Source organism: Micromonospora sp. BL4 (assembly GCF_003667505.1).
Taxonomy (GTDB): Bacteria; Actinomycetota; Actinomycetes; order Mycobacteriales; family Micromonosporaceae; genus Micromonospora.
On the sequence record NZ_RCVJ01000135.1, the window covers coordinates 1 to 55,169 of the forward strand.

General features: G+C 73.6%; 56 protein-coding genes (1 of these 56 running past the window's edge). 32 read left to right on the forward strand and 24 right to left on the reverse strand.

What is annotated here, in order from left to right; all coding sequences use genetic code 11:
- The first annotated feature begins 139 nt into the window (after nt 1-139).
- Nucleotides 140-1,747, forward strand: a complete 1,608-nt coding sequence (locus tag EAD89_RS15750; protein ID WP_121676252.1) for an NAD(P)/FAD-dependent oxidoreductase — start codon at nt 140-142, stop codon at nt 1,745-1,747.
- Nucleotides 1,748-1,793: 46 nt separating this feature from the next.
- On the opposite strand, the gene EAD89_RS15755 is transcribed toward EAD89_RS15750, so the two are convergent.
- The 3 genes from EAD89_RS15755 to EAD89_RS15765 all read right to left on the reverse strand — a co-directional run bounded on the left by EAD89_RS15755 (nt 1,794) and on the right by EAD89_RS15765 (nt 4,151).
- The gene (locus EAD89_RS15755; protein WP_121652153.1) at nt 1,794-2,561 is read right to left on the reverse strand and encodes a polyprenol monophosphomannose synthase; all 768 of its coding nucleotides are present in this window, start codon (nt 2,559-2,561) and stop codon (nt 1,794-1,796) included.
- A gap of 145 nt (nt 2,562-2,706) precedes the next feature.
- Nucleotides 2,707-3,708 (reverse strand): SDR family oxidoreductase, encoded by a 1,002-nt coding sequence (locus EAD89_RS15760; protein WP_121676253.1) that lies wholly within the window; start codon nt 3,706-3,708, stop codon nt 2,707-2,709.
- The gene (locus EAD89_RS15765; protein ID WP_121656219.1) at nt 3,705-4,151 is read right to left on the reverse strand and encodes an SRPBCC family protein; all 447 of its coding nucleotides are present in this window, start codon (nt 4,149-4,151) and stop codon (nt 3,705-3,707) included. Before EAD89_RS15765 ends, EAD89_RS15760 begins: the two co-directional genes overlap by 4 nt.
- A gap of 200 nt (nt 4,152-4,351) precedes the next feature.
- On the opposite strand from EAD89_RS15765, the gene EAD89_RS15770 reads away from it, so the two are divergent.
- From EAD89_RS15770 to EAD89_RS15805, 8 genes are read left to right on the forward strand one after another with little or no spacing between them, the layout of a single operon-like run.
- Entirely contained in the window at nt 4,352-5,986 is a 1,635-nt protein-coding gene (locus EAD89_RS15770) for an HAD-IIIA family hydrolase (RefSeq protein ID WP_233578726.1), read from the forward strand.
- Nucleotides 5,983-6,957, forward strand: a complete 975-nt coding sequence (locus tag EAD89_RS15775) for a glycosyltransferase (RefSeq protein WP_121656221.1) — start codon at nt 5,983-5,985, stop codon at nt 6,955-6,957. Before EAD89_RS15770 ends, EAD89_RS15775 begins: the two co-directional genes overlap by 4 nt.
- The gene (locus tag EAD89_RS15780) at nt 6,942-8,159 is read left to right on the forward strand and encodes a glycosyltransferase (protein WP_121676255.1); all 1,218 of its coding nucleotides are present in this window, start codon (nt 6,942-6,944) and stop codon (nt 8,157-8,159) included. The genes EAD89_RS15775 and EAD89_RS15780 overlap by 16 nt, the downstream gene beginning before the upstream one ends.
- On the forward strand, nt 8,156-8,857 hold the full coding sequence (locus tag EAD89_RS15785) for an SIS domain-containing protein (protein ID WP_121656223.1): 702 nt from the start codon (nt 8,156-8,158) through the stop codon (nt 8,855-8,857). The genes EAD89_RS15780 and EAD89_RS15785 overlap by 4 nt, the downstream gene beginning before the upstream one ends.
- 16 nt (nt 8,858-8,873) lie before the next feature.
- Nucleotides 8,874-10,409 carry a PfkB family carbohydrate kinase gene (locus tag EAD89_RS15790; protein ID WP_121676256.1) on the forward strand — a complete coding sequence of 512 codons (1,536 nt, stop codon included), beginning with the start codon at nt 8,874-8,876 and terminating at the stop codon, nt 10,407-10,409.
- The gene (locus EAD89_RS15795; protein WP_121656676.1) at nt 10,406-11,107 is read left to right on the forward strand and encodes an SDR family oxidoreductase; all 702 of its coding nucleotides are present in this window, start codon (nt 10,406-10,408) and stop codon (nt 11,105-11,107) included. The genes EAD89_RS15790 and EAD89_RS15795 overlap by 4 nt, the downstream gene beginning before the upstream one ends.
- Nucleotides 11,104-12,057 carry a glycosyltransferase family 9 protein gene (locus EAD89_RS15800; RefSeq protein WP_121676257.1) on the forward strand — a complete coding sequence of 318 codons (954 nt, stop codon included), beginning with the start codon at nt 11,104-11,106 and terminating at the stop codon, nt 12,055-12,057. Before EAD89_RS15795 ends, EAD89_RS15800 begins: the two co-directional genes overlap by 4 nt.
- Nucleotides 12,041-13,024 carry a DNA topoisomerase IB gene (locus EAD89_RS15805; RefSeq protein WP_121656674.1) on the forward strand — a complete coding sequence of 328 codons (984 nt, stop codon included), beginning with the start codon at nt 12,041-12,043 and terminating at the stop codon, nt 13,022-13,024. Before EAD89_RS15800 ends, EAD89_RS15805 begins: the two co-directional genes overlap by 17 nt.
- A 171-nt stretch (nt 13,025-13,195) precedes the next feature.
- Here EAD89_RS15805 and EAD89_RS15810 read toward each other — a convergent pair whose 3' ends face one another.
- Together EAD89_RS15810 and EAD89_RS15815 are read right to left on the reverse strand one after the other, a co-directional pair.
- Complete coding sequence (locus EAD89_RS15810) at nt 13,196-14,230, reverse strand: helix-turn-helix domain-containing protein (RefSeq protein ID WP_121676258.1); 1,035 nt, start codon at nt 14,228-14,230, stop codon at nt 13,196-13,198.
- Between the two features lie 11 nt (nt 14,231-14,241).
- Complete coding sequence (locus tag EAD89_RS15815; RefSeq protein WP_199733523.1) at nt 14,242-15,003, reverse strand: TetR/AcrR family transcriptional regulator; 762 nt, start codon at nt 15,001-15,003, stop codon at nt 14,242-14,244.
- A gap of 81 nt (nt 15,004-15,084) precedes the next feature.
- On the opposite strand from EAD89_RS15815, the gene EAD89_RS15820 reads away from it, so the two are divergent.
- Nucleotides 15,085-16,677, forward strand: coding sequence for an MFS transporter (locus EAD89_RS15820; protein ID WP_121676260.1), 1,593 nt, complete (start codon nt 15,085-15,087; stop codon nt 16,675-16,677).
- Here the strand turns inward: EAD89_RS15820 and EAD89_RS15825 are convergent.
- From EAD89_RS15825 to EAD89_RS31240, 4 genes are all read right to left on the reverse strand, one after another.
- Nucleotides 16,667-17,170 carry a hypothetical protein gene (locus tag EAD89_RS15825; RefSeq protein WP_121656670.1) on the reverse strand — a complete coding sequence of 168 codons (504 nt, stop codon included), beginning with the start codon at nt 17,168-17,170 and terminating at the stop codon, nt 16,667-16,669. The two genes, EAD89_RS15820 and EAD89_RS15825, sit on opposite strands and share 11 nt — an antisense overlap.
- Before the next feature lie 67 nt (nt 17,171-17,237).
- Nucleotides 17,238-18,869, reverse strand: coding sequence for an ATP-dependent DNA helicase RecQ (locus EAD89_RS15830; protein ID WP_121676261.1), 1,632 nt, complete (start codon nt 18,867-18,869; stop codon nt 17,238-17,240).
- 73 nt (nt 18,870-18,942) lie between these two features.
- On the reverse strand, nt 18,943-19,893 hold the full coding sequence (locus EAD89_RS15835; protein WP_121676262.1) for a TIGR03557 family F420-dependent LLM class oxidoreductase: 951 nt from the start codon (nt 19,891-19,893) through the stop codon (nt 18,943-18,945).
- An 84-nt stretch (nt 19,894-19,977) separates the two neighbouring features.
- Nucleotides 19,978-20,103, reverse strand: a complete 126-nt coding sequence (locus EAD89_RS31240; RefSeq protein WP_255421242.1) for a hypothetical protein — start codon at nt 20,101-20,103, stop codon at nt 19,978-19,980.
- 217 nt (nt 20,104-20,320) lie between these two features.
- Between EAD89_RS31240 and EAD89_RS15840 the strand changes: the two genes are divergently transcribed.
- On the forward strand, nt 20,321-21,811 hold the full coding sequence (locus EAD89_RS15840) for a glycoside hydrolase family 3 protein (RefSeq protein WP_121676263.1): 1,491 nt from the start codon (nt 20,321-20,323) through the stop codon (nt 21,809-21,811).
- A gap of 15 nt (nt 21,812-21,826) precedes the next feature.
- On the opposite strand, the gene EAD89_RS15845 is transcribed toward EAD89_RS15840, so the two are convergent.
- Both EAD89_RS15845 and EAD89_RS15850 read right to left on the reverse strand, forming a co-directional pair.
- Nucleotides 21,827-22,114 (reverse strand): GNAT family N-acetyltransferase, encoded by a 288-nt coding sequence (locus tag EAD89_RS15845; protein WP_121676264.1) that lies wholly within the window; start codon nt 22,112-22,114, stop codon nt 21,827-21,829.
- Nucleotides 22,111-23,337 (reverse strand): cysteine desulfurase-like protein, encoded by a 1,227-nt coding sequence (locus EAD89_RS15850; RefSeq protein WP_121676265.1) that lies wholly within the window; start codon nt 23,335-23,337, stop codon nt 22,111-22,113. Before EAD89_RS15850 ends, EAD89_RS15845 begins: the two co-directional genes overlap by 4 nt.
- Before the next feature lie 97 nt (nt 23,338-23,434).
- Between EAD89_RS15850 and EAD89_RS15855 the strand changes: the two genes are divergently transcribed.
- The 7 genes from EAD89_RS15855 to EAD89_RS15885 all read left to right on the forward strand — a co-directional run bounded on the left by EAD89_RS15855 (nt 23,435) and on the right by EAD89_RS15885 (nt 27,831).
- The gene (locus EAD89_RS15855) at nt 23,435-23,794 is read left to right on the forward strand and encodes a hypothetical protein (RefSeq protein ID WP_121676266.1); all 360 of its coding nucleotides are present in this window, start codon (nt 23,435-23,437) and stop codon (nt 23,792-23,794) included.
- A gap of 59 nt (nt 23,795-23,853) precedes the next feature.
- Entirely contained in the window at nt 23,854-24,675 is an 822-nt protein-coding gene (locus EAD89_RS15860) for a DUF1206 domain-containing protein (protein WP_121656663.1), read from the forward strand.
- A gap of 82 nt (nt 24,676-24,757) precedes the next feature.
- The gene (locus EAD89_RS15865) at nt 24,758-25,954 is read left to right on the forward strand and encodes a mechanosensitive ion channel family protein (protein ID WP_121676267.1); all 1,197 of its coding nucleotides are present in this window, start codon (nt 24,758-24,760) and stop codon (nt 25,952-25,954) included.
- Between the two features lie 279 nt (nt 25,955-26,233).
- The gene (locus EAD89_RS15870; RefSeq protein WP_121656661.1) at nt 26,234-26,668 is read left to right on the forward strand and encodes a phage holin family protein; all 435 of its coding nucleotides are present in this window, start codon (nt 26,234-26,236) and stop codon (nt 26,666-26,668) included.
- Nucleotides 26,665-27,072 carry a DUF3618 domain-containing protein gene (locus EAD89_RS15875; RefSeq protein WP_121656660.1) on the forward strand — a complete coding sequence of 136 codons (408 nt, stop codon included), beginning with the start codon at nt 26,665-26,667 and terminating at the stop codon, nt 27,070-27,072. The genes EAD89_RS15870 and EAD89_RS15875 overlap by 4 nt, the downstream gene beginning before the upstream one ends.
- Entirely contained in the window at nt 27,069-27,341 is a 273-nt protein-coding gene (locus EAD89_RS15880) for a DUF4235 domain-containing protein (RefSeq protein WP_121656659.1), read from the forward strand. Before EAD89_RS15875 ends, EAD89_RS15880 begins: the two co-directional genes overlap by 4 nt.
- 286 nt (nt 27,342-27,627) lie before the next feature.
- Nucleotides 27,628-27,831, forward strand: coding sequence for a cold-shock protein (locus tag EAD89_RS15885; RefSeq protein ID WP_007075740.1), 204 nt, complete (start codon nt 27,628-27,630; stop codon nt 27,829-27,831).
- A gap of 129 nt (nt 27,832-27,960) precedes the next feature.
- Here the strand turns inward: EAD89_RS15885 and EAD89_RS15890 are convergent, their stop codons facing one another.
- Both EAD89_RS15890 and EAD89_RS15895 read right to left on the reverse strand, forming a co-directional pair.
- The gene (locus EAD89_RS15890; RefSeq protein WP_121656658.1) at nt 27,961-28,155 is read right to left on the reverse strand and encodes a hypothetical protein; all 195 of its coding nucleotides are present in this window, start codon (nt 28,153-28,155) and stop codon (nt 27,961-27,963) included.
- Nucleotides 28,156-28,249: 94 nt separating this feature from the next.
- Complete coding sequence (locus EAD89_RS15895; protein ID WP_121676268.1) at nt 28,250-29,233, reverse strand: aldo/keto reductase; 984 nt, start codon at nt 29,231-29,233, stop codon at nt 28,250-28,252.
- 83 nt (nt 29,234-29,316) lie between these two features.
- On the opposite strand from EAD89_RS15895, the gene EAD89_RS15900 reads away from it, so the two are divergent.
- Nucleotides 29,317-30,111: a trans-aconitate 2-methyltransferase gene (locus EAD89_RS15900; protein ID WP_121676269.1), complete on the forward strand. Its 795-nt coding sequence runs from the start codon at nt 29,317-29,319 to the stop codon at nt 30,109-30,111.
- Complete coding sequence (locus EAD89_RS15905) at nt 30,108-31,133, forward strand: adenosine deaminase (RefSeq protein WP_121676270.1); 1,026 nt, start codon at nt 30,108-30,110, stop codon at nt 31,131-31,133. Before EAD89_RS15900 ends, EAD89_RS15905 begins: the two co-directional genes overlap by 4 nt.
- 216 nt (nt 31,134-31,349) lie before the next feature.
- On the opposite strand, the gene EAD89_RS15910 is transcribed toward EAD89_RS15905, so the two are convergent.
- Nucleotides 31,350-32,753 carry a HAMP domain-containing sensor histidine kinase gene (locus EAD89_RS15910; RefSeq protein ID WP_199733524.1) on the reverse strand — a complete coding sequence of 468 codons (1,404 nt, stop codon included), beginning with the start codon at nt 32,751-32,753 and terminating at the stop codon, nt 31,350-31,352.
- Nucleotides 32,754-32,782: 29 nt separating this feature from the next.
- Nucleotides 32,783-33,472: a response regulator transcription factor gene (locus tag EAD89_RS15915; protein WP_121656654.1), complete on the reverse strand. Its 690-nt coding sequence runs from the start codon at nt 33,470-33,472 to the stop codon at nt 32,783-32,785.
- Nucleotides 33,473-33,545: 73 nt separating this feature from the next.
- Here EAD89_RS15915 and EAD89_RS15920 point away from each other — a divergent pair, with 73 nt between their 5' ends.
- Nucleotides 33,546-34,466, forward strand: a complete 921-nt coding sequence (locus EAD89_RS15920; RefSeq protein ID WP_121676271.1) for an ADP-ribosylglycohydrolase family protein — start codon at nt 33,546-33,548, stop codon at nt 34,464-34,466.
- A gap of 157 nt (nt 34,467-34,623) precedes the next feature.
- On the opposite strand, the gene EAD89_RS15925 is transcribed toward EAD89_RS15920, so the two are convergent.
- Nucleotides 34,624-35,523: a DUF1775 domain-containing protein gene (locus tag EAD89_RS15925; protein WP_158610743.1), complete on the reverse strand. Its 900-nt coding sequence runs from the start codon at nt 35,521-35,523 to the stop codon at nt 34,624-34,626.
- Between the two features lie 190 nt (nt 35,524-35,713).
- Here EAD89_RS15925 and thrS point away from each other — a divergent pair, with 190 nt between their 5' ends.
- Nucleotides 35,714-37,723, forward strand: a complete 2,010-nt coding sequence (thrS, locus tag EAD89_RS15930) for a threonine--tRNA ligase (protein ID WP_121676273.1) — start codon at nt 35,714-35,716, stop codon at nt 37,721-37,723.
- Nucleotides 37,724-37,890: 167 nt separating this feature from the next.
- Here the strand turns inward: thrS and EAD89_RS15935 are convergent, their stop codons facing one another.
- The gene (locus EAD89_RS15935) at nt 37,891-38,619 is read right to left on the reverse strand and encodes a D-Ala-D-Ala carboxypeptidase family metallohydrolase (protein ID WP_121676274.1); all 729 of its coding nucleotides are present in this window, start codon (nt 38,617-38,619) and stop codon (nt 37,891-37,893) included.
- Between the two features lie 176 nt (nt 38,620-38,795).
- Between EAD89_RS15935 and EAD89_RS15940 the strand changes: the two genes are divergently transcribed.
- Complete coding sequence (locus EAD89_RS15940; protein WP_199723400.1) at nt 38,796-39,308, forward strand: HIT domain-containing protein; 513 nt, start codon at nt 38,796-38,798, stop codon at nt 39,306-39,308.
- A 37-nt stretch (nt 39,309-39,345) separates the two neighbouring features.
- On the opposite strand, the gene EAD89_RS15945 is transcribed toward EAD89_RS15940, so the two are convergent.
- Nucleotides 39,346-39,828 (reverse strand): hypothetical protein, encoded by a 483-nt coding sequence (locus EAD89_RS15945; RefSeq protein ID WP_121654496.1) that lies wholly within the window; start codon nt 39,826-39,828, stop codon nt 39,346-39,348.
- A 97-nt stretch (nt 39,829-39,925) separates the two neighbouring features.
- On the opposite strand from EAD89_RS15945, the gene EAD89_RS15950 reads away from it, so the two are divergent.
- Nucleotides 39,926-40,984: an aldo/keto reductase gene (locus EAD89_RS15950; protein WP_121676275.1), complete on the forward strand. Its 1,059-nt coding sequence runs from the start codon at nt 39,926-39,928 to the stop codon at nt 40,982-40,984.
- A gap of 6 nt (nt 40,985-40,990) precedes the next feature.
- On the opposite strand, the gene EAD89_RS15955 is transcribed toward EAD89_RS15950, so the two are convergent.
- Nucleotides 40,991-43,147 carry an elongation factor G-like protein EF-G2 gene (locus EAD89_RS15955; RefSeq protein ID WP_121676276.1) on the reverse strand — a complete coding sequence of 719 codons (2,157 nt, stop codon included), beginning with the start codon at nt 43,145-43,147 and terminating at the stop codon, nt 40,991-40,993.
- Between the two features lie 250 nt (nt 43,148-43,397).
- On the opposite strand from EAD89_RS15955, the gene pgsA reads away from it, so the two are divergent.
- The 8 genes from pgsA (at nt 43,398) to EAD89_RS15995 (ending at nt 50,268) form a co-directional block, all read left to right on the forward strand.
- Nucleotides 43,398-44,027, forward strand: coding sequence for a phosphatidylinositol phosphate synthase (pgsA, locus tag EAD89_RS15960; RefSeq protein ID WP_121654511.1), 630 nt, complete (start codon nt 43,398-43,400; stop codon nt 44,025-44,027).
- A gap of 49 nt (nt 44,028-44,076) precedes the next feature.
- Nucleotides 44,077-45,003, forward strand: coding sequence for a phosphatidylinositol mannoside acyltransferase (locus EAD89_RS15965; RefSeq protein ID WP_121654493.1), 927 nt, complete (start codon nt 44,077-44,079; stop codon nt 45,001-45,003).
- Nucleotides 45,004-45,060: 57 nt separating this feature from the next.
- Nucleotides 45,061-46,221 (forward strand): glycosyltransferase family 4 protein, encoded by a 1,161-nt coding sequence (locus EAD89_RS15970; RefSeq protein ID WP_121654492.1) that lies wholly within the window; start codon nt 45,061-45,063, stop codon nt 46,219-46,221.
- A gap of 82 nt (nt 46,222-46,303) precedes the next feature.
- Complete coding sequence (locus tag EAD89_RS15975) at nt 46,304-46,807, forward strand: hypothetical protein (protein ID WP_121676277.1); 504 nt, start codon at nt 46,304-46,306, stop codon at nt 46,805-46,807.
- Between the two features lie 152 nt (nt 46,808-46,959).
- On the forward strand, nt 46,960-47,877 hold the full coding sequence (pdxS, locus tag EAD89_RS15980) for a pyridoxal 5'-phosphate synthase lyase subunit PdxS (RefSeq protein WP_121654490.1): 918 nt from the start codon (nt 46,960-46,962) through the stop codon (nt 47,875-47,877).
- A 41-nt stretch (nt 47,878-47,918) separates the two neighbouring features.
- Nucleotides 47,919-48,527, forward strand: coding sequence for a pyridoxal 5'-phosphate synthase glutaminase subunit PdxT (gene pdxT / locus EAD89_RS15985; protein WP_121676278.1), 609 nt, complete (start codon nt 47,919-47,921; stop codon nt 48,525-48,527).
- Nucleotides 48,528-48,786: 259 nt separating this feature from the next.
- Nucleotides 48,787-49,539 carry a YebC/PmpR family DNA-binding transcriptional regulator gene (locus tag EAD89_RS15990; RefSeq protein ID WP_121654488.1) on the forward strand — a complete coding sequence of 251 codons (753 nt, stop codon included), beginning with the start codon at nt 48,787-48,789 and terminating at the stop codon, nt 49,537-49,539.
- Nucleotides 49,540-49,641: 102 nt separating this feature from the next.
- Nucleotides 49,642-50,268: a DUF402 domain-containing protein gene (locus EAD89_RS15995; protein WP_233578727.1), complete on the forward strand. Its 627-nt coding sequence runs from the start codon at nt 49,642-49,644 to the stop codon at nt 50,266-50,268.
- 32 nt (nt 50,269-50,300) lie between these two features.
- On the opposite strand, the gene EAD89_RS16000 is transcribed toward EAD89_RS15995, so the two are convergent.
- The 5 genes from EAD89_RS16000 to EAD89_RS16020 form a co-directional block, all read right to left on the reverse strand.
- Nucleotides 50,301-51,362 (reverse strand): ABC transporter permease, encoded by a 1,062-nt coding sequence (locus tag EAD89_RS16000; protein WP_121676279.1) that lies wholly within the window; start codon nt 51,360-51,362, stop codon nt 50,301-50,303.
- Nucleotides 51,359-52,252, reverse strand: a complete 894-nt coding sequence (locus EAD89_RS16005) for an ABC transporter ATP-binding protein (RefSeq protein ID WP_121654486.1) — start codon at nt 52,250-52,252, stop codon at nt 51,359-51,361. Before EAD89_RS16005 ends, EAD89_RS16000 begins: the two co-directional genes overlap by 4 nt.
- Before the next feature lie 81 nt (nt 52,253-52,333).
- Nucleotides 52,334-53,053 (reverse strand): response regulator transcription factor, encoded by a 720-nt coding sequence (locus tag EAD89_RS16010; RefSeq protein WP_121676280.1) that lies wholly within the window; start codon nt 53,051-53,053, stop codon nt 52,334-52,336.
- The gene (locus EAD89_RS16015) at nt 53,050-54,390 is read right to left on the reverse strand and encodes a sensor histidine kinase (RefSeq protein ID WP_121676304.1); all 1,341 of its coding nucleotides are present in this window, start codon (nt 54,388-54,390) and stop codon (nt 53,050-53,052) included. Before EAD89_RS16015 ends, EAD89_RS16010 begins: the two co-directional genes overlap by 4 nt.
- A 125-nt stretch (nt 54,391-54,515) precedes the next feature.
- On the reverse strand, nt 54,516-55,169 hold the 3' portion of the coding sequence (locus EAD89_RS16020) for a permease prefix domain 1-containing protein (RefSeq protein ID WP_121676281.1). The gene runs 294 nt beyond the window's last position; only the last 654 of its 948 coding nucleotides appear in the window; the start codon falls outside the window, past its right edge; its stop codon occupies nt 54,516-54,518.

Sequence of the window (55,169 nt, forward strand, 5' to 3'; positions counted from 1 at the left end):
CGACCAGCTCGCCGCCCCCGCCGCCCGCGCCCCACACCCCGCCGATCAACTGCGCAACCGTGTACATGCGACGCTGGATGCCCCGGTCTCGGCGAGGCAAACGCGTTTCGCCTGGTTGCGCGCCGGGTAGGCGGATCGGATGACTAGCACCGGCGCGAAGAGCGCGGACGCCGTCGTCGTCGGGGCCGGCCACAACGGCCTGGTAGCGGCCAACCTGCTGGCGGACGCGGGATGGGACGTCGTGGTGCTGGAGGCGACGGCCGTGCCCGGTGGCGCGGTCCGCTCCGCCGAGGTGACCGCGCCGGGCTACCTCAGCGACCTCTACAGCTCCTTCTACCCCCTCGGGTACGCCTCGCCCGTGCTGGCGGGGCTCGACCTGGCCCGGTACGGGCTGTCCTGGCGGCACTCGCCGGACGTGCTGGCGCATCTGCTGCCGGACGGCCGCGCCGCGGTGATCAACCGCGATCCGGACGTCACCGCCGCCTCGCTGGAACGGTTCGCCCCCGGCGACGGCAAGCGCTGGCTGAACGCCTACACCGACTGGCTCGAGGTGGCCGGGCCGATGCTGACGACGATCACCTCGCCGTTCCCGCCGGTGCGGGGCGGGCTGGCGCTGCTGCGACGGATGCGGATCGCCGGGGCGCTGCGGTTGGCCCGGCGGCTGGTGGTGCCGGTCCGCAAGCTCGGCGACGAACTCTTCGACGGCGACGGCGGGCCGGCCCTGCTGGCCGGCTGCGCCCTGCACACCGACCTGTCCCCGGAGGAGGCCGGTTCCGGGGTGTACGGCTGGCTGCTGGCCATGCTCGGTCAGCAGGTCGGCTGGCCGGTGCCCGACGGCGGCGCGCAGCAGATCACCAACGCGCTGGTGGCCCGGCTGCGCGAGCGCGGCGGCCGGATCATGTACGGCGCCCGGGTCGACCGGGTGCTCACCGCCCGGGGCCGGGCGATGGGGGTGCGCACCGAGGGCGGCACGCTCTGGCGGGCCCGGCGGGCCGTGCTCGCCGACGTGCCGGCGCCGGCGCTCTACCTCGACCTGGTCGGCGCGGCCGCCCTGCCGGCGCGGCTCGTGGAGGACCTGGCGCACTTCCGGTGGGACGGCTCGACGCTGAAGGTCGACTGGGCGCTCACCGCGCCGGTGCCGTGGACGAACCGGGAGGTGGCCGGCGCCGGCACCGTGCACCTCGGCGCGGACCTGGACGGGCTCACCCGCTACTCCGGTGAGCTGGCCCGCGGCGAGCTGCCGCGCGACCCGTTCCTGCTGCTCGGGCAGATGTCGGTGGCCGACCCGAGCCACTCCCCGCCGGGCACCGAGTCGCTCTGGTCGTACACGCACCTGCCGTTCCGCCGGGACTGGCGGGCCGAGGACGTCGCCGGGCACGTCGAGCGGATGGAGGACGTGCTGGAGGCGGCCGCACCGGGTTTCCGGCAGCTCATCGTCGGGCGGCACGTGGCCGGTCCGGCCGACCTGGAGAAGGGCAACCCGAGCCTGGTCGGCGGGACGCTCGGCGGGGGCACCGCCGCCGCGTACCAGCAGCTGTTCCTGCGGCCGATCCCCGGCCTGGGCCGGGCGGACACCCCGGTGGACCGGCTCTTTCTGGCCAGTGCGTCGGCGCATCCTGGCGGCGGGGTGCACGGCGCGCCCGGCGCGAACGCGGCCCGTGCGGCCCTGGCGCGCGACCGTGCGCTCACCGGCCGCGCCTACGCCGCCGCCATCGCCACCGCGCACCGCGCCGTCTACCCCGACTGACCCGCCGCGGCCCGGCCGGCTTGCTGGCGGGCGCGGCGGGGGACGGTCAGCTGGTGATGTTGCGGTGCTTGCTGCGCAGGCGGAACGGCATCAGCGCGCTCTCGATCTTGGTCGCGGTGGTCATCTTGGACTCGCCGTCGCGCCGCTCCTCGAAGCGGATCGGCACCTCCAGGATCGTGTGCCCGAGCTTGGTGGCCAGGTAGTGCATCTCCACCTGGAAGCTGTAGCCGTTGGACTGCACCCGCTCCAGGCCGATGTCCCGCAGCGCGTCGGCCCGCCAGATCTTGAAGCCGGCGGTCAGGTCCCGGATCCGCACCCGCAGCAGCGTGTGCACGTAGAGGTTCGCCCAACCGCTGAGCGCCCGGCGGTACAGCGGCCAGTTCTCGTCCAGCTCGCCACCGGGCACGTACCGGGAACCGATCACCACGCCGGCCTGGGTGGAGAGCAGCGCCCCCAGCATCCCCGGCAGCGCCTCCGGCGGGTGGGACAGGTCCGCGTCCATCTGCGCCACGTACTCGGCGCCGCCGTCGAGCGCCCGCCCCATCCCGTCCACGTACGCCCGGCCCAGGCCCTCCTTGCCGGCCCGGTGCACCACCTCGATCCGGTCCGGGTGCTCGATGGCCAACTTGTCGGCCACCTCGCCCGTGCCGTCGGGGGAGTTGTCGTCGGCGACGAGGATGCGCAGCCCCGGCAGCGGCAGTGCGAGCAGCCGCTCGACCAGCGCCGGGAGGTTGCCCGCCTCGTTGTAGGTGGGCACCACGACGGTCAGGCGCGCGTCCCGCCACGGCGACGGCAGCTGCACGGGCTCGATCATGTCGGACATCCTCGGTTTGCGGACAGGGCTATCTGAGAGGGTAGCCAGTTCCCCCGTCCAGGTTGAAAAGGCTCCCCTTCCGGGCGTTGCGGACCGGTGTCCCTTCGCCCCGTGCGGAGCCGTGCACCCGTGGTGCGTGCGCAGGTCAGCGCGGTCGCCGGGCCGCGGCGACGAGGGCCAGCGCCACGCCGGCGAGCGCGACACCGGACAGCGCCGGCTTGTGGGTGCCGACCCAGAGCGCCGCCGAGCGGCCGCGCGCCCGGTCGGTGAAGATGCCCGCAGCGCCCCGGTCCCGGTCCTCGTCGCCGGGGTGGTCGAGATTGTCCCGCCACGTCGCCGGGTCGATCTCCTCGCCGGTCTGCTGGCTGTCGTACCCGTCCCGGGCCAGCTTGCGGTCCAGCAGGCCGGGGATCAGGATGTCGCCCAGCCGGGCCCGCCAGGTGGGACCGCCCACGTTCAGCTCCCGGGTGCCGTGGTCGGCGGCCCAGACGATCGCCCGCGCCGCCAGCTCCGGTGCGAAGATCGGCGGCACCGGCTGCGGATGCCGGGGCAGCCGGGTGCGGACCCAGGAGAACTGCGGCGTGTTCACCGCGGGCAGCTGCACCATCGACAGTTTCACCCCCGGGCAGTCGTGCAGCAGCTCGGCCCGCAGCGAGTCGTTGAACCCCTGGACGGCGTGCTTGCTCGCGCAGTACGCCGACTGCAGCGGGATCCCCCGGTAGGCGAGCGCCGAGCCCACCTGCACGATCGCGCCCCGGCCGTGCGCGCGCATGTGCCGCAGCGCCGCCAGGGTGCCGTGCACCGTGCCCAGGTAGGTCACCTCGGTGACCCGGCGGAACTCGCGCGCTGGGATCTCCCACGCCGGCGCGAACACCGACACCATCGCGTTGTTGATCCACACGTCGATGCCGCCCCACCGGTGCACGACGTCGTCGGCGGCCTGCTGCACCGCACCCGCGTCGGCGACGTCCACGCGGTACACGCGTACGTCGGTCGCGCCGCGCCGCCGGCACTCCCGCTCGGCGGCGGCCAGGCCCGCGTCGCCCCGGGCCAGCAGCGCCAGCCGGGCGCCCCGGGCCGCGTACGCGTGCGCGACGGCCCGACCGACGCCGGCGCTCGCGCCGGTCACGACCACGGTCTGCGTCACGGCGCACCCTTCTGCCGGGTGGCGATGTCGGACAAGCGGTTGAGCGTCTCCCGGTTCCGCAGGTGCAGCACGAGATCATTGATCTTGTTGCGGACCCAGCGCAACGGGCCGGCGGCGAAGTCCTCCCCGATGCGGACCCGGGTGGCGTCCCCGCCGACCGGTTCCAGGGTGAAGGCCACGATCGCCTCGCCGGCCGGCCAGAGACCGGCCCGGAGCACGAGCCGGTGCGGCGGTTCGCAGACCAGCACGGTGGAGGCGTCCTGCAAGGAGAACGGCCACGGACCGGCCCGGTGGTGCAGCTGGCTGCCCACCCTCGGCCAGGCCTCGTCCACGTCCCGCACGTGCGCGGTGCCGACCACCCAGTCGCTGTACGTCCACCCGTCGGCGAGCACGTCGAAGACCTGCTGCGGGGGAGCGTCGATCACTTTCTCCACAATCGCCACTGGACTCCCATACCCCACCGGGACGGTGGCTAACGGGCCCGCGGGTTAGCTTCTCCGGGGCGGCGGGTAAGGCCGACGCGGAGCACCGCCCGCGGCGCTGCCCCAGCGCGTCGGCGACGACGTTTACTCCTCGGGGCGCAGGGAACCCGCCGCCTGTGCGACAGGACCAGGAGGATCCGGATCAGCGCAGGTCAGCCCCGGTGTACGCCGGTGCTGGCCGGGCCGGTTCCGGGCCTGTCGAGGGCACCCGACCCGTTCTCTACGACGCGGTGCTGCTGGACCGGGACGGCACCCTGATCGAGGACGTGCCCTACAACGGCGACCCGGAGAAGGTGCGGCCGGTGCCGGGGGCGCGCGCCGCGCTGGACCGGTTGCGGGCCGCCGGGCTGCGGCTGGCGGTGGTGACGAACCAGTCCGGCCTGGCCCGTGGCTACTTCAGCGAGGAGCAGATGCGGGCGGTGCACGCCCGGATCGAGGAGCTGCTGGGCCGCTTCGACGCGTGGTTGGTCTGCCCGCACGACGACGCCGACGGCTGTGACTGCCGCAAGCCGGCCCCCGGCCTGGTGCACGCCGCCGCCCGCCAGCTCGGCACGAGCGCGTCGCGCTGCGTGCTGGTGGGCGACATCGGCCGGGACGTGGCCGCCGCGATGGCGGCGGGGGCGGCGGGGGTGCTGGTGCCCACCCCGGTGACCCGACCCGAGGAGATCGCCGCCGCCGGGTGGTTGGCCGGCGACCTACCGGCGGCCGTGGATGAGATCCTGCGCCGCCAGCAGGCGGTGCACCCCGCGTCGGGGCCGGCCGGTCAGCGGGTGGGGACAGCGCTGGTGGTGCGCTCGGACTCGGCCGGGGACGTGCTGGTCACCGGGCCGGCGATCCGCGCCGTCGCGGCCGGGGCACAGCGGGTGGTGCTGCTGTGCGGGCCACGGGGACGCGCCGCCGCCGACCTGCTGCCCGGTGTCGACGAGATCATCGAGCATCCGCTGCCGTGGATCGACCCCGCTCCGGAGTCGGTCGACGCGGACGCCATGCGGACCCTGACCGCGCGCCTCGCCGCGGTCGGCGCGGACGAGGCGGTGGTGTTCACCTCGTTCCACCAGTCCGCCCTGCCCCTGGCGCTGCTGTTGCGGATGGCGGGAATCCGCCGGATCGCCGCCATCAGCGACGACTACCCGGGTTCCCTGCTGGACGTCCGCCACCGGGTACCCGCCGGCGTCCCCGAACCCGAACGTGCCCTCTCCCTCGCCGCCGCCGCCGGCCACCGGCTGCCCGTCGACGACGAACCCGTGCTCCGGCTCCGGCAGGACGCCCTTCCGTACCGACCGGCCGACCTCGGCGCCCCCGGCTACGTGGTGCTGCATCCGGGCTCGGCCGCGTCGAGCCGGGCCTGCCCGCCCGAGTTGGCGGCCCGGATCGCCGGGTCGCTGACCGCCGCCGGGCACCGGGTGCTGGTCACCGGCGGCCCCGACGAGCGTGCGGTCACCGCCCGGGTCGCGGCGGCCGGCGGCACCGACCTGGGTGGCCGGACGGATTTGCCGGGCCTGGCCGCGATCGTGGCCGACGCCGGCGCGGTGGTGGTCGGCAACACCGGGCCCGCGCACCTGGCCGCCGCGGCCGGGGTGCCGGTGGTGAGTCTCTTCGCGCCGACCGTCCCGTTCGGCCAGTGGGGGCCCTACCGGGTGCCCACCGTCCGGCTCGGCGACGCCGGTGCGCCCTGCCGGGACACCCGGGCGGCCAGCTGCCCGGTGCCCGGACATCCGTGCCTGAGCGGCGTCGACCCGGCCGAGGTGGTCGAGGCGCTGCGGGTGCTGGTCGGCAGCGGTGGTGGCGGCCGATGAACGTCCTGCTCTGGCACGTGCACGGCTCCTGGACCACGTCGTTCGTGCACGGCGGCCACCGCTACCTGATCCCGACCACACCCGACCGCGGCCCCTACGGCCTCGGCCGTGCCCGCACCTACCCCTGGCCCGACAGCGCCGTCGAGGTCGCCCCCGCCGACCTGCCCGGCACCGCCGTCGACCTGGTGATCCTGCAACGCCCCGAGGAGGTCGACCTCGCCGAGGAGTGGCTGGGCCGCCGGCCCGGCCGTGACGTCCCGGCCATCTACGTCGAACACAACACGCCCAAGGGCGACGTGCCCAACACCCGGCATCCGATGGCCGACCGCGACGACCTGCTCATCGCACACGTCACCGGGTTCAACCAGATCTTCTGGGACACCGGCGCCAGCCGCACCACGGTGGTCGACCACGGGATCGTCGCGCCCGCCGTGTCGTACACCGGTGAGTTGGACCGGCTCGCCGTGGTGATCAACGAGCCGGTCCGCCGTGGCCGGGTCACCGGCACCGACCTGCTGCCCCGGTTCGCCGAGATCGCACCGCTGGACGTGTTCGGCATGGGCGTCGCCGGCCTGGCCGACCATCTCGGGCTGCCCGCCGACCGGCTCACCAGCCACGACGACGTACCCCAGGACCGGATGCACGCCGAACTGGCCCGGCGGCGCGCGTACCTGCACCTGTGCCGGTGGACCTCGCTCGGGCTCAGCCTGATCGAGGCGATGGCGATCGGCATGCCGGTCGTCGCGCTCGCCACCACCGAGGCGGTGACGGCGGTGCCCCCGGAGGCGGGGGCCCTGGCCACCCGGATGGACACCCTGCTCGACGCCGCCCGTCGGTTCATCGCCGAGCCGGTGGCCGCGCGTCAGGCCGGCGCGGCGGCGCGAACGGCCGCGCGGGACAGGTACGGCCTCGACCGTTTCCTCGCTGACTGGGACCGGCTGCTGGAGGAGGAAGTATGCGGATCGCGATGATCTCGGAGCACGCCAGCCCGCTCGCCATCCTCGGAGGGGAGGACGCCGGCGGCCAGAACACGCACGTCGCGGAGTTGTCCGCCGCGCTCGCCGACGCCGGGCACGAGGTGCGGGTCTACACCCGCCGGGACGCGCTCGACCTGCCGGTGACCGTCCGCAGCCCGGACGGGTACGACGTGGTGCACGTGCCGGCCGGTCCGGCCGAGCCGGTGGCCAAGGACGCGCTGCTGCCGCACATGCGGGAGTTCGGCCGGTGGCTGGTGGAGCGGTGGCGGGGCGGGGACTGGATGCCCGAGGTGATCCACGCGCACTTCTGGATGAGCGGCCTGGCCGCGCTGAACGCGGGCCGGCAGACCGGCGTGCCGGTGGTGCAGACGTACCACGCGCTGGGCACCGTGAAGCGCCGCTACCAGGGCGTGCAGGACACCAGCCCGGCCCGGCGGATCTCCTACGAGCGGGAGTTGGGCCGCTCGGTGGACCGGGTGGTCGCGCAGTGCCGCGACGAGGTCGGCGAGCTGGTCCGGATGGGGGTGCCCCGGTCCCGGATGACCGTCGTGCCCTCCGGGGTCAACCTCGCCTCGTTCGGCCCGCTCGGGCCGGCCGCCGACCGCGAGCCGGGCCGGCCCCGGATCCTGACCGTGGGCCGGCTGGTCGAGCGCAAGGGCTTCCAGACGGTGGTCCGCGCGATGGCGCTGGTGCCGGACGCCGAGTGCGTGGTGGTGGGCGGGCCGCCCGAGGGGCTGCTGGAGACCGACCCGTACGCCCGGCGGCTGCGGGCGCTGGCCGAGTCGTGCGGGGTGGCCGACCGGGTACGGCTGGTCGGCGCGGTGCCCCGGGAGGAGATGGGCCGCTGGTACCGCTCGGCGGACCTGCTGGTCGCCGCACCCTGGTACGAGCCGTTCGGGTTGACCCCGCTGGAGGCGATGGCCTGCGGGGTGCCGGTGGTCGGCACCGCGGTGGGCGGCATCCGGGACACCGTGGTCGACGGGACGACCGGTGATCTCGTGCCGGCCCGCGACCCACGTGCCCTGGCCACCGCGATCCAACGGCTGCTCGACGACCGCATCCGGCGCTTCCGGTACGCCACCGCCGCGCGCGAGCGGGCCCGGTCGCGGTACTCCTGGGCGGCCACGGCCGAGCGACTGGCGGAGCTCTACGGCGAGGTGGCCGCCGTGCGCCGACCGAGCCGGGTGGTGGCCTGATGCCGGCGGGCAGCCTGCTCGACACCCACCTGACGAACCTCGCCGCGGCACTAGGACCCTACCGCCGGTGCGAGTCGCAGTTGGCGCGCTGGGGTGCGGAGCTGGCGCACCGCCTGGCGGCCGGTGGACGGTTGCTGGTCGCCGGCAACGGCGGCAGCGCGGCCGAGGCCCAACACCTCACCGCCGAACTCGTCGGCAAGCTCCACCACGACCGGCAGCCGCTGTCCGCCATCGCCCTGCACGCCGAGACCAGCGCCGTGACCGCCATCGCCAACGACTACGGCTACGCCGACGTCTACGCCCGCCAGGTCCGCGCCCACGGTCGACCCGGCGACATCCTGCTCCTGCTCAGCACCAGCGGCACCAGCGCCAACCTGCTCACCGCCGCGCACGCCGCCCGCGACGCCGGCCTCACCACCTGGGCGCTCACCGGTCCCGCCCCGAACCCCCTCGCCGACGCCTGTGCCGACGCCCTCACCGTCGCGTCCCCCGACTCCCAGGTCGTCCAGGAACTGCACCTCGTCACCAGCCACCTGCTCTGCGAATACCTCGAACAGGAGCTGCCCGCCGCGCTGGCCGCTGCCACCCGGCACGCGCCGCCCGAGCCCGCACCGGCCGGTCGGCTCCCGTCCGGGCCGGTGCGCACGGGGGTCGAGGTGGTGCTCGACGGCGGGACCGGACAGCAGGTCGACGCGTGAGGATGAGGAGGAAAGCGTGAGGGGACCCGTGGTGGTGGTCGGGGACACCCTGCTCGACCGGGACGTGGAAGGGATCGTGAACCGGCTCTGCCCGGACTCCCCGGTGCCCGTGCTCGACGAGACGACGGCCACCGACCGGCCCGGGGGCGCCGGCCTGGCGGCGGTCTTCGCCGCCGCGCAGGGCGCCGAGGTGGTGCTGGTGACGGCGCTCGCCGACGACGCGGGTGGCGCCCGGCTGAGCGCGTTGCTGACGGCCGCCGGCGTGCAGGTGTACCCGCTGGCCCTGTCCGGCGCGACGCCGGAGAAGATCCGCCTGCGGGCCCGGGGTCGGGTCCTGCTGCGCCACGACCGCGGTGGCGCCTCCGGCGAACCGGGCCAGCCCTCCGACGAGGTGCTGCGGGTGCTCGGGGCGGCGTCGGCGGTGCTGGTCAGCGACTACGGCCGGGGCGTCGCCCGGCAACCCGCGCTGCGCGCCGCGCTGGCCGCCACCCGCGCCCCGGTGGTGTGGGACCCGCATCCGCGCGGACCGGCGGCGGTGCCCGGCGTGCACCTGGCCACCCCGAACGAGTCGGAGGTGCGCGAGCTGGTCCCCGCGCTGCCCGGGGCGTCCCGCCTGGCGACCGCCTCGCGGGGAGCGCAGGGTCTGCGCCGGCGCTGGCGGGCCGGCGCCGTGGCGGTGACGCTGGGCGGGGACGGCGCGCTGCTCTGCCACGCCGGGTCGACGCCGCTGGTGGTGCCCACCCCGGGCAGCGCCGAGGGGGACACCTGCGGCGCCGGCGACCGGTTCGCGGCCGCCGCCAGTCTCGCGCTTGCCCAGGGCGCGCTGGTCTCCGAGGCGGTGCAGGCGGCGGTCGCCGAGGCGTCCGCGTACGTGGCGGGCGGGGGAGTGGCGGCTGCCCTGCCACCGCCGGTGCGTCCGGTCAGCGCGAGGAGTGAGCCGGGGTCGCGAGCCCCGCGGTCGCGAACGAACAGCGGCCCGGTGGGCGTGGCGGCGGTCGCCGCGCTGCTCGCCGACGTACGGGCCGCCGGCGGCACGGTGGTGGCCACCGGGGGCTGCTTCGACCTGCTGCACGCCGGGCACGTGGCCACCCTCCAGGCCGCCCGGCAGCTCGGCGACTGCCTGATCGTCTGCCTCAACTCCGACGCCAGCGTCGCCGGGTTGAAGGGGCCGGACCGGCCGGTGATGTCCGAGGGTGACCGCGGTCGGTTGCTGGCCGCGCTGAGCTGTGTGGACGCGGTCATGATCTTCGACGAGCCGACCCCGCACGCGACGCTGTCCTGGCTGCGCCCGGACATCTGGGTCAAGGGCGGGGACTACGCCACCGGCGGCGGCGATGCCGGCACGCTGCCCGAGGCGGAGGTCCTGCGCCGTTGGGGCGGGCACACGGTGGTGGTGCCCTACCTGGACGGTCGGTCCACCACCGAGCTGATCGCCCGCTCCGGCGGAGGAGGCCCCGCCACCGGCGCGTACCGCGCGACCGCTCACCCGGCGAAGGCGGACCACGTCGCGGCGCCGCCGTCGGTGCTGCCCGGCGGGGAGCGGACCCGATGAGCGCGGCCTCGCCCGGTGCCGGGCCCACCGTCCTGGTCACCGGCGGCTCCAGCGGCCTCGGCGCGGCGGTGGTCGCCGCGGTGGCCGCCTCCGGCGGCCGGCCGCTCGTGCTGGACCGGCAACCGCCGGTCGACGGGGTGTCCTGGACGGAGTGCGACCTGGCCGACACCCGGGCCGCCGAGGTGGCCACCCGACACCTCGCCGAACAGTCCGGTGGCCTGGACGCGGTGGTCACCGCGGCCGGCATGGACGTGCCGGGCCGGCTCGCCGACGTGCCGGGGGAGACCTGGGACCGGATCGTCGCCGTCGACCTGTTGGCCACCGCCGCGGTGATCCGGGCCGCCCTGCCGTTTCTCCAGGAGTCCCGGGGGCGCATCGTCACCGTCGCCTCCACCCTGGGCGTCAAGGCGGTCAGCGACGCCACCGCGTACTGCGCGGCGAAGTTCGGCGTGGTCGGCTTCACCCGCGCCCTCGCCGCCGAACTGGCCGGCCAGGTCGGCGTCACCCTGCTCATCCCGGGTGGGATGCGCACCGCGTTCTTCGACGAGCGCGACCCGCAGTACAAGCCGGGGCCGGACGCCATCCTCAACGACCCCGTCGACACGGCGGCCGCGATCATGTACGCGCTCAACCAGCCGCCCGGCTGCGCCGTACGCGAGATGGTGGTCTGCGCCGAGCAGGAGACCTCGTACCCGTGATCCTCGTCCTGCGCGCCCTCGGCGTCGGCGACCTGATCACCGCGGTGCCCGCGCTGCGGGCGCTGCGGGCCGCGTACCCCGGTCGGGAGCTGGTGCTCGCCGCGCCCGCCGGGCTGGCCCCGCTGGTCGACCTGGTCGGCGGTGTCGACCGGCTGGTGGACACCGCCGGGCTGGATCGTCCGGCCTGGCCCGGCGCGGCCCCGGAGGTCGCGGTCAACCTGCACGGGCGCGGCCCCCGGTCGCACCGGCTGCTCGCCGCCGCCCGCCCCGGACGCCTGCTCGCCTTCGCCAACAGCGCCGCCGGATTCGCCGACGGCCCGCCGTGGGCCGCCGACGAGCACGAGGTGGACCGGTGGTGCCGGCTGCTGTCGTGGTACGGCATCCCGGCCGACCGCACCGACCTCGCTCTGCGCCGCCCCGCCCCGGGCCGGCTGCCCACCGGGGTGACCGTGCTGCATCCGGGCAGCAAGATCCCCGCCAAGCGCTGGCCGGCCGAGCGGTTCGCCGCGCTGGCCCGGGCGCTCACCGACCGGGGGCACCGGGTGCTGCTCACCGGCTCGACCGACGAGCGCGCGCTGGCCGCCCGGGTGGCCGACGCGGCCGGCCTGCCGCCGAGCGCCGTGCTGGCCGGCCGGACCGACCTCGGGGCGCTCGCCGCGCTGGTCGCCGACGCCCGGTTGGTGGTCAGCGGGGACACCGGGGTTGCTCACCTGGCCACCGCGTACGGCATCGCCTCGGTGGTGCTCTTCGGGCCGGTGCCGCCGGCCCACTGGGGGCCGCCGCCGGATCGGCCCCGACACCGCGCGCTCTGGGCCGGCGAGGGTGATTGGCGATGGTGGGACGGGGTAGGAAGCCACCCGACGTTGGCGGCTCTGCGGCTCGACGAGGTGCTGGCCGCCGTGGACGAGGTGGAACGGGTGGTGCGGGTCTCCGGTGCGATTGCGGCGTAGTGATCCGGGCCGGCCGGGGTACGGGCGTCGCCGGCGCGGTAGGGGTTGGCACTTCGTCGATCCGACCGGCGCCCCGGTGCGGGATCCCGAGCAGCTGGCCCGGCTGCGGGAGTTGGTCATCCCGCCCGCGTGGCAGGACGTCTGGATCTCGCCGTACCCGAACGGGCACATCCAGGCGACCGGCATCGACGCGGCCGGGCGCAAGCAGTACGTCTACCACCCGCTGTGGCGGGAGAAGCAGGACGAGGCGAAGTTCGACCACATGCTGGAGGTGGCCCGGCGGCTGCCGGTGTTGCGGGAGCGGGTGGGGAACGACCTGGGCGGCCGGGGCCTGGGCCGGGACCGGGTGCTGGCCACGGTGGCCCGCTTGCTGGACATGGGGATGTTCCGGGTCGGCAGCGACCAGTACGCGGCCGGCGACGAGCCGACCTTCGGGGTGTCCACCCTGCGCCCCGAGCACGCCCGGACCCGGCGCGGCTGCGTGGTCTTCGAGTTCCCCGCGAAGGGCGGCATCGAGCAGGTGCGCCGGATCGAGGACCCGGAGCTGTGCCAGGTGCTGACCAACCTGCGTCGCCGCCGGCGGCGGGCCGAACGGCTCTTCGGGTACTGGGACGGCCGGGAGTGGCGCGACGTGCGCAGCGACGAGGTCAACGGGTACCTGCGTGACGCCAGCGGCGGCGAGATGACCGCGAAGGACTTCCGCACCTGGCACGCCACGGTGCTCGCCGCGACGGAGTTGGCCACCGTCGGCCCGGGCCGCTCGATGACCGCCCGCCGCAAGGCGGTGGTCGCGGTGATGCGGGAGGTCGCCGAGCTGCTGGGCAACACGCCCACCGTGGCACGCACGTCCTACGTGGACCCTCGGGTGGTGGACCTCTATCACGACGGCGTGGTCGCGCCGGTGGACCCGCAGGCGCCGCGTGAGGAGGCCGAACGCGTCGTGTTGGAGCTGCTGGAGAAGGCGTGACCGGCCCCGTCGACGGTCCTGGGGGGAAGTGACGGGACCGGATCCTCGGCACGCGATCGGGGACGCACCGGGCGGCCGCCCGCCGCGTCTGGCGGCGGGCGCCTCGCCACGGCCCCCGTTGGCGACGACCCGCCGCCCGCTCGGCGGGCAGCGGGTCGGCCGCGTTGGTTGTCAGTCTGCCCGCGACGAGTTGACCATGGACGCCGGGCGGTTGACGATCCGCGCCGGATCCGAGTGACTCTCCCGGTACGCCTGCGGGCTCATGCCGTACGCCGCCCGGAACGCCCGGCTGAAGTGCGCCTTGTCGGCGAACCCCCAGCGGGCGGCGATCATCTGCACGGGCTGGGTGCGCAGCGCGGGGTCGGTCAGGTCGCGCCGGCACCGGGCCAGCCGCAGGTCCCGGATGTACGACGCCACGGTGGCCTCCTCGGCCTCGAACAACCGGTGCAGCGTGCGCAGCGAGATGTGGTGGGCGTCCGCGACGGTCTGCGGGCTGAGCGTCGCGTCGCCGAGGTGGCGGTGGACGTACGCCTGCACCTGGGTGACCAGCGCGCGGCGGCGGACCTCGGTGGGCACCGCGTCCTCGGCGACCAGGTGCCGACCGAGCATGGTGGTGGCCAGGTCCAGCCCCACCGCGCCGAGCCGGCTGGCGTCGGCGGCATGGTACTGCTCGGGATGCCCGGTGATCTGGAGCAGGAACTGCGCCAGCAGCGCCCCGACGCCCTCGCTGCCGGACATCCGGCCACCGTAGAGCGCGGCCATCCGCTGCGGCGGCAGTGGCAGCGCGGCGTGCGGGATCAGCGTGATGATCGAGGTGGCCTGGTCCCGCTCCGGCTCTGTGGCGTGGTGGCAGACGTCGTGCGGCCGGGACGCGTCGTAGAAGGTGAACTCGCCGGCCAGGATCTCGCTGCGTCGACCGTCCTGGCTGGACGTGCCGACCCCGCCGGTGGTGAGGGCGAGCACGTACAGCTCCGGGTCCGAGCGGCTGACCAGCTTGCGCGTGCGGGTGGCGTCCAGCGACGGGTACCGGTACTCGACCAGCTGGATCGCCCCGAGGTCGATGAAGTCGGCCCGGGCGGCGAAGTCGTCCGCGTGCGCGGACTGGATCCGCAGTGGGGCCGAGGTACGCGCGACCAGATCCAGCCACATCCCGAACCGCTCACCGGGCGGAAGGACGGTGGTGTCGACGGTGTCCCTGTGCAACATCCGGGTGCTCCTCAGACCGCTCGCCGCAGGATCAGGGCTTCGATGCCGTCGAGGATCCGGTCGAGGCCGAAGGTGAACTCCTCGTCCGGGTCGTCGTCCTGGTTGAGCACACCGGAGGCGAGCACCCGGCTCAGCGCCGGGAAGCGGGCCGGGTCGATGAGCCGGCCCACCGTCCGGGCGTACGCGGGCATCATCTCGCCCGGTTCGACGCCGGCGGCCCGGCTGCCCTCGGTGATCTGTGCGGTGAGCGTGGCCTCGTTGCGGACGTACCCGGTGATCAGCAGGAGTGCCGACATCCGCTCGCCCTCGGTCAGCGCGGTGTCGTCGAGGCAGCGCAGCCCGTCCTCCAGCCAGCCGAGCTGCTGGGGGGTGATCGGTGGGCCGGTGATCGGGACGTGCAGCAGCCAGGGTCGCTGTCGCAGCACGTCGTGCTCGGCCCAGGCCCAGCGGGTGAGGCCGGCACGCCAGTCGGCGTCCGGTGCCGCGGGCCCGGGCGGCGGGCCGTACCCGGCGTCCACCATGAGCATCAGCAGCTCGTCCTTGGAGCCGAGATACCGGTAGAGGGCCATGGTGGCGGCGCTCAACTCCTTGGCCACCCGGCTCATCGAGACGGCGGCCAGCCCGTCGGCGTCGGCCACCCGCACGGCGGCGCCCACGATGCCGCTCACGGTGAGCCCCGGCCGGGGCCCCTTGGGTGGCCGCTCACGCAACCCCCATGCGCTCTCGACGGCCGGCGGGATCGCCGGGCCGCTGTCGTCTTTCGTCGCCGCCACATGTCCTCCTTGCCTCGCCATCCTAGTTCTGCGTATGGTCTACGCATTAAAGCGTACGGCATACGCAGAAGGAGTTCTCCCATGACAGCGACGACCACACCCCGCGCGGGCCGGCGGGAATGGATCGGGTTCACCGTGCTGATGCTGCCGCTGCTCCTGGTCTCGATGGACGTGTCGGTGCTCTACTTCGCCGTCCCGTTCATCAGCGAGGAGCTGCGCCCCACCGGCACCCAGCAGCTCTGGATCTTCGATATCTACGGCTTCGTGCTGGCCGGGCTGCTGATCACCATGGGCGCCCTGGGCGACCGGATCGGCCGGCGTCGGCTGCTGCTGTTCGGCGCGGCAGCCTTCGGCGCGGCGTCCCTGCTGGCCGCGTACGCCGACAGCGCCGAGACGCTGATCGCCGCGCGCGCCGTCCTCGGCGTCGGAGGGGCCACCCTGATGCCCTCCACGCTCGCCCTGGTGCGCAACATGTTCCACGACGCCAAGCAGCGCGGCACCGCGATCGGCATCTGGACCGCCACGCTCACCGGTGGCATCGCGGTCGGCCCGGTGCTCAGCGGCGTCCTGCTGGAGCACTTCTGGTGGGGCTCGATCTTCTTGATCAACATTCCGGCGATGGTGCTGCTGCTCCTGCTCGCCCCCGTCCTGGTGCCCGAGTTCCGCAATCCGGCCGCCGGGCGGTTCGACCTGGTCAGCGCGCTGCTGTCGCTCGGCGCGCTGCTGCCGGTGATCTACGGCATCAAGGAGATGGCCCGCGACGGCGTCAGCGCCGCCCGGGTGGCGGCCATCGTCGCCGGCCTGCTGATCGGAGCGCTGTTCCTGCACCGGCAGCGGACCCGGGCGTACCCGATGATCGACCTGGCGCTGTTTCGCCGCCGCGGCTTCGCCGGGTCGCTCGCGGTCAACCTGCTGGCGATGTTCGCCCTGGTCGGCTTCGCGATCTTCACCACCCAGTACCTACAGCTGGTGCTCGGCCTGAGCCCGCTGCGGGCGGCACTGTGGAGCCTGGTGCCGTCCCTGGCGGTCGGCGGGGTAGCCCCGGCCGCCGCCGCGCTCGCCCAGCGCATCGAGCGGGCGTACCTGATCGGCACGGGTTTCGGGATCGCCGTGCTCGGCTTCCTGGTGCTGACCCGGGTCACGCCCGAGTCGCCGCTCTGGCTGCTGCTGCTCGGCGCCAGCATCTACGCGGCCGGGTTGGTGATGGTGATGTCGCTGGTCACCGAGCTGGTCCTCGGTGCGGCGCCGCCGGAGCAGGCCGGTGTCGCCTCGGCGCTGACCGAGTCCAGCAGTGAGCTGGGCGGCGCGCTGGGGATGGCGATCCTGGGCAGCGTGGGCGCGGCGGTCTACCGCCGCGAGGTCCTCGACGGCCTGCCCGCCGGACTGCCGGCCGACGCCCGCGACGCGGCCCGCGAGACGTTGGGCGGTGCGCTGGCGGTGGCCGAGGGGCTGCCGGCCGATCTGGGCGACGCCGTGCTGCACGCCGCCCGGCTCGCGTTCGCCGACGGGCTGCACCTCGCCGCGATCGCCGCCACGGTGGCGATGCTGCTGGGCGCGGCGACGGCGCTGGTCGCCCTGCGCGGCACCGCACGAAAGGGCCCCCTGCCAGCGCCGGAGGCGGATCAGGGGGCCCGTGTCGACGCGTCGTCGGACGCGTCGCCGGTCAGTCGTTGAGCACGTTGGCGAGCCGGTCGCGGAAGCGCCGCTCGGAGTCGCTGACCGACTCGCCGCCCAGCCCGAGCAGGCCACCGCTGGAGGCGGCGCCGACCACCTGCTCGGCGATCTTCACCAGCCAGTGCTTGTACGCGCCGGCCGCACCCTCGTCGACCCGGGCAGCCAGCAGCGCGGCGGCCTCGGCGGCCCGCACCAGCACGTCGTCGATCATGGCCCGCGGGTCGGCGGGCTCGATGACCGGCAGCTCCTCGCCGGTCTCGGGGTCGCCGACCCGGGTCACGATCTCGCCGGCCACGGCGGCGACCAGCGGGCTGGCCGACTCCCGGCCGGCGGCGATGGTCTCCAGGCCGGCCGCGTTCTCCGCCATGGTCCGGCGGGTGCCGTCGGACTCGGCGGCGCTCGCGGCGGTCAGCACCGACTGCGGCAGGCCGACCAGCAGCCCCCACTCCTCGTCGGAGAAACCGAAACCGGTGTACGCCGGCTGCTCGATCACGGCAATGCCCCTTCCGCCCTGCTCTGCTTGGTCAATCGACGGGCCCCGCGCTGGTGCCCGGCTCAGGCTAGTCCAGCGTCAGCAGGCCCTGTTCGGACACCACGCGCACGGACAGCGTCTTGTACCCCACCTCGTCGAAGAGAACCGTCATCTTGTCCTCCTCGTACCCCAGCACCAGGCCCTGCCCCCACTCCGGGTGACGCACCTGGCTGTGCACCGGGAACGGCCCGACCGCGCCGTTGTCGGCGACGCTGGTGCCGGCGTGGCAGTTGTCGCAGTGCCCGCAGACCTCGGTCATCTGCTCGCCGAAGTAGGCCAGCAGGGTCTGCCCGCGGCAGGCGCTGGTCTCGGCGAAGGCCCGCATCATGTCGGTCCGCGACCGGGTCACGGTCTGCTGGCGCTCCGCCTCGGCCAGCGCCGCCGCGGCGGCGTCCACCGGGGTCGGGGCGTAGCGGGGTGCGCCGATGCGCTGCCGGGCGCGCGGCTCGGCGGCACCGACCTGCTCCAGAAGGGAGAGATACTGGCCCACCTTGCGGGGCCCGAGGCCGGTGGTCTCGCGCAGTTCGGTCTTGGTGGCCGGCTTGCGGCGCAGCAGCGCCGCCAGGTCCCGCAGCTCGTTCTCGTCCGGCAGGCCACCGCTGAAGAACCGTTGCAGGCCCACGTCCTCGGCCTGCCAGAGCAGCAGGACCCGGGCCGGTTGCCCGTCGCGCCCGGCCCGGCCGATCTCCTGGAAGTAGCTGTCCGGAGAGTCGGGCAGCGCCATGTGCACCACCCAGGCGATGTTCGGCTTGTCGATGCCCATCCCGAACGCCGACGTGGCCACCATGATCGGCACCTGGTCGGCGAGGAACGCCTCGTGCAGCTCGGCGCGCGCGCCGGCGGCCATTCCGCCGTGGTAGAACTGCGCCGGGAAACCGGCGTCGGTCAACCGGGCGGCCAGCTCCTCGGCGGAGCGGCGGGTCGGCACGTAGATGATTCCCGGCCGCTCGTCGTCCCGCAGCAGCGCGACCAGTCGCCGCCACCGGTAGTCCTCGGTGGGGCAGTGCGCCACCTCCAGGAACAGGTTGGGCCGGTCCAGCCCGGAGACCACCACCTCCGGCTTGCGCAGGCGCAGCCGGGCGATGATGTCGTCGCGTACCGGCGGGGACGCGGTGGCGGTCAGCGCGACCACCGGCGGTCGGCCGATGCCCTCGATCAGGTGCCCGAGCGCCAGGTAGTCCGGGCGGAAGTCGTGCCCCCAGGCCGAGATGCAGTGCGCCTCGTCGATCGCCACCAGCGCCGGCCCGAGCGAAGCCACCTCGGCCATCCGGTCGGGGTTGCTCAGCTGCTCCGGGGTGATGAACAGAAACTCCGCCCGGCCCTCGCGGATCTCCGCGATCGCCTCGGCCTGCTGGGCGGCCGACTCGTTCGAGCTGATCCGCACCGCCCGCAGTTCCGGACGCTGGCGCTCGTTGAGGGCCGCGATCTGGTCCTGCTGCAGCGCCAGCAGCGGGGAGATCACCACGGTGGGGCCGGGGATCAGGCTGGCCGGAATCTGGTAGATGGCCGACTTGCCGGCGCCGGTGGGCAGCACGACCAGAGCGTCACGTCGCTTCATCACCGCGCGCATGGCGGCCAGCTGGTTGGGCCGCAACGCGGTCCAGCCGAAGAGGCTCCGCGCCGCGCGGCGCAACGTCATCGAGTGCGTTGACAGTTTCATCGAGGGCCGGAGGTACCCGAGCCGATCACCGCCGAAACCGTCCCCGGTCGCGGCGGTGATCGACGTCTCCGGCTCAGCCCAGGCGGGGCAGGACCTCGCGCTGGTAGAGGTCGAACAGACCCTGGTGGTGCGGGCCGACGTTGGCCACGTACACCTCGTCGAAGCCGGCCTTGGCGTACTTGTCGATCATCTCCAGGTGCGCGTCGGCGCTGTTGCCGCAGACGAACGCCTCCTTCATCATCTCCGGCTTGACCAGCTCGGCGGCCTGCTCGAAGTGTCGCGGCGAGGGGAGCACCTGGGACAGCTCACCCGGCACCCCGGCGTTGGGCCAGCGCTCGTACGCGATCCGCATGCCCTCGTCCTCGCTGGCCGCGTACGCCGCCTTGAAGCCGGCCTGGCACGGCTTGTCGCCGCCGCCGTTCTCGCGGAAACGCCGGACCATGTCGGCATCGGGCATGGTGCTCACGTAGCCGTCACCGATCCGGGCGGCCAGATCGATGGACTTCGGGCCGAACCCGGAGACGTAGATCGGCGGGGGAGTGTCGGGCAGCGTGTAGATCCGGGCGTGCTCGACGGTGTAGTGCTTCCCGTGATGGTTCACGAAGTCGCCCGCCCACAGCTCGCGGATCACCTCGACGGCCTCCTCCAGCATCTCCAGCCGGACGTCGGCCTGCGGCCAGGCGTCGCCGAAGATGTGCTCGTTGAGCGCTTCGCCGCTGCCGACGCCGAGCACGAACCGGCCGCCATGCAGCACGGCGCTGGTCGCCGCGGCCTGGGCGATCACGGCCGGGTGGATCCGCACCGTCGGGCAGGTCACCGCGGTCGTCACCGGCAGCGAACAGACCTGGCTGAGCGCGCCGATCATCGACCAGACGAAGGGGCTCTGGCCCTGCGCGTCCGTCCACGGGTGGTAGTGGTCGGAGATCCACAGCGCCTCGAAGCCGGCCTGCTCGGCACCGCGCGCCTGTTCCAGCAGCTCGGCCGGCGTGAACTCCTCACTGGACAGAAAGTAACCGATCTTCATCGTTCCCCCTCGGCGCGCGTGCCTGCTGACGGGGAAAGCCGTACCCCGGTGACCGTCGGCCACACCCGGACCGGGTGGTGGGGCTCAGCGCCGGCCGAACATCGCCCGGATCGCGGCGAGCAGCAGCAGGGCGCCGACCACCAGGCCGAGCAGGCGTACGCCGGGGATGTCGGCCGGGCTCGTCGCGTCGGCCAGCAGGGCGGGGTCCATCCCCGCACTCTCCCCGGGGACCGTGCGGCCCCGCAACTGTAAGGTTTATTGACTATTGAATCGCCCAGTGTGACCATGGCAGCACCGCCTGCCGGTGGCGGTGCGCCGAGGGCGCGCGAGAGATGGGGTACGGGGGCCGCATGAGCGAGCGCAACCAGCGGGTCGGCGCGGAAGCGTCGGCACCGGCGATCGACGCCGACCGCCACGAGGGGGCGGCGTGACCGCGCCCACCGGGCACCTCCCGGCGTTGGCCGCCGCCGTCCTGCAACCCGGGTTCGTCGGCACCACCCCGCCACCGTGGGTGTGCCGCTGGCTCGGCGAGGGGCTCGGCTCGGTGGTGCTCTTCGCCCGCAACGTCGTCGATCCCGCCCAGGTGGCGGCGCTCACCGCGACGCTGCGCGCCGAGCGGCCCGACGTCATCGTGGCGATCGACGAGGAGGCCGGCGACGTCACCCGGATCGAGTCGGTCCACGGCAGCTCCCGGCCCGGCAACTTCGCCCTCGGCGCGGTCGACGACGCGGAACTGACCGAGGCGGTCGCCCGGGACCTCGGCGTCGAGCTGGCGGCCGCCGGGATCACCCTCAACTACGCCCCGGACGCCGACGTCAACTCCAACCCCGCCAACCCGGTGATCGGGGTCCGCTCTTTCGGGGCCGACCCGACCCTGGTCGCGCGGCACACCGCCGCCTGGGTACGCGGCCTCCAGGCCGGCGGTGTCGCCGCCTGCGCCAAACACTTCCCCGGGCACGGCGACACCCGGGTCGACTCCCACCACGCCCTGCCCCGGATCACCGCCGACCGGGACCGGCTGGACGCCTGCGAGCTGGCCCCGTTCCGGGCCGCCGTAACGGCCGGCGTGCAGGCCGTGATGACCGGCCACCTGCTGGTGCCCGCGCTGGACCCGCAGCTGCCGGCCACGCTGAGCCCGCGCATCCTGGGCGGCCTGCTCCGCGACGAGCTGGGCTTCTCCGGCGTGGTGGTGACCGACGCGGTGGAGATGCGCGCCGTCGCCGACCGGTACGGCTTCGCCGGTGCGACGGTACGCGCGCTCGCCGCCGGGGCCGACGCGATCTGCATCGGCGGCGAACGGGCCGACGAGCAGGCGGCCCGCGAGCTGCGCGACGCCATCGTGGCCGCGGTCGTCTCCGGCGAGCTGCCCGAGGAACGCCTCGCCGAGGCGGCCAAGCGGGTCGGTCAGCTCGCCGCCTGGACCGTGGCCGCCCGCACGGCCCGCTCGGCCGCGGCGCGCGACGCCACCGACGTCGGGCTGATCGCCGCCCGCCGCGCCATCCGGGTCACCACCGTGGACGCCGGGCGGGTCACGCTGCCGCTGACCCGCGCCGCGCACGTGGTCGAGTTCGAGCCGCCCCGCAACATCGCCATCGGCGCGGAGACGCCGTGGGGCATCGGGTCGCCGCTGGGCGAGCTGCTGCCCGGCACCAGCACGGTCCGCTACGCCGAGCCCGACGTGCCGGGTGACCCGGGCGCCGGGGCGGACGGGCGCCCCCTGGTGCTGGTGGTCCGTGACCTGCACCGGCACGACTGGATGCGCGCCGCCGTCCAGCGGGCGCTGGCCGCCCGGCCGGACGCGGTCGTGGTCGAGCTGGGTGTGCCCGAGCTGGTCACCGGCGCGGTGCACCTGGCCACCCACGGCGCCACCCGGGCCAGCGGGCAGGCCGCCGCCGAGGTGCTGACCGGCGCCCGCTGACCCGCGGGCCCGACGCTACGGGTGCACGGCGACCAGGTCGGCGTACTCGGGGTGCTTGTCGATGTACGCGGCCATGAACGGGCACTGCGCCACCACCGTGGCGCCGCGGGCCCGCACCTGGTCCAGGGTGCCCCGGATCAGCGCCCCGCCCACGCCCATGTTCTGAAAGCGCGGGTCCACCTCGGTATGGGTGAAGACCAGCGTGTCACCACGGAGCAGGTATGGGGTGAAGCCGGCCAACGCGTCGTCGACCAGGATCTCGAAACGGTGCTTGGCGGGGTTGTCCTCGACCAGGTTGCTCACCGGCCCATTCTCCCCGCGCCGGCGACCAGCACATCCAGTTCGGCGAGCAACCGGTCCACCTCGTCCGCCGTGTTGTAGTGGTAGATGCTGGCCCGGACCGCGCCGCCGCTGTCCCGCAGCCCCATCATCTGGAAGTACTCGTACGCGTAGTAGTCGCCGGCGGAGAGGCAGAACCCGGCGGCGCCCAGCGCCTCCTGGGTGGCCGCCGGCGACATCCCGGCGACCCGGAAGGAGACCGTCGGGCAGCGCCGGGCCGGGGAGCCGTAGACGGTGATCGCGGGCCGCTCGGCCAGCCCGGCGAGCAGGCGGTCCAGCAGCGCCTCCTCGTGGGCCTGGGCCGCGGCCAGCCCGGCCCGCAGCCGCGCCCGCCGGTCGCCCACCGCGTCCGGATCGAGCCCGGCCAGGTGATCCACGGCGGCGGCCACGCCCGCCAGCAGCGGGAAGCTGGGAGTGCCGTACTCGAACCGGTCCGGCACCGCGTCGGAGGACGGCACCAGCTTCGCCGGGCGCAGCGCCGCCCACCGGGTCGGGTCGGCGACCATCGCCGCCAGGTGCGGCCCGGACCACTTGTAGGCGCTGGTGACCAGCACGTCGGCGCCGAGCGAGGCCAGGTCGGTGGGCCCGTGCGGCACCGAGTGCACCCCGTCGACGCAGACCAGCGCGCCGACGGCGTGCGCGGTCTTCGCGATCGCCGGCACGTCCGGCACGGTGCCGATGGCGTTGCTGCCGGCGGTCACCGCCACCAGCCGGGTGCGCTCGCCGACCAGCTCGGCGTACTGGCCGGCGGGCAGCTCGCCGGTCCGTGGGTCGACCTCCGCCCAGCGCACCGTCGCGCCCGCCGCCTCGGCCGCCTGCACCCACGGCCGCACGTTGGCGTCGTGGTCGAGCCGGGAGACCACCACCTCGTCGCCGGGACGCCAGCCCGCGCCGAGCGTGCGGGCCAGGGTGTACGTCAGCGCGGTGGCGCTCGGGCCCAGCACCACCCCGGCCGGGTCGGTGTCGAGCAGGTCGGCCACCGCCGAGCGGGCCGCGGCCACCAGCTCCAGCGACCGGCGACCCGGTACGAAGGCGGCGCTGCGGTTGCCGACCGCGCTGCGCATGGCGTCGGCGACCGCGTCGATCACACCGGCCGCGGTCTGGGTGCCGCCGGCCCCGTCGAAGTGGACGAATCCCTCGGTCAGGGCGGGGTAGGCGGCCCGGGTGCGGGCGATGTCGAAGGGCATGTCCGGACCCTAGCCGGTGCCCGGACCGGGCCCACGCGCCCATCTCGATGATCAGCGGCCGACGGTGTTCTCGCGGTCGTCTCGTACTCTTGGCGAGGTGACGAAACGACCCGCCACCATTCCCCCCGTCCGCCGCGCCGCCGGCCTGTTCGTCGGTCTCGCGCTCGGCCTCGCCGTACTCGCCGGTTGCAGTTCGCAGGGCGCCTCCACCGACTGTGGGCTGGATGCCTGCACGGTCACCTTCGAGCGGGGTGTCGACGCCAGCGCCACCATCCTGGGCGTCGAGGCCAAGCTGGTCGGCGCAGAGGGCGACCAGGTGACCGTCGAGGTCGCCGGGGAGCAGCTCACCCTCACCACCGGGCAGCAGGCCACCGAGGCCGGTGGCTTCGCGGTCACCCTGGACAGCGTCACCGACCAGCAGGTCAAGATCCGCGTGTCGCGCAACGCGGGCAACTGACCTGGGCGGGCGGCGGTGGCCGACGTTTGGGGATCTCCCGAATCGGAGATTGTGGCGCCATGTCACTCACCCGTAGCGCCGAAGCCACCGCCTCCCGCACGGCGGACAGCCGGTGGCTGGAACTCCTCGCCCGGGCCGGTTTCATCGGCTACGGCATCGTGCATCTGCTCTTCGCCTGGTTGGCGTTGCAGATCGCATTCGGGACGTCGTCCGACGACGGCGACCAGTCCGGCGCACTGCGGACCCTGTCCGCGCAGCCGCTGGGCAAGTTCCTGGTCATCGCCACCGCAGTGGGCCTGCTCGCCATGGCCATCTGGCAGGCCCTGGAGGCGGCGGTGGGGCACCGCGCCGAGCGGGGCAGGGAGCGGGTCGTGGAGCGGCTCGCCTCGGCCGGCCGGACCATCGTCTACCTCTACTTCGCCTGGACCGCGTTCAAGGTCTTCAAGGACGCCGGGTCGAACAGCGCCGACCAGCAGGAGGCGTTGACCGGCAAGCTGATGACCTCCAGCGGTGGTCGCTGGCTCGTCGGTCTGGCCGGGCTGGTGCTCGCCGCGATCGGTGTCGGCCTGGTGATCTACGGCCTGGTCAAGCGGTTCGAGAAGCACCTGAAGACCGGCCAGATGAGCCCGAAGACCCGCAAGCTGGCCCGGCGCCTCGGCATCGCCGGGTACGTCGCCAAGGGCGTCGCGTACGGCATCGCCGGCCTGCTGATCATCGTGGCGGCGGTGAACTACGACCCGGAGAAGGCCCGTGGTCTGGACGCCGCCCTGCGCACGCTGCGCGAGCAGTCCTACGGCACGGTGCTGCTCAGCCTGGTCGCCCTCGGCATCGCGGCCTTCGGCCTCTTCTGCTTCCTCCAGTCCCGGTACCGCAAGGTCTGAACTGGTCGATTCCGGGGCCGTCGGGCATTGTTGGGCTTTTGCCCGAAGCACCGTCGCCCTGCCGGAGGGGAGCAACACACACGTGCAGAGTTACCTCGGAACGGCCGTCGCCGCGCTCGCCGCGGCGGCGGTCGCCCTCTTCCTGGTCGAGATCGTCCACCGCGCCACCCGGCGGTTCGGCCGCCGGTCGCTGCTGATGACCGAGTTGACCGACCACGCGCACCGGCCGTTCCAGGTCGCCGCGACGGTGCTCGCGGTGCAGTTCGCCGCCCGGTTCAGCACCGGGTACGCCGTTGGTGAAGCCTGGCGGCGGATGCTGCTGCACGTGCTCATCCTCGGCGTCATCGCCAGCGTCGCCTGGCTGGTGGCCGCGCTGCTGGTCGTCGTGGAGGACACCGCGCTGGCCCGGTTCCGGGTCGACGTGCCGGACAACCGGCACGCCCGACGGGTACGGACCCAGGTGGTGATGCTGCGCCGGCTGACCATCGCGGTGATCGTGATCCTGACCGTCGGCGTGATGCTGATGACCTTCCCGAGCGTGCGCGGCATCGGCGCCGGCGTGCTGACCTCCGCCGGTGTGGTCGGTGTGGTGGCCGCGCTGGCCGCGCAGAGCCTGCTCGGCAACGTGTTCGCCGGCCTCCAGCTCGCCTTCAGCGACGCGGTCCGACTCGACGACGTGGTGGTCGTCGAGGGGGAGTGGGGCCGGATCGAGGAGCTGACCCTCAGCTACGTGGTCGTGCAGATCTGGGACGACCGACGGCTGATCCTGCCCACCTCGTACTTCACCAGCAAACCGTTCCAGAACTGGACCCGGACCGAGGCGGCGGTGCTCGGCACCGCCGAGTTCGACGTGGACTGGGCGGTGCCGGTGCAGACCATGCGCGAGGAGCTGCGCCGCCTGGTGGAGGGCACCGAGCTGTGGGACGGCCGGGTCTGCGTGCTGCAGGTGACCGATGCCACCGGTGGGACGGTCCGGGTGCGCGCGCTGGTCAGCGCCGCCGACGCCGGCAGCCTGTGGGACCTGCGATGCCTGGTCCGCGAGCACCTGGTGGCCTGGATCCGGGACAACCGCCCCACCGCGATGCCCCGCTTGCGCACCGAGCTGGGCGACGCCGGCAGCAACCTGCCCTGGCAGTGGGTGCAGCCACGGCGGCCGGTGCGCCGGCTGACCGACACCGACGTGCCCGACGACGCGCGCGTCTTCGGCGGCAGCGACGACGGCGACGCCCGCAGCGAAGCCTTCGTCGGCCCCGAAGAAGCCCCCGCCACCCGCTCCTGACCCAAGCTCCCTCCCACCGGAGACCTCCGCTCCCGTGTCCACGGGGTGCGGCGAGGCGTTGGTGGGGCGGGAGAGTGCGGTCCGGTCCGATCCGGGAGGTTTGACCTGGCTTAGGCGGGGGACCTGCTGCCGGACGTCTCTAACGTGATCGGGGCGGCCGGACGCCGCGCCGGGCGGCGCGCAACCGGACAACAGGAACGGCGACCGGGTTGTCGCGCTCGAGGATTGACGGGCGCCGACTCCGGGCATACAGCGCGGTGATGAGGAAAGGAGGACAGCATGGCTGACGTGGCGAACGCCCGCACATCCCACAACGGGAGCGAGCCCTCCACCGCCGAGTTGGTGCAGCGGGCCGCCGAGCAGGTCTCCCGCCTGGTGCGGGACGAACTGACGCTGGCCCGGGCGGAGTTGACCCAGAAGGGCAAGCACGCGGGCATCGGGATCGGCCTGTTCGGCGGCGGCGGCGCGCTCGCGTTCTTCGGGCTGGGTGCCCTGGTCGCCACGGCGATCCTGCTGCTCGACCTGGTGCTGCCCGCCTGGGCCGCCGCGCTGATCGTGGCCGTGGCCCTCTTCCTGCTGGCCGGCGTCCTCGCCCTGGTGGGCAAGAAGCAGGTCAGCCGTGCGGTCCCGCCGGTTCCGGCGGCCACGGTCCGCAGCCTCCGCGCTGACGTGGACACCGTCACCGCCGCGGTGAAGGACAGGGGACGGGCATGACGGGCAACGGGACGGGTGACACCGAGGCGCTCCGTGAGGAGATCCGTCGCACCCGGGTCGAGTTGGGCGAGACGATGGAGGCGCTGGCCGCCAAGGCCGACGTCAAGGCGCGGCTGAAGGAGTCCGCCGGGCAGGCGCGGGAGCGGATGCGCGAGCAGGCGGCGCAGACCGTGGCCCGGGTTCGCGGGCAGGCGGTGCAGAACGTGGCCCGGGTTCGCGGGCAGGCCGTGCGGCGCGCCGAGGTTGCGCGAGCGCAGGCGCACGACAAGGGTGAGCTGGTGCGCGCACAGGCCCACGAGAAGAGCGAGTTGGTTCGACGCAACCCGGTGCCATGGGCGGCCATCGCCGCCGGTGCGGTGGCGACCGTGGTGGTGCTGATGATCGTGCGGGGGAGGCGTAGGTGAGCAAGGGTATCGGCAGGGTCGCGTACCGACCGGCCGGCGTGCTGCTGGGTATCGCCGCCGGTGCGGTGGCCGGCGCGATCTTCCGGCAGGTCTGGAAGGTCACCGCGGGCGACGGCGAGGCGCCCAGCGCCACCGACGAGGACCGTGGCTGGGGCGAGATCCTGGCCGCGGCGGCGTTGCAGGGGGCCATCTTCGCGGTGGTCCGGGCCGCCGTGGACCGGGGTGGCGCGGTTGGCGTCCGCCGGATGACCGGCCACTGGCCGGACTGACCAGCGCAGCGACATCGGCCCCCTGTCCGCATCGACGGACAGGGGGCCTTTCGCACGGCATCGCACGCCGCCCAGCGATCTCGGACATCCGTCAGGTCACATGTCGGAGAAATTCGTCGGAGAGGTCGTGCAGAGTTTTTGCGTACGTGATTTGCTGTTGCCGCTGTTGCGAGATGGCGTGGGTTGAGAGAAGTCTCCTTCGTGGGGCCGCCTCAGACGCCGCTGCTCGAAAACGGCCAATCGGCCGCACGGCGTGCACGGCCGCCAGTTTTAGAAGGAGATACACATGGCGCAGGGAACCGTGAAGTGGTTCAACGCTGACAAGGGCTTCGGCTTCATCACCGTCGACGGCGGGGGTGCTGACGTGTTCGTCCACTTCTCGGCCATTCAGACCAGCGGCTACCGCACGCTGGAGGAGAACCAGCGGGTGGAGTTCGAGATCGCTCAGGGTCAGAAGGGCCCGCAGGCTGAGCAGGTCCGTCCCATCTGAGTAGTGTGGCCGGCCCCCGCCGGCCAGTGGGACGATCCGGCCAGGGGTCGTTGTGAAGCCCCGTATCCCGTCCGGGATACGGGGCTTTCCACGTCCCGGCACCACTGTGGAGAGCGGCGAGCCGCCCGGTCAGCGTCGACGGCGCGAGCGCAGGCCGAGCCAGAGCAGCACCAGCCCGACCACGGCCACGACCGGGCCGAGCACCGCCCAGACCTGCTGGTCGGTCATCACGCTGCCGCTGACGTAGCCCAGGCCCTGCACCGTCCACACCGCACCGATCACGACCGCCAGCAGGCCGAGGGTGAGCGGAAGCCAACCCCTCATCGCGTCTCCCCTCCGCGGGGCCGGGCGGCGCGCCGCCCCGCCCCGCCAGCATCGCCGACCGGGCGACGCGGTGCGAGCACTGAGGGCGCGCGGGTCACCACCGGTCGTGCACCTGCGGGCGGATCAGCTCGTCGTAGACCTCGCGTACGCCGGCCAACTGCTCCGCCGAGAGCGGCGACAGGTCGGCCGCCGCCGCGTTGCGCCGGGCCTGGTCGGCATCCCGGGCGCCGGGGATGACGACGGTGACGCCCGGCTGGTCCAGCACCCACCGCAGCGCGAACTGCGCCATCGTGCGGTCCGCGTCGACCAGCGGCGCCAGCCGGCGTACGGCGGCCAACCCGCGCTCGAAGTCGACGCCGGAGAACGTCTCGCCGACGTCGAACGCCGCGCCGTGCCGGTTGAAGTTGCGGTGGTCGTCGGCCGGGAACTCGGTGTGCTCGTCGTAGCGGCCGGAGAGCAGACCACTGGCCAGCGGGACCCGGGCGATGATGCCGACCCCGGCGGCAGCGGCGGCCGGCAGCACCTGCTCCAGCGGCTTGTGTCGTACCGCGTTGAGGATGATCTGGACGCTGGCCACCCCGGGCCGGGCGATCGCGGTGAGCGCCTGGTCGCAGGTCTCCACGCTGACCCCGTACCCGGCGATGGCCTTCTCGGCGACGAGGGTGTCCAGGGCGTCGAAGACCGCGTCGTCGGCGAAGACGGCCGTGGGCGGGCAGTGCAGCTGGACCAGGTCCAGGGTGTCCATCCCCAGGTTGGCTCGGGACCGGTCGGTCCACTGCCGGAAGTTGGCCAGGGTGTATTCCTCCGGCCGCTGCTCCACCCGGCGACCCATCTTGGTGGCCACGGTCAGCCCGGCGTCGGGTCGGGAGCGCAGGAAGCGGCCGATCAACTGCTCGCTGCGGCCGTCGCCGTACACGTCGGCCGTGTCCAGGAAGGTGACCCCGGCGTCCACGGCGGCGGCCAGCACGGCCATCGCGTCGTCCTCGCTGACGGTGCCCCAGTCCGCGCCGAGCTGCCAGGCGCCCAGGCCGACCATTCCGACGGTCCGGCCGAGCCGGTTGAAGCTGCGCTTTTCCATACCCCGAGCCTAGTGATCGGGTTGCCGGCCTGCCACGCGAGCCGTACGGTAAATAAGACGGACGTACGGTTTGGGAGGCGACCATGTGGGATCCGACGACGTACCTGCGCTACGGCGACGAGCGGTCCCGGCCGTTTCACGACCTGGTCGCCCGGATCCCGGCCGAACGACCCCGCACGGTGGTCGACCTCGGCTGCGGTCCCGGCCAGCTCACCGCCACCCTCGCCGAGCGCTGGCCCGCGAGCCGGGTGGTCGGCCTCGACTCCGCACCGGAGATGATCGACCGGGCCGCGGCGCTGGATGCTCCGGTCGACTTCGCCGTCGCCGACCTGCGTGACTGGCGGCCCGCCGGCGACGAGGACGTCGTGGTCACCAACGCCGCGCTCCAGTGGGTCCCCGGCCACCAGGCGCTGCTGCGCCGCTGGGCCGTCGAGCTGCCCACCGGCGCCTGGCTCGCCATGCAGGTCCCGGGCAACTTCGACGCCCCCTCGCACCGGGCGCTGCGCGAGGTCGCCGACCGGCCGCGCTGGCGGGCTGAGTTGGCCCCGCTGCTGCGCGCCGACCCCGTCGACGACCCGGCCGACTACGCCGAGCTGCTGACCGGTGCCGGCTGCGCCGTGGACGCCTGGGAGACTACCTACGTGCACCTGCTGCCGGCCCGGCCCACCGCCGACCACCCGGTGCTGGCCTGGATGGAGGGCACCGCGCTGCGCCCGGTCCGGGCCGCCCTGGACGCCGCCGGCTGGTCGGCCTTCCGGGCCGAGCTGGGGGTACGCCTCGCCGCCGAGTACCCGGTGCGGCAGGGTCAGGTGTACTTCCCGTTCCGCCGCGTCTTCGTCGTCGCCCGCACCGGCGACCGTGCCGAGGAGAACCTGTGACCGACCTGCCCACCTTCATCGCCGGACTGCCCAAGGTGGAGCTGCACGTGCACCACGTCGGCTCCGCCTCGCCCCGCATCGTCGCCGAACTGGCCGCTCGGCACGAGGGCCGCACCCCGGTGCCGGCCGACCCCGAAGCGCTCGCCGACTACTTCGAGTTCCGCGACTTCGGGCACTTCATCGAGGTCTACCTGAGCGTGGTGGACCTCATCCGCGACCCCGAGGACGTCTGGATCCTCACCCACGAGGTGGCCCGCGAGCTGGCCCGCCAGCGGGTCCGGTACGCGGAGCTCACCATCACCCCGTACTCGCACGTGCGCCGGGGCATCCCCGCGCCCGCGTTCTGCGAGGCGATCGAGGACGCCCGCAAGCGCGCCTCGGTCGACTTCGGCCTCGACCTGCGCTGGTGCTTCGACATCCCCGGCGAGGCGGGCCTTCCGGCCGCCGAGGAGACGCTGCGCATCGCGCTGGAGGAGCGTCCGGACGGGCTGATCAGCTTCGGCCTGGGCGGCCCCGAGATCGGCGTGCCCCGGCCGCAGTTCCGCCCCTACTTCGACCAGGCCCGTGCGGCCGGGCTGCGGTCGGTGCCGCACGCGGGGGAGACCACCGGCCCGCAGACCGTCTGGGACGCGCTGAACGAGCTGGGCGCCGAGCGGATCGGGCATGGCATCTCCGCCGCGCAGGATCCGGAGCTGCTCACGTACCTGGCCGAGCGGCAGATCGGGATGGAGATCTGCCCGACGTCCAACGTGCGGACCAGGGCGGTGGCCAGCATCGACGAGCACCCGCTGCCCCGGCTGGTCGAGGCCGGGCTGCTGGTCACCATCAACTCCGATGACCCGCCGATGTTCGGCACCACCCTCAACGACGAGTACGCGGTGGCGGCCCGGCTGCTCGGGGTGGGCCCGCAGGGGCTGGCCGGGCTGGCCCGCAACGGGGTGGCCGCGTCCTTCCTCGACGAGACCGGCAAGCAGCGGATCACGGCCGAGATCGACGCCCACCTCGCCACCGTCAGCGGCTGAGCCGTACCGAGGGAGCAGGGCGCGCGGCGGGAGCGTGGGTGTGGGGGGACCTGGACTCCCGCCGCGCGCGCGGCTCCACCGGCCGGTGGGTGCGCGGTGCGCTGGCCGGTGGAACTGGTGGGTTCGTGCCCTGATCCTGACAGCCCGCGGCCGCTTCGCGACCGTCGTTAACCGCGATCTAAGGAAGACTTGCGCCGGCGCACAGCCCGGGGCCGGTCAGTCGTCGGTGGGGCGCTGGCGGGGCCAGCGCCGGCCGGTGGTCTTCTGCTCCCGGGCGTCCCGCGCCATCCGGCCGACCAGGCCGAACCGGTTGACCTGCCGGGGCGTCGCCTCCGGATCGGCGAGCAGCATGACCACGCTAGCTCCGCCCAGCCGGGCGCGGTCGATGCTCACCGACCCGTTGGCCTGCAACGACACCCGCTTGGCGATGTCCAGGCCGAGCCCGGTCGAGCCCTGGTCGCTGGCGCCGCGGCGCAGCGCCCGGTCCGGGTTGGCGATGCCGGGGCCGGCGTCGTCGATCCGGATCGCCACGTAGCCGTCCCGTCGGGACACGGCCACCTCGAACGCGGTGCCCTGCGGCGTGTAGCGGAAGACGTTGCCGATCACCGCGTCCAGCGCGGCGGCCAGCTCGGCACGCGGCACCGGCGCGGGGATGCGCAACTGCGCGCCGTTGACCCGGTGCGGCCGGTTCTGGTCGCCGGCCAGCGCCGCCCAGAACACCATCCGGTCCCGGACCACCTCGCTGACGTCACACATCGCCGGCCCGGCCTCGTGTGCCACCGCCTTGCGGGTGGTCTTGATCAGCACGTCGATCTCACCCTCCAGGGTGACGATCGCCTGCCGGATCCGCCGGATGCCCCGGCGCCGGTCCAGCTCCGCCTCGGAGAACGAACCCACACTGGTGTCGTCGGACTCCAACGCCTCCGCATCCAGCCGCAGCACGGTCAGCGGGGTCCGCAGCCGGTGCGACAGGTCCGCCACCAACTCCCGCTCGTCGGTGCGGGCCGCGTCCAGCCGGTCGGCCATCCGGTTGAAGGCGTACCCGGCCTCGGCCAGCTCGCGTGGGCCGGTCGGCTCCACGCGTACCCCCAGGTCGCCGTCGCCGATCGAGAGCGCGGCCTTGACCAACCCCCGGGTCGAGTCCACCGCGCGGGCGGCGACCCGGTCGACCACCAGCACCGCCGCGCCGGCCATCGCCGCGCCGACCGCGAACAGCAGCAGCCAGGTGCCACCGGCGCCCTCACCCAGCGTCGAGTCCGGAACGAAGACCTCGACCACGGCCGTCCGGTCGCCGAGGACCACCGGGTCGAGCCGGACCACCCCGCCGTTGACGTCGACCACCAGCGAGCGCCGGTCGGCACGTGCCTGGTCCAGGTCGGCGTCGCTGGCCCGGCCGGCGGACTCGTCGAGACCCAGGCCGTGCACCACCGGCCGGGCCGGTGCGCCCTCGGCGCTGGCCACCACGGCCCGCTCGACCACCGCGGGCTCCGTGCTCACCGCCAGCGCCCCGGTCACCAGCGCGCTGCGTCGGGCGGCGTCGCCGATCGCCTCCTCCCGGGTCTGCTCGCGCAGACTCAGGCCGAGCGGGATCAGGAAGGCGAGCGCGACGAGGCTGCACATGCCGGCCGTGAGCAGGGCCAGCGCCGTCCTCAGTCCGGTGCCACCAGCCGGAATCCGACCCCCCGCACGGTGCGCAGGTAGCGCGGCTTCGCCGCGGACTCGCCCATCTTTCGGCGAAGCCAGTACAGGTGAACGTCGATGGTCTGATCCTCGCCGACCGATGGCTGCCGCCATACCTCCTCCAAGAGCTCCCGGCGGGACACTACCCGCCCGGGTCGTGCGGCGAGATACGCCAGCAGGTCGAATTCCTTGCGGGTCAGCGCCAGCGGCTCCCCGTCGAGGTGGGCGCTGCGCTCGCCGGCATCCACCCGCAGGCCGCCGACGGTGTGCACCGCGGGCTGCACCGTCCGGCTGGCCCGACCGGCCCGGCGCAGCACGGTGGTGATCCGGGCGTCCAGGTGCGCACCGGTGAAGGGCTTGACCATGTAGTCGTCGGCGCCGGCGCGCAGCAACTTGACCACCGACTGCTCGTCGTCCCGCGCGGTGGCGATGATGATCGGGATGTCGGTGATGCCGCGCAGCATGCGCAGCGCGTCCGAGCCGTCCAGGTCGGGCAGGCCCAGGTCCAGCACCACCAGGTCAGGTGTCTCCGCGGCGACCCGGCGCAGGGCGTCCAGCGCGGTGCCCACGGCGTGCACGGCATGCCCCCGGTCGGCGAGGGACCGCAGCATCGCGCCGCGTACGACGTGATCGTCTTCGACCAGGAGCACGGAGGCCACCCCAAGACCGTACTTGGCCTGGCAAGTTGATCGCGTTGCGGCGTACCTGACGAGCGGGCAAGCTGGTACGACGATGTCCTTCACCCTGTTCGCCGATGCCCGCCTGGCGCTCGCCCGGGACAGCCTCGCCGGTCTCTCCACCGGCGACGCGCTCGGCGCGCGGTACTTCGTCCCCGGGGCACGCCCGGCGGATCTCGCCGCGGGCGTCCTGCCGCCGGCGCCCTGGGAGTGGACCGACGACACCGAGATGGCCTGCTCGGTCCTCGCCGGGTTGGCCGAGTCCGGTGGCGTCGACCGGGACCGGCTGGCCCTGTCGTTCGCCCAGCGCTGCGATCCGCGTCGCGGCTACGGCGCGGGCGCGATGCTGATCCTGCGGCTGATCCGCACCGGCACGCCGTGGCCGGTGGCCGCCGCGTCCGCCTTCGACGGCCAGGGCTCCTGCGGCAACGGCGCGGCGATGCGGGTCGGCCCCCTGGGCGCGTACTTCGCCGATTCGACCGTCCGCGCGGCGGCCCAGGCTCGCGCCTCGGCCGAGGTGACGCACGCGCACCCGGAGGGGATCGCCGGTGCGGTCGCGGTGGCGGTCGCCGCCGCGCTGGCCGCACGGGCCCGCCTCGACGGGCACCGGCCGGCCCCGGAGCGGCTGCTCGCCGGGATCGCCGGCGCGGTCGATCCGGGAACCGAGGTGCACCGCAGCGTGCACCGGGCGGCCGGGCTGCTCGGCCGGCCGCTGTCCCGGGTGGTGGCGGCGCTCGGCAACGGCTCGCGGGTGACCGCTCAGGACACCGTCGGCTTCACCCTCTGGGTGGCCGCCACCCACCTGGACGACTACCCGGCGGCGATCCGGGTCTGCGTGCAGGCCGGCGGGGACGTGGACACCACGGCCGCCATCGCGGGAGCGGTGGTGGCCGCGCACACGGGAGTCGGTACCCCGGGCGGGGTGCCCGAGTCGTGGCTGGCCGCCCGCGAGCCGCTACCCAACTGGCTGCCCTGACCACCGCGGCTGCCTCGATCGCCCGGCCGCGCGGGGCCGTCGGGCGGCAACTGACCACCCTGACGCTCCGGTCGCGCTGGCCGTGATCAACTCGGCTTTCTGCACGTCGGGCCGTCCGCGCGACGTGGACGCCGCGGTATCCGGGAACCCGAGTGGATCACCGAGAAGCGGCGGCCGGTTCGGCCCGCGGGGCGGGTTCGGCGGGCGTCGCGGTGTCGTCGGCGCGGCCGGTGATCTCGGCGAGGGTCGCGGCCCCGTCCGGATCACCGGTCACCTCGGCGAGCGCGGTGGCCTCGTCCGGGCCGCGTCGACGCCACCGGCTGACCAGCCAGCCGATCGCCGCGCCACCGCCCAGGCCGGCCAGCAGGCCGGCGGCCAGCATCCCGTCGGCGTTGCCGGACTCCTCGTCGGCACCGTCCGCCCGGGCCGGCGGTGCGGCGTCCACACCACTGCCCGGCGCCGCCGGTGCGCCGGCCGCCGGGGCGCCGTGCCCACCGTGCGCGGCCGGTCCCGCCCCGCCGGCGGCCGCCGGCAGCAGGGTGAGCGCCGGAGCCCGGTGCGCGCCGGTGGCGTCCGCCCACCGGACCACCGTCCCATCGGCGTACGTCTGCACGACCTCGAAGGTGAGCCGCTCGACCTGCGGCATCGGCCCCATGGAGAGCGCCAACCGGGCCGGCCCCGGGTCGCTCGCACCGACCCGGACCCAGGTCACCGCCGTGGTCACCGTGCTCACCCCCGAGGAGTGGATGCCGGCCACCGGCTTGTCCAGGGTGCGGGAGCTGATCCGGGGCGCCCAGCCGTCCACCGACATGGGGTAGACCTCGGCGATCGGCGTGTCGTCCGGCAGCCGGACCTCGATCTGCTTGGTCTTTGTGCCGGCCCGCTCCTCCGGAACGCTGAACTCCAGCCGTACCGCGTCGCCCTGCCGGGCCTCGGTCGGGGTGGTCGTCACGTCCGCCGCGTACGCCGTGCCAGGCCAGAGCAGCAGACCGGCGGCGGCCACCGCGGTCGCCGCCACGATCCGCCGCCGACGGCCACCGCCGTACGTGCTCGCCATCTCGTGCCCCCATCCGTGTCGACGCGGCCGGCACCGGTTTCCGGCCACACCTTCTAGTTCGGCTGCGAGGCGCGAAAGGTTCAACGCCGGCGTTAGGAAGGTGCCCTTCCTTACCTGGGGTGGGTCGACCGATAGCATCGGCAGGAGCCGAGGATCGGCATCCGTTTTCGTACCGCCTGGAGGAGTCACCGTGTCCGCACCCCGTACCCCCGCCGTGGCCGACCCTGTCGTCGTCGCCGCCGGGACCACGGCGGCCGACGCGGTGGCCGCGGCCGGACTGCCCGCGAACGGCCCCAAGGCGATCGTCGTGGTCCGCGACCCGGAGGGTCAACTGCGTGACCTGGACTGGTCGCCGGCCGAGGAGACCGTCGTCGAGCCGGTCAGCCTGGACTCGCCCGACGGGCTCAACGTGCTGCGCCACTCCACCGCGCACGTCCTGGCGCAGGCCGTGCAGGACATCTTCCCCGAGGCCAAGCTGGGCATCGGCCCGCCGATCGAGAACGGCTTCTACTACGACTTCGACGTCGACAAGCCGTTCCAGCCGGACGACCTCAGCAAGCTCGAGAAGCGCATGCAGGAGATCATCAAGTCCGGGCAGCGGTTCCGCCGCCGCCGCTTCGGCAGCCTGGACGAGGCCCGCTCCGAGCTGGCCGATGAGCCGTTCAAGCTGGAGTTGATCGAGGTCAAGGGCGAGGGCCTGGACACCGACGAGGTGATGGAGGTGGGCGGCGGCGAGCTGACCATCTACGACAACCTCGACGCCAAGGAGGACAAGGTCTGCTGGTCGGACCTGTGCCGGGGCCCGCACCTGCCCACCACCCGGCTGATCGGCGCGTTCAAGCTGATGCGCTCGGCCGCCGCGTACTGGCGTGGGTCGGAGAAGAACCCGCAACTACAGCGGGTGTACGGCACCGCGTGGCCGACCCGCGACGAGCTGAAGGCGTACCTGAAGCTGCTGGAGGAGGCCGCCCGGCGCGACCACCGCAAGCTCGGCGCGGACCTGGACCTGTTCAGCTTCCCCGACGAGATCGGCTCCGGTCTGGCGGTCTTCCACCCCAAGGGCGGCATCATCCGCCGGGAGATGGAGCACTACTCGCGGCGCCGGCACGAGGAGGCGGGGTACGAGTTCGTCAACACCCCGCACATCACCAAGGCGCAGCTGTTCCAGACCTCCGGGCACCTGCCGTACTACGCGGACACCATGTTCCCGCCCATGCAGCTGGAGGGCGCGGACTACTACCTCAAGGCGATGAACTGCCCGATGCACAACCTGATCTTCAGGGCGCGCGGGCGGTCGTACCGGGAGCTGCCGCTGCGGCTGTTCGAGTTCGGCACGGTCTACCGGTACGAGAAGTCCGGTGTGGTGCACGGCCTGACCCGGGTCCGCGGCCTGACCCAGGACGACTCGCACATCTACTGCACCCGCGAGCAGATGGCCGGCGAGCTGTCGACGCTGCTCAGCTTCGTGCTGGACCTGCTGCGCGACTACGGCCTGGACGACTTCTACCTGGAGCTGTCGACCCGGGACGACTCGCCCAAGTTCATCGGCGCCGACGAGGACTGGGCGGAGGCGACCGAGGCGCTGCGGACCGCGGCCGCGACCTCCGGCCTGGACCTGGTGCCCGACCCGGGCGGCGCGGCCTTCTACGGGCCGAAGATCTCGGTGCAGGCTCGGGACGCGATCGGTCGCACCTGGCAGATGTCCACCATCCAGGTCGACTTCAACCAGCCGGAGCGTTTCGGCCTGGAGTACCAGGCCGCCGACGGCAGCCGGCAGCGGCCGTTGATGATCCACCGCGCGCTGTTCGGCTCGATCGAGCGGTTCTTCGGGGTGCTCACCGAGCACTACGCGGGGGCGTTCCCGGCCTGGCTGGCTCCGGTCCAGGTGGTCGGCATCCCGATCCGCGAGGACCACACCGACTACCTGCACGGGTTCGTCGCGGCGCTGCGCGCCGAGGGGATCCGGGCGCAGGTGGACGCGGGTGACGACCGGATGCAGAAGAAGATCCGCACGGCCCAGCAGCAGAAGATCCCGTTCATGGTGATCGCCGGGGACGACGACGTGGCCGCCGGCACGGTCTCCTTCCGCTACCGGGACGGCTCGCAGCGCAACGGTGTGCCGGTAGCCGAGGCGGTGACCCACGTCCTCGACGTGGTCAGCTCGCGCACCAACATCGGCCCGTCGGCCGCAGCGGAGTAGCGGAGCCGCCGCACGGCCCGCCCGCCGCCGGCGTGCCGCGGCCTGCTCGCCGCATGATCACGCTCGATCCAGGAAGTAGTGGCCTCCCCGGTGCTGGAGGCCACTACTTCCATGTTCGAGCGCGATCGTCGCCGGGAGGTCGGCGCTCCGGGGGGGTGACTGCCCCGTCAGACGCCGCAGTTCGGCGCCGACCAGCCGCCGACCGCCGCCACGTGGGTGTGATCGTTGTGGTCCGGGTAGCCGGGGCCGAGGATCTGCCCGAAGCCGTGGTAGCGGGCCTGCTGGGCCAGCCGGCAGAACGAGGGGGACCCGACCAGGTCCACCGCGTCGCCGTACAGGTGCCGGCTGTTCGACGCCCCGCCGACCGCGCTGTTGCAGGGGTAGCTGCGGAAACTGCTGCTGATCGCGATGGGCACGTCACCGAGGGCGTGCCGCAGGGCCTGGAGTTTCCACATCGAGACGAGCGCGTTGAACCGCGCGGTGCTCGCCGCGACCGCGCCGCCGGACCAGTCGCTGTTGCACTTGTTCAGCTCGGCGTAGCTGAAGTTGGCCGGGGTGCAGTCGTCGTCCTGGAGGGCGTAGAGCCGGTTGAAGCTCTGCGGGCCGGCGATGCCGTCGGCGGACAGCCCGTACGCCTGCTGGAAGCGGATCACCGCCGATCGGGTGGCCGGGCCGTACGCGCCGTCGATGGTGAGCACGGCCCCGTAGCCGGGGTAGCCGGCGACCCGGATCTGGAGTTGTCGGACGTCCTCGCCGGACATCCCCTGGGAGAGGGTGCGACCCCAGGTGTAGCAGCCGTCGGCGTGTGCCGCGCTTGCGGTGACGGTGATGCCGGCCACCGTGGTGGCGGCGGCGAGCGCGAGCGCCGCGACGATTCTGCCGAGCCGTCGGATCATGGATCCTCCATCGTTATATGGAAGTGTCTGGATGCATGAAATCTTCATGTTCCGACGTCGATCCGTCAACAACTTCCAGCAATCGAGTTTCCCAACGGTGGGTGTCGCGGCCCGCCCGGCCGCCTCCGTAGGATCGGCTCGTGACTGGGGCGGAACGGCAGACGGACAGCGGCGGGATGGCCGACGGCCTGGAGCGGCTCTGGACGCCGCACCGGATGACCTACATCTCCGGCGAGGACCGTCCGGCCGAGGGCTACGAGAAGCCCACCGGGTGCCCGTTCTGCCGGGCTCCCAAGCTGCCGCCCGAGGAGAGCCTGATCGTGGCCCGCGGCGAGCACGTCTTCGTGGTGCTCAACCTCTACCCCTACAACCCGGGGCACCTGCTGGTCTGCCCGTACCGGCACGTCGCCGACTACACCGACCTGGACGGGCCGGAGACCAGCGAGCTGGCGTCGTACACCCAGGCCGCCATGCGGGTGATCCGCAAGGTGAGCAACGCCCACGGCTTCAACCTGGGGATGAACCAGGGCGGGGTGGCCGGCGCCGGCATCGCCGCGCACCTGCACCAGCACGTGGTGCCGCGCTGGGGTGGCGACGCGAACTTCATGCCGGTGATCGGCCGTACCAAGGTCCTGCCGCAGCTGCTGAGCGACACCCGCGACCTGCTCACCGCCGCCTGGCCGTCCTGACCCGTCGCACCGGCGCGCGGCGTGCGCGCCGGTCCGGCTAGCCGGCGCGCAGCAGCTCGACCAGCTCGGGCCAGCTCTCCACCCGGTGTACGCGCGGCAGCAGCGCGGCGTGCGCGGCGACCTCCGCCGGGCGGGGGCGGAACAGGTAGCGGTGCGGCACCGAGTCGAGGTAGCCGAGCACCTCCAGCTTGTCGTCGACGAAGTGGGTCAGCCCGAGCCGTCGGGCGATCGGCGCCTTGTCCGGCCGGGTGCGGCAGAAGTGCAGCCGCTCGACCGGGATGCCGGTGCGGGCCGCGAAGTCGTGGTGGGCGAGCCACTCCCGGGTCCGCCGCTCGGTGGCCTCGCCGCACTTGGAGACCAGGTGCACCTCGTCGAACGCCGGGCCGAGCGCCGCGAGCGCGTCGAACGCCCCGTCGACGGCGGGCGTACGCAGGTAGTGCGCGCCGAAGAACGACGTGTCGGCGTCCTCGTCAGCCGGCTCGATGAGCACGCCGCCGATGTCCACGCCCAGCCGTCGCATGGGCCGATCATGCCGCACGGCACCCCCCGCCGCGCTCCGGCGTCCCCGGCCCGGGAACCGTTACGTCCCGACCTGGCGGAGATGGCACGATCGTTCGATGGCAGTCACGACACGGATGTTGGGGCGCAGCGGCATCGAGGTCAGCGCCCTCGGCATGGGGTGCTGGGCGATCGGCGGCCCCTGGGCCGAGGGGACCCAGCCGCTGGGCTGGGGCGCGGTCGACGACGACGAGTCCGTGCGGGCGGTGCGCCGGGCGCTCGACCTGGGCGTCACCCTGTTCGACACCGCCGACACCTACGGCGCCGGGCACGGTGAGCGGGTGCTGGGGCGCGCGCTCGCCGGCCGCCGGGACGAGGCCGTGATCGCCACCAAGTGGGGCTACACCTTCGACGAGGCGAGCCGGCAGGCGACCGGCGAGGACGCGTCACCGGCGTACCTGCGGCGGGCGGTCACCGACTCGCTGCGCCGCCTGGGCACCGACCGGATCGACCTGTACCAGCTGCACCTGGCCGACCTTCCGGTGCCGCGGGCCGAGGCGCTGATCGGCACCTGCGAGGACCTGGTCACCGACGGCATGATCCGGGCGTACGGGTGGAGCACCGACCACCCCGACCGGGCGACCGCGTTCGGGCACGCGGCGGCCGGCGCCACCGCCGTGCAGCACACCCTGTCGGTGCTGCGTGACGCCCCCGAGCTGCTCGCCGTGTGCGACAAGTACGACCTGGCCAGCGTCAACCGGGGCCCCCTGGGGATGGGGCTGCTCACCGGCAAGTACTCGGCCGCCTCCACGCTGCCCCGCGACGACGTGCGGGGGCTCACCCCGGGCTGGCTGGAGTGGTTCCGCGGTGGCCGCCCGGCGCCGGAGTGGCTGCGCCGGGTGGGCGCGGTCCGTGCCGCGCTCACCGCTGACGGGCGCACCCTGGCCCAGGGCGCGCTGGGCTGGATCTGGGCCCGCAGCGGGCGCACCATCCCCATCCCGGGCTGCCGTACGGTCGAGCAGGTCGAGGAGAACGCCGCCGCGCTGCACCGGGGCGCACTGCCGCCGGATCAGTTCGCCGAGGTGGAGCGCCAGCTGGCCGCTCTGCGCACCGCAGCCCTGCGCGACGCCGACCGGCCGCACTGGCCCCGCCCCACGCACCCCGTCACTCATCCCTGACCGGGGTCAGGTGGTGTGTTCCTTGCGCGCCTGGTCGGCCAGGTGGGCGGGCATGGGGTCGTGGCGGACGAAGTGGCGGCGGAAGGTGCCCGTGCCGGCGGTCATCGAGCGCAGCTCGACGGCGTAGCGGAGCAGCTCGGTGGCCGGCACCTCCGCGCGGACCAGGGTGCGGCCCTCGGCGTCCGGGTCCGGTTCGGTGCCGAGCACCCGGCCGCGTCGGCCGGACAGGTCGCCCATCACCGCGCCCACCGAGCCGTCCGGCACCCGGACGGTCACCTCGTCGATGGGCTCCAGCAGCGCCGGCTGGCCGCGTTCGGCGGCGTCGCGCAGCGCCAGCGCCCCGGCGGTCTGGAAGGCCGCGTCGGAGGAGTCGACGCTGTGCGCCTTCCCGTCGACCAGGGTCACCCGCAGGTCCACCACCGGGTGGCCGGCGACCAGGCCGCGCTCCAACTGGGCGCGGACGCCCTTCTCCACCGACGGGATGTAGTTGTGCGGCACCGCGCCGCCCACCACCCGGTCGACGAACTCGAAGCCGCTGCCGCGGGGCAGCGGCTCCACCTCGATGTCGCAGACCGCGTACTGGCCGTGGCCGCCGGACTGCTTGACGTGCCGACCGTGCCCCTTCGCGGGCACGGTCAGCGTCTCGCGCAGCGACACCCGGACCGGCTCGGTGTCCAGTTCGACGCCGCCGGCGCGCAGCCGGTCCAGCACCACGTCCGCGTGCGCCTCGCCCATGCACCAGAGCACCAGCTGGTGGGTCTCCGGGTTGCGTTCGAGTCGCAGGGTGGGGTCGCCGGCGACCAGCCGGGCCAGGTTGCGGGCCAGGGCGTCCTCGTCGGCCCGGCTGCGGGCCACGATCGCCACCGGCAGCAGCGGCTCGGGCATCTCCCAGGGCGCGATGAGCAGCGGGTCGTCCTTGGCCGAGATGGTGTCGCCGGTCTCGGCGCTGCCCGACTTGGTGATCGCGCAGATGTCGCCGGCCACGCAGAGCGTCACCTCGCGCAGGCTGGCGCCCAGCGGCGTGTAGATGTGCCCGACCCGCTCGTCGGCGTCGTGGTCGGGGTGGCCACGCTCGGCCATGCCGTGCCCGGAGATGTGCACGGTCAGGTCGGGGCGCAGCGTGCCGGAGAAGACCCGGACCAGCGAGACCCGCCCGACGTGCCGGTCGACGGTGGTCTTGACCACCTCGGCGACCAGGGGACCCGCCGGGTCGCAGGTCAGCGGCGGGCGCGGTGAGCCGTCCACGCCGGCCACCGGCGGCAGCTCGTGCTCCAGCGGCGACGGGAACGCGGCGGTCAGCACCTCCAGCAGCGCGTCCAGGCCGACTCCGGTCTCCGCGCAGACCGGTACGACCGGATAGAAGTGACCTCGGGCGACCGCCTTCTCCAGGTCCTCGATGAGCACCTCGGTGCCGATCTCCTCGCCCTCGAGGTACCGGTCCATCAGCGTCTCGTCCTCGCTCTCGGCGATGACCCCTTCGATCAGCTCGTTGCGGGACTCGGCGATGGCCGGCAGGTGCTCCGGGTCCGGCTCGCGCACCTCGGCGGGGTGCCCGGCGGTGTAGTCGAAGACCCGCCGGGTGATCAGGCCGAGCAGGCCGACGGTGGAGACCCCGTCGTCGCCGAGCATCGGCAGGTACAGCGGCATCACGTTGTCGCCGAAGACCCGCTGGCAGAGCGCGACCGCCTCGTCGAAGTCGGCGCGTGGCTGGTCGAGCCGCGCCACGGCGACCGCGCGCGGCATGTCGACCGCCGCGCACTCCTCCCACAGCGCCACGGTGGCCGCGTCCATCCCGCCCGCCGCGGAGACGACGAAGAGCGCGGCGTCGGCGGCCCGCAGCCCGGCGCGCAGCTCGCCGACGAAGTCGGCGTACCCCGGGGTGTCCAGGAGGTTGACCTTGATGCCGTTGTGCAGCAGCGGCGCGCAGGACAGGCTCACCGAGCGCTGCTGGCGCACGGCCGCCGGGTCGTGGTCGCCGACCGTGGTGCCGTCGACCACGTTGCCGGCGCGGGCGATCGTGCCGGTGGCCGCGAGCAACGCCTCGACCAGGGTTGTCTTGCCCGCTCCGGAGTGCCCGACGAGCACCACGTTGCGAACCCTGTCGGGTTCGGTCACCACCGGCGTGCCGCCGGCGGGACCCTTCTCCTGACTTTTCTGCGCCATGGGGCGCACCTCCCTCAGCCGGTGGTTGGTGGCGACCGCCGCGCGACGGGAAGCGGCCCGGGGCGAGTGCGCGGCGATATCCTCCGGTGGTCTGCTGCACAGCGGGAACGGGACGGGCGGACGGGTGAGCTGGCTCACCTCCTGGCTCGATCTCACACCCGTTGCCGGGTAGGCACAAGCCTGCCCCGGGCGGGTCGATGGGACCGGCCGTATCGCCGGAGCTGGGCGGACCGTTATCGTGGGGACCGCCATGGCGAAGATCTTCCAAGTGTCGGCCCGCGCGGGGATGACCCGCGTCGTCGAGCCGATCGCACGTGCCCTGCTCCGCGCGGGCGTCACCCCCAATGCCGTCACCGTTGCGGGCACCGTCGGTGTGCTCGTCGGTGCGCTCGGCTTCGGTGCCCGTGGCCATCTGGTCGCGGGCGCGTTGATCGTGACCGTGTTCGCGCTCACGGATCTGCTCGACGGAACGATGGCCCGGATGAGCGGCGGCTCCACCCGGTTCGGCGCGTTCCTCGACTCGAGCATGGACCGGGTCGCGGACAGCGCCGTCTTCGGAGCGGTCGCCTACTGGTTGGCCACCCAGAACAACCACTCCGGGGTGGCCGCCGCGCTGCTCTGCCTGGCCGCCGGCGCGCTGGTCTCCTACGTGAAGGCCCGCGCCGAGGGGCTGGGCATGACCTGCAACGTGGGCATCGCCGAACGCACCGAGCGGCTGCTCATCGTCGGGGTCGGCGGAATCCTCACCGGCGTCGGCGTCGACCCGGCGCTGGAGATCGCGCTGTGGCTGCTCGCCGCAGTGTCGATCTTCACGGTGGGGCAGCGGATGGCGCACGTCTACCGCCAGGCCCAACAGCTCCAGCCGGACGGCCAGGCGTGAGCGCCGCGAACCACGCGGCACGGCGCGCAACGACCGGCGGCCGGGTCGCGTGAACCTCACCGAGCTGGGCTACATCGCCGGGTGGCGGGTGGTCCGCGCGCTACCCCGGCCGTTGGTGGCGGCGGCGTTTCAGGCGGGCGCGGACCGCGCCCACCGCGCCGGCGGCGGGGGTACGGCCCGACTGCGCGCGAACCTGCGCCGGGTGGTCGGCCCGGACCTGCCCGAGGCCGAGCTGGACGATCTCGTCAAGCGCGGGTTGCGCTCGTACGCCCGGTACTGGATGGAGGCGTTCCGGCTGCCCGCCCTGAGCCGGGCGCAGATCCTGTCCAGTTTCCGGCTCGACGGCGCCGAGCTGCTCGCCGCCGACGTGGCCGCCGGCCGGGGCGCGGTGGTGGCGCTGCCGCACGCCGGCAACTGGGATGCCGCCGGCGCCTGGGTGGCGGCCACCGGTTGGCCGATCACCACGGTCATGGAGCGGCTCAAGCCGGAGGGCGTGTACAAGCGTTTCATGGCGTTCCGAGAGGTCCTCGGGATGGAGATCCTGCCGACCCACGGTGGGCCGCGCCCGGCGTTCGACGTGCTGCTGGATCGCGTACGCGCCGGTGCGGTGGTGCCGCTGCTGGCCGACCGGGACCTCTCCGCCCGCGGGGTGGAGGTGGACTTCTTCGGCGGGAAGACCCGGATGCCGGCCGGGCCGGCCCTGCTCGCGTTGCACACCGGAGCGCCGCTCTACGTGGCCTCGATGTGGTACGAACCGGACGCGGCGTGCGCCTCGCTCGCCGGCCCGCTGCCGGTGCCCGGGCCCGAGTCGGGGCCGCTGGACCAGCGGGTCCGGTCGCTGACCCAGCTGATCGCCGACCGTCTGGCGGCGGGTATCGCCCGGCATCCGGAAGACTGGCACATGTTGCAGCGGATGTGGCTGGACCAGCGGGGGACGGGCGCGGCGCTGCCCTCGCCGGCCGCCGGTCAGGCCTGAGGGGGTGGGTGCACGGTGAGGCGGAGCCCCACGGTCTCGGACGAGGGGCGCTGACGCATGCGGATCGGCATCGTGTGCCCGTACTCGTTCGACGTCCCGGGCGGGGTGCAGAACCACGTGATGGACCTCGCCGAGGCGCTGATCGCGCTCGGCCACGAGGTCAGCGTGCTCGCCCCGGCTGACGAGGACTCTCCGCTGCCGGCGTACGTGGTCTCCGCCGGCCGGGCCGTGCCGCTGCCGTACAACGGTTCGGTGGCCCGGATCGCGTTCGGCCCGGTCTCCACCGCCCGGGTTCGGCGTTGGATCACCAACGGCGACTTCGACGTCCTGCACGTGCACGAGCCGCTCACGCTGAGCCTGTCGCTGCTGGCGGTGCTGTCCGCCCGCGGGCCGGTGGTGGCCACCTTCCACACCGCGATGACCCGTTCGCGGGTGCTGGCCGCCGCGCAGGGTGTGCTCCAGATCGTGCTGGAGCGGATCACCGCCCGGATCGCGGTCAGTGCCCTGGCCCGCAAGGTGCAGGTCGAGCACATGGACGGCGGCGCCGTGGAGATCCCCAACGGGGTGGCGGTGGCCAAGTTCGCCGACGCCGAGCCGTTGCCCGGCTGGCCGGGGGAGTGCACCCCGGGTACGGGCGGCACCCTGGGCTTCCTGGGCCGGTTCACCGAGGCGCGCAAGGGGTTCCCGGTGCTGCGGGACGCCTTCGTGGAGCTGGCCGCCACCCGCCCCGAGCTGCGGCTGCTGGTCGCCGGCCCGGGCGACCGCGACGACCTGTACGACCGGTTCCCGGCCGCGCTGCGCGAGCGGGTGACCTTCCTCGGCCTGGTCTCCGAGCAGGACAAGGCGCGGATGCTGCGCAGTGTGCACCTCTACGTGGCGCCGAACACCGGCGGCGAGTCGTTCGGCATGATCCTCACCGAGGCGCTGGCCGCGGGCACCACGGTGGTGGCGAGCGATCTGGACGCGTTCCGGCGGGTGCTCGACGGCGGGCGGGCCGGTCGGCTCTTTCCCACCGGCGACCCGGCGGGGCTGCGTGACGCGCTGGCCGACCTGCTGGACGATCCGGCCGGGCGGGCCGAGCTGAGCGCCTGCGGCGATCAGGTGGTGGCGAATTTCGACTGGCCGGTGGTTGCCCGCCGTGTTCTGGAGGTATACGCAGCGGCGATCGAGGCAACCGACGGGCGGGTCATCGACCAGGAATGGGTGGGGCTGGGCTGAGCCGGTGTGACGGATGGTGCGGGCGCTGACCGGGTGACCGGCGTGGCCGTGCCCGGACGGACGGAAACGGAGCAGCACTACGATGCCGCACATGTGGTGGGTGGTGGCCGCGAGCCTGGTCGTGGGGCTGGTCGCGGCGTACCTCATCTGGACCGCCGGTCGGGTCGAGAGGTTGCAGGGCCGCGCGGAGCTGGCGGCGCGGGCCCTCGACGCCCACCTGCTGCGCCGGGCGGCGGCCGCCGCCGTGCTGGCCGAGCGGCGTTTCGGCGTCGAGCTGTACGCGGCGGCCCGGATCGCCCTGGACGCTCCTCCGGACGAGCGGGAGGCGGCGGAGAACGACCTGACCCGGCAGCTGCGCGGCGTGCAGCTGGACCCGGCCGATCCGGACTGCGGGGCCGTCATCGCCGCGAGTCGCCGGCTCGCGCTGTCCCGGCAGGTGCACACCGACCTCGTCCGGGACGCCCGCTCGGCGCGCAGCCGACCGCTGGTGCGGTTGTTGCGGATGGGGCGGGGCCGGGAGTGGCCGCGGTACTTCGACATCGACGACCCGACCTTGACGGTGCCCGCGGACGTGCCCGCGAACTGACCGGACGTCGTCGCCCGGCCCACTCCGACGGTCGGTGACGGGGGCCACACCGCAGGCCACCGGGGGTCTGATTGGCTGTCGGTGCGGCGTTGGCCCGGGCGTAGCATTTTCGCTGCCACCACCCCCGGAGCACGTCCAAGGAGCGATGACCCGTGTCCGAAACCACCGCCCCGAACGCCGGTACCACCCCCGTCGTCGGCACCGCCCGCGTCAAGCGTGGCATGGCCGAGATGCTCAAGGGTGGCGTGATCATGGATGTGGTCAACGCCGAGCAGGCCAAGATCGCTGAGGACGCCGGTGCGGTCGCGGTGATGGCGCTGGAGCGCGTGCCCGCCGACATCCGCGCGCAGGGCGGGGTGTCGCGGATGAGCGACCCCGACATGATCGACGGGATCATCGAGGCGGTGTCCATCCCGGTGATGGCCAAGGCCCGCATCGGCCACTTCGTGGAGGCGCAGATCCTCCAGTCGCTCGGCGTGGACTACGTCGACGAGTCCGAGGTGCTCACCCCGGCCGACTACGCCAACCACATCGACAAGTGGGCGTTCACGGTCCCCTTCGTCTGCGGCGCGACCAACCTGGGCGAGGCGCTGCGCCGGATCACCGAGGGCGCGGCCATGATCCGCTCCAAGGGCGAGGCCGGCACCGGTGACGTCTCCAACGCCACCACCCACATGCGCAAGATCCGCCAGGAGATCCGCCGGCTCGCCTCGCTGCCGGCCGACGAGCTGTACGTCGCGGCCAAGGAGCTTCAGGCCCCGTACGAGCTGGTCAAGGAGGTCGCCGAGAGCGGCAAGCTGCCGGTGGTGCTGTTCACCGCCGGCGGGATCGCCACCCCGGCCGACGCCGCGATGATGATGCAGCTCGGCGCGGAGGGCGTCTTCGTCGGCTCCGGCATCTTCAAGGCCGGCAACCCGGCCCAGCGCGCCGCCGCGATCGTCAAGGCCACCACCTTCCACGACGACCCGGATGTGCTGGCCAAGGTCTCCCGCGGTCTCGGCGAGGCGATGGTCGGCATCAACGTCGACGAGATCCCACAGCCGCACCGCCTGGCCGAGCGCGGCTGGTGAGCGCGAGGAGTGAGCCGGTCCTGCGATCGAAGGGCGGGCCGGTGAGCGCGAGCGGGCCGACGATCGGTGTGCTCGCGCTCCAGGGAGACGTCCGCGAACATGTCACGGCCCTGGCCGCGGCGGGCGCGGACGCCCGCCCGGTGCGCCGCCCGGCGGAGCTGGACGCGGTCGACGGGCTGGTCATTCCCGGGGGCGAGTCCACCACGATCAGCAAGCTCGCCGACATCTTCGAGATGCGCGACCCGATCGACAAGCGGATCGCCGACGGCATGCCGGTCTACGGGTCCTGCGCCGGCATGATCATGCTGGCCACCGAGGTCCTGGACGGCCGCCCCGACCAGCGTGGCTTCGCGGGTATTGACATGACGGTGCGGCGCAACGCGTTCGGCCGACAGGTCGACTCGTTCGAGGCGCCCGTGGAGATCAGCGGGATTCCGGGTGAGCCGTTCCACGCGGTGTTCATCCGTGCCCCGTGGGTCGAGCGGGTCGGCGGCGGCGTCGAGGTGATCGGGAAGGTGACCGGTGGCCCGGCCGCCGACCGGATCGTGGCGGTCCGGCAGGGCAACCTGCTGGCCACCTCGTTCCACCCCGAGCTGACCGGTGACCTTCGCCTGCACGCGTACTTCGTGGAGCTGGTCCGGGCCGCCTGAGGCGTCTGTCCGGCCGGCGGGGCATGTTCTCCGGCCTCCGGTCGTTGTCTTCTGGGTGCCCCGGGCGCGCCGACGGCGCCCCGAGCGGGTGCCGGGTGTGACACGCCCGGGTGTGACCTCGGTAAGATTGCCGCGGTTCGGCAGGGCCGTCGCCCGGCGCGGCATCTCCCGCGGAGCCGACCGGCCGCCGGATCGCCGACGCGGCGCGGAATCGGTGCGGCAGTCGACGCAGGCGTGGAATGACAGACGGAGGTACGAGATGTCCGGCCACTCAAAGTGGGCGACGACCAAGCACAAGAAGGCCGTCATCGACGCCAAGCGCGGCAAGATGTTCGCCAAGCTGATCAAGAACGTCGAGGTGGCCGCCCGGACCGGCGGCGGCGACCCCTCCGGTAACCCGACGCTCTACGACGCCATCCAGAAGGCCAAGAAGAGCTCGGTGCCGAACGACAACATCGACCGCGCGGTCAAGCGCGGCTCCGGCCTGGAAGCCGGCGGCGCCGACTGGCAGACGATCATGTACGAGGGGTACGGCCCGAACGGCGTGGCGATGCTGATCGAGTGCCTCACCGACAACCGCAACCGGGCGGCGACCGAGGTGCGCACCGCGCTGACCCGCAACGGCGGCTCGCTCGCCGACGCCGGCTCGGTGTCGTACATGTTCTCCCGCAAGGGCGTGGTGATCGTCCCCAAGGAGAGCACCAGCGAGGACGACGTCATGATGGCCGTCCTCGACGCCGGCGCCGAAGAGGTCAACGACCTCGGCGAGGCGTACGAGGTGGTCTCCGAGCCGACCGACCTGATCGCGGTCCGCACCGCTCTCCAAGACGCCGGCATCGAGTACGAGTCGGCCGAGTCCTCCCTCATCCCCAGCATGAACATCCCGCTGGACGAGGAGGGCGCTCGCAAGATCTTCAAGCTGATCGACGTCCTGGAGGACTGCGACGACGTGCAGAACGTCTACGCGAACTTCGACGTCAGCGACGACGTGATGGCCGCGGTCGACGCCTGACGCGGCAGGACTGGCTGGCTCCCGCCGGGCGGTTGACCGTCCGGCGGGAGTCACCCCTTCACGGCCAGGCCGCCGGGCCGACCCGGAGCGAGGGAGTGCACCGTGGGGGAGACGGCACACCGGTTCGCGCCGGGCGACGTGGTCGTCCGACGTGAGGTCCTGCTCGGTGAGGTCTGGTTCGGCTGCCCGACGATCTGCGTCGAGGACTCGCCCGACCTGCTCGCCCTCTACCTCCCGCCGGGGGCCGAGTTCGGCTTCCCGGAGACCGGCGTCTTCCCCTGTGGGCGACACCCGTGGGAAGCCACCGGGCATGGCGCCTGGCGGGGGCACGGCAAGCTGATGCTGCACCGCCCGGGCGAGGCGCACTCGATCGACGTGTTCTGGACGGGCCCGGAGCGCGACTTCGCCGGCTGGTACTTCAACCTTCAGGATCCCCTGCGGCGTACCCCGATCGGGGTGGACACCCTGGACCACGAGCTGGACCTGTGGTGGGGTGCGGACGCCGACCGGTACGTCTGGAAGGACGTGGAGATGTTCGCGCAGCGCCTCGTCGAGGGGCGCTACCCGGGCATGGCGGACGCCATCCGGGGCGAGGGTGACCGGATCGCCGCCCTGCTCGACGCGGGGCAGCGCTGGTGGGACCCGGCCTGGGCGGCGTGGTGGCCCGACCCCTCCTGGTCGGTGCCCCGGTTGCCCGCCGGCTGGGACGAGGTGCCGCCCGCCCATTGAGGACGGACGGCACCCGCGCGGGCCGTTCACGGTCAGCCGATGGTTTCCCGCTCCCGCCAGGCGGCGCGCATCGAGGTCCGCCCGTTGGTCCGCAGCAGCGACCCCTCGTAGATCCGCGCCCCGGCGACCACGAAGGCGCCGGCGGTGACCAGCAGGATGGCCAGCGAGACGAACGGTTCCCAGCCGGCGGCGTCCCCGGTGAACAGCCGCAGAGGCATCGCCGTGGGCGACGAGAACGGCAGGTAGGACAGCAGCCGCATGGCGGCCGCGTTGTCGTTGAGGAAGATCACCGCGAAGAACGGCAGCATGACGGCGAGCTGCACCGGCGTCGACACACCGGCGATGTCCTCCTGCCGGTTGACCAGGGCGCCGGCCGCCGCCCACATCGCGGCCAGCAGCACGAAGCCGAGCAGGAAGAACGGCACGAACCAGCCGATCGCCGGGGCGAGCAGGCTGAGCAGATCGCCGCTGTCGCCGATCTGCATGCCGATCACGGCCACCACAGCGATCAGCGCGATCTGCGCGAATGCCAGGATGCCGCCGGCCACCACCTTGCCGGCCAGCAGCGCCCGGACCGGCACGGCGGCGACCAGGATTTCCACGATCCGGGTCTGCTTCTCCTCGGTGACGCTCTGTGCGATCTGCAGGCCGAAGGTCTGCGAGGTGATGAAGAAGACGAACGCGAAGACGAACGGCACCAGGAACGCCACCACCGGGTCGACCGCGTCGGGGTCGAGCAGCTGCACCGGCGGAGCGCTGCTCAACGCCCGGACCACGTCGTCCGGGGACTCGTCCATGGCGAGCACCTTCGGACCGGAGACCACTGCGGCGTCCACGTCGCCGTCGCGGACGGCCTGTTCGGCGGCGCGGTCGTCGGGCACCACGAGGACCTCCAGGCCGGCGTCGCGCAGCGGGCCGGCGGCCTCCTGGGTGACCGCGACGCTCTGCGGACCGCCGGAGAGCAGCGGCGGCAGGATGGTGCCCGCGGCGGCGATCAGCAGGAAGAAGAGCGTGCCGAACAGGAAGGTGCGGTCGCGCAGCTTGACCCGGATCTCGCGTTCGGCGACCAGCCGGGTGGCCTGGGTGACGTTCACTGGGTGACCTCTCGGAAGATCTCGGTGAGCGAGGGGCTGACCGGGCGGAAGGCGCGGACCGGGCCGCGGGCCAGGGCCGCCTGCAGCACGGGCTGTTCGTCGGCGCCGGCTGGCAGGTCGAAGACCACTCGTGCGCCGTCCAGCTCGACCAGGGTCACCCCGGGGTGGTCGCGCACCCAGCCGGCGTCGTTCGCCACCACCAACTCGTAACGGGGCACGGTGTACGAGTCGCGCAGTTGCCGCCGGCTGCCGGCGGCCCGGATCACCCCGTCGCCGATGATCACCAGGTCGTCGCAGAGGCGCTCCACCACGTCGAGCTGGTGGCTGGAGAAGAGCACCGGCGCTCCGGCCGAGGCCCGTTCCCGCAGCACGGTGACGACGGTGTCGACGGCCAACGGGTCGAGGCCGGAGAACGGCTCGTCGAGCACCAGCACCTCGGGGTCGTGCACCAGCGCGGCCGCGATCTGGGCGCGCTGCTGGTTGCCCAGCGACAGCGTCTCCAGCAGGTCGTCGCCGCGCGCACCGAGCCCGACCCGTTCCAGCAGCGTGTCGGTGGCACGGCGTGCCGCGGCGGCGTCCAGGCCGTGCAGACGGCCCAGGTAGGTCACCTGCTCCCGGGTGGTCATCTTGGGGTAGAGGCCTCGCTCCTCCGGCATGTAACCGAAGCGCCGGCGGTCCTGCCGGGTCAGCTTCGTGCCACCCCAGCTCACCTCGCCGGCGTCGGGGGCGAGCACACCCAGGATGATCCGCATGGTGGTGGTCTTGCCGGCGCCGTTGGCGCCCACGAAGCCGGTCATCCGGCCGGCGGCCACCTCGAAGGACACGTTCTTGAGCACCTGCCGGTCGCCGAAGCTGCGGTCGACGCCGTCGATGCGGAGCGTTCTGGTCACGCCCCCACGCTAGATCGAATACGGCGTCCCGCCGTCAGCCCGGCGGCTGAGGGGGCGGGTCCGTCGCGCGACGGATGCCCGTCACCCGCCGGGTCGGACCACCCCGTTCTCGTACGCGAACACCACCGCCTGCACCCGGTCGCGCAGGCCGAGTTTGGCCAGCACCCGGCTCACGTGCGTCTTCACCGTCGCCTCGCCCAGGTGGATGGTCGCGGCGATCTCCGCGTTGCTCGATCCGGACGCGAGCAGCACCAGCACCTCCCGTTCACGCGGCGTCAGCTCAGCCAACGCGGCGTCGGCGTCGGGTCCGCGGTGGGCGTCGCCCGCCGGGTCGCCGGGGCGTGCGAAGGTCGAGATCACTCGGCGGGTGATCTCCGGGGCGAGCAGACCGTCGCCCCGGGCCAGCACCCGGATCGCCTCGACCAGTTCCTCCGGCGTGCCGTTCTTGAGCAGGAAGCCGCTGGCCCCGGCCCGCAGCGCGGCGAACAGGTAGTCGTCGCGGTCGAAGGTGGTGAGGATCAGCACCGCCGGCGTGCCCGGCCCGGCGGCGGTGATCTGCCGGGTGGCCTCCAGCCCGTCCATCCCGGGCATCTCCACGTCCATGAGTACGACGTCGGGCCGGGTGGCTCGGGTCATCGTGACGGCTCGCTCGCCGTCGGCGGCCTCACCGACGACCTGGATGTCGTCCTCCACCTCAAGGATGACCCGGAAGCCGGTGCGGACGAGGTGTTGGTCGTCGGCGAGCAGCACCCGGACCGGCCGGCCGGCGTCGGGTGCCTCATGGGCCGGTGCCGTGCTCATGCCGAGCGCTCCGCGCCGGCTGCCAGCGGGTGCCCGTCGCTCGACTCCCGCTGTGCGCCGACCGGCGGGTCGGCCGACGCCGCCAGCGGGAAGCGGGCGCGTACCCGCCAGCCACCGCCGGCACGCGGCCCAGCCTCCAGGTCGCCGTCGTGCGCGGTGACCCGTTCGCGCATCCCGATCAGACCCAGCCCAACGACGGCGTTGGCCCTGCCGCCCACCCGTCCGTCGTCGGTCACGTCGACCTCCACCTCCCGGGCCAGGTACCGGACCCGCACGTCCAGCAGGTCCGCCCCGGCGTGCTTCAGCGTGTTCGTCACCGCTTCCTGCGTCACCCGGTAGGCCGCCTGGGAGACCGATTCGGGCAGCACAACCTGGTCGCCGTACACCCCGAGGGTGGCCGTCAGTCCCGCGGCCCGGGCCCGCTCGACCAGCTCGCCGATCCGTTCGACGCCGCCGGCCGCCGGGGGCTCGACGTCGGCGCCGGCAGAGGTCCGCAGCACGCCGAGCATTCGGCGCAGCTCGTCCACGGCGGTGCGGGCGCTCTGCTCGATGGCGGTCAGCGCCGTGCGGGCCTTGCCGGGGTCGCGGTCGAACACCCGGCGGCAGGCGGACGCCTGCACCCCCATCACCGACACGTGGTGGGCGACCACGTCGTGCAGCTCCCGGGCGATCCGGACCCGTTCGCCGAGCACCGCCCGCTCCCGGGACTCCTCCTGTGAGCGGCGCAGGTCCTCGGCCTGGGCGCGCAGCTCGTGCTCGCGCCGCGCCGCCACCCAGGCGGTCTCGCCGAAGAAGTACGCGAACCCGAAGACCAGCACATTGACCAGTACGCCGGTGACCATCGCGGCGAGCACCGGTGGCACCGGCCCGACCGCGTCGGCGAAGGCGTCGGGCGGGATGTGGTCGATCGTCACCGCGTAGTAGATCCCCAGCCAGGCGAACATCGTGGCGATCACGCCGATCCGCAGCCGGCGGGCCAGCTGGTGGTCCTGTCCCCAGGCGCCGACGGTGTAGAGGGCGCAGAACAGAGCCCAGGCGGAGAACTGGGTCTCCGGGGCCGAGCGTGCCTGCGCGGCGATGAACGCCACCGAGACGATCAGCAGGGTCGCGGCCGGCCAGCGCCGCCGCCAGATCAGCGGCAGGGTCACCGCGACGGTCCAGAACAGTTGCTCCTGCCCGGACGGCGGCGGGCCCAGCAGGAACGCCCCGGTGCTGCGGGCCAGGGTGAGGCTGACCAGCGCCAGCAGGGTCACCCCCAGCCCGAGCCAGAGATCGATTCGGCGCTGCTCCGATGTCGGGCCCGGGCGGCGCCATTCGTCACGCTGTGCCACGGTCATCCGGGAACCATGCCACGCCGGCCACGCCGGCCGCCACGTCCATTCGCCCAGCCGTACGGCGTGGTACGGCGGACGGGCGGCGGCCCGGCGCGAGGTGCGCGCCGGGCCGCCTGGTCGGCTGTTGGTCACGCCGTCTGGCGGCGGGTCTTGAGGGCGGTGTCGATGAGGTCCCAGATCAGGACCACGGCCACACCCACCGCGATGAAAGCGCCCAGGGTGTTCCGGTTGTCCGCCTCCGCCAGCCAGCTCAGGCGCTCGCCCAGGCTCGGGTTGAGCAGCCGGTCAGAGAGCGCCAACCACAGCACCGGCACCGTGAACGCCAGGTTGAGCAGCGCCTTGGTCCCGAACAGGGCCCAGTTCCAGCGCCCGATCCGGTACTTGACGATCTCGAAGATCGCGGTGGCGGCCAGTACACCGATCAGCGCCGGCAGCCAGAACGACCACAGGGCCGGGTCGAGGATCGGGATGTTGTCGCCGTCGGTGGCGTGCACCCAGGACTGGTAGTGCTGGAACGGCAGGTAGCCGATGGTCAGCACCAGCATGGCCACCGACGCGATGGTGTCGGCGAGGGAGACGTCCTTGTGCACGGGGACGTCGGGCAGCTGGTCGACGGTCCAGCCGGGCAGGTCCATGGTCGGCTGGGAGCGCTCGATGAGGGCGAAGACCAGGGTGAGCCAGAAGGCGATCTGCACGGCCACCTGCATGGCGGTGACGACGCCCGTCCCGATGGCCCCGAAGCCCTTGCCTTCGGCGACCTGGACGACTGTCACCACCGTGCC

What these genes read in the sequence shown, in the direction of transcription:
- EAD89_RS15750 (WP_121676252.1), top strand. Translation starts at nt 140, where the DNA reads ATGACTAGCACCGGCGCGAAGAGCGCGGACGCCGTCGTCGTCGGGGCC.
- EAD89_RS15755 (WP_121652153.1), bottom strand. Translation starts at nt 2,561, where the DNA reads ATGATCGAGCCCGTGCAGCTGCCGTCGCCGTGGCGGGACGCGCGCCTG.
- EAD89_RS15775 (WP_121656221.1), top strand. Translation starts at nt 5,983, where the DNA reads ATGAACGTCCTGCTCTGGCACGTGCACGGCTCCTGGACCACGTCGTTC.
- EAD89_RS15780 (WP_121676255.1), top strand. Translation starts at nt 6,942, where the DNA reads ATGCGGATCGCGATGATCTCGGAGCACGCCAGCCCGCTCGCCATCCTC.
- EAD89_RS15795 (WP_121656676.1), top strand. Translation starts at nt 10,406, where the DNA reads ATGAGCGCGGCCTCGCCCGGTGCCGGGCCCACCGTCCTGGTCACCGGC.
- EAD89_RS15810 (WP_121676258.1), bottom strand. Translation starts at nt 14,230, where the DNA reads ATGTTGCACAGGGACACCGTCGACACCACCGTCCTTCCGCCCGGTGAG.
- EAD89_RS15820 (WP_121676260.1), top strand. Translation starts at nt 15,085, where the DNA reads ATGACAGCGACGACCACACCCCGCGCGGGCCGGCGGGAATGGATCGGG.
- EAD89_RS15830 (WP_121676261.1), bottom strand. Translation starts at nt 18,869, where the DNA reads ATGAAACTGTCAACGCACTCGATGACGTTGCGCCGCGCGGCGCGGAGC.
- EAD89_RS15835 (WP_121676262.1), bottom strand. Translation starts at nt 19,893, where the DNA reads ATGAAGATCGGTTACTTTCTGTCCAGTGAGGAGTTCACGCCGGCCGAG.
- EAD89_RS31240 (WP_255421242.1), bottom strand. Translation starts at nt 20,103, where the DNA reads ATGGACCCCGCCCTGCTGGCCGACGCGACGAGCCCGGCCGACATCCCC.
- EAD89_RS15850 (WP_121676265.1), bottom strand. Translation starts at nt 23,337, where the DNA reads ATGCCCTTCGACATCGCCCGCACCCGGGCCGCCTACCCCGCCCTGACC.
- EAD89_RS15860 (WP_121656663.1), top strand. Translation starts at nt 23,854, where the DNA reads ATGTCACTCACCCGTAGCGCCGAAGCCACCGCCTCCCGCACGGCGGAC.
- EAD89_RS15870 (WP_121656661.1), top strand. Translation starts at nt 26,234, where the DNA reads ATGGCTGACGTGGCGAACGCCCGCACATCCCACAACGGGAGCGAGCCC.
- EAD89_RS15875 (WP_121656660.1), top strand. Translation starts at nt 26,665, where the DNA reads ATGACGGGCAACGGGACGGGTGACACCGAGGCGCTCCGTGAGGAGATC.
- EAD89_RS15885 (WP_007075740.1), top strand. Translation starts at nt 27,628, where the DNA reads ATGGCGCAGGGAACCGTGAAGTGGTTCAACGCTGACAAGGGCTTCGGC.
- EAD89_RS15890 (WP_121656658.1), bottom strand. Translation starts at nt 28,155, where the DNA reads ATGAGGGGTTGGCTTCCGCTCACCCTCGGCCTGCTGGCGGTCGTGATC.
- EAD89_RS15895 (WP_121676268.1), bottom strand. Translation starts at nt 29,233, where the DNA reads ATGGAAAAGCGCAGCTTCAACCGGCTCGGCCGGACCGTCGGAATGGTC.
- EAD89_RS15900 (WP_121676269.1), top strand. Translation starts at nt 29,317, where the DNA reads ATGTGGGATCCGACGACGTACCTGCGCTACGGCGACGAGCGGTCCCGG.
- EAD89_RS15910 (WP_199733524.1), bottom strand. Translation starts at nt 32,753, where the DNA reads ATGTGCAGCCTCGTCGCGCTCGCCTTCCTGATCCCGCTCGGCCTGAGT.
- EAD89_RS15920 (WP_121676271.1), top strand. Translation starts at nt 33,546, where the DNA reads ATGTCCTTCACCCTGTTCGCCGATGCCCGCCTGGCGCTCGCCCGGGAC.
- EAD89_RS15925 (WP_158610743.1), bottom strand. Translation starts at nt 35,523, where the DNA reads ATGGCGAGCACGTACGGCGGTGGCCGTCGGCGGCGGATCGTGGCGGCG.
- EAD89_RS15935 (WP_121676274.1), bottom strand. Translation starts at nt 38,619, where the DNA reads ATGATCCGACGGCTCGGCAGAATCGTCGCGGCGCTCGCGCTCGCCGCC.
- EAD89_RS15940 (WP_199723400.1), top strand. Translation starts at nt 38,796, where the DNA reads ATGGCCGACGGCCTGGAGCGGCTCTGGACGCCGCACCGGATGACCTAC.
- EAD89_RS15945 (WP_121654496.1), bottom strand. Translation starts at nt 39,828, where the DNA reads ATGCGACGGCTGGGCGTGGACATCGGCGGCGTGCTCATCGAGCCGGCT.
- EAD89_RS15950 (WP_121676275.1), top strand. Translation starts at nt 39,926, where the DNA reads ATGGCAGTCACGACACGGATGTTGGGGCGCAGCGGCATCGAGGTCAGC.
- EAD89_RS15955 (WP_121676276.1), bottom strand. Translation starts at nt 43,147, where the DNA reads ATGGCGCAGAAAAGTCAGGAGAAGGGTCCCGCCGGCGGCACGCCGGTG.
- pgsA (WP_121654511.1), top strand. Translation starts at nt 43,398, where the DNA reads ATGGCGAAGATCTTCCAAGTGTCGGCCCGCGCGGGGATGACCCGCGTC.
- EAD89_RS15970 (WP_121654492.1), top strand. Translation starts at nt 45,061, where the DNA reads ATGCGGATCGGCATCGTGTGCCCGTACTCGTTCGACGTCCCGGGCGGG.
- EAD89_RS15975 (WP_121676277.1), top strand. Translation starts at nt 46,304, where the DNA reads ATGCCGCACATGTGGTGGGTGGTGGCCGCGAGCCTGGTCGTGGGGCTG.
- EAD89_RS15990 (WP_121654488.1), top strand. Translation starts at nt 48,787, where the DNA reads ATGTCCGGCCACTCAAAGTGGGCGACGACCAAGCACAAGAAGGCCGTC.
- EAD89_RS16010 (WP_121676280.1), bottom strand. Translation starts at nt 53,053, where the DNA reads ATGAGCACGGCACCGGCCCATGAGGCACCCGACGCCGGCCGGCCGGTC.
- EAD89_RS16015 (WP_121676304.1), bottom strand. Translation starts at nt 54,390, where the DNA reads ATGACCGTGGCACAGCGTGACGAATGGCGCCGCCCGGGCCCGACATCG.